This is a genomic window from Mucilaginibacter gossypii (assembly GCF_900100945.1).
Lineage (GTDB): Bacteria > Bacteroidota > Bacteroidia > Sphingobacteriales > Sphingobacteriaceae > Mucilaginibacter > Mucilaginibacter gossypii.
In genome coordinates, this window is sequence record NZ_FNCG01000012.1 from 115343 (window position 1) to 173013 (window position 57671).

56 protein-coding genes (2 of these 56 running past the window's edge) are annotated in these 57671 nt (G+C 43.1%); 39 read left to right on the forward strand and 17 right to left on the reverse strand.

What is annotated here, in order from left to right; translation table 11 throughout:
- On the reverse strand, positions 1-490 hold the 5' portion of the coding sequence (locus BLS28_RS20330; RefSeq protein ID WP_091171792.1) for an AraC family transcriptional regulator. Its footprint begins 374 nt before the window's first position; only the first 490 of its 864 coding nucleotides appear in the window; the start codon lies at positions 488-490; its stop codon lies off the left edge, out of view.
- Positions 491-691: 201 nt separating this feature from the next.
- Between BLS28_RS20330 and hxlB the strand changes: the two genes are divergently transcribed.
- From hxlB to BLS28_RS20350, 3 genes are all read left to right on the forward strand, one after another.
- The gene (gene hxlB, locus BLS28_RS20340) at positions 692-1282 is read left to right on the forward strand and encodes a 6-phospho-3-hexuloisomerase (RefSeq protein ID WP_091171796.1); all 591 of its coding nucleotides are present in this window, start codon (positions 692-694) and stop codon (positions 1280-1282) included.
- 44 nt (positions 1283-1326) lie between these two features.
- Positions 1327-1959 carry a 3-hexulose-6-phosphate synthase gene (gene hxlA / locus BLS28_RS20345; RefSeq protein ID WP_091171798.1) on the forward strand — a complete coding sequence of 211 codons (633 nt, stop codon included), beginning with the start codon at positions 1327-1329 and terminating at the stop codon, positions 1957-1959.
- Positions 1960-2132: 173 nt separating this feature from the next.
- Positions 2133-3233, forward strand: coding sequence for a hypothetical protein (locus tag BLS28_RS20350; RefSeq protein WP_143020829.1), 1101 nt, complete (start codon positions 2133-2135; stop codon positions 3231-3233).
- Between the two features lie 856 nt (positions 3234-4089).
- Here BLS28_RS20350 and BLS28_RS30980 read toward each other — a convergent pair.
- Positions 4090-4365, reverse strand: coding sequence for a hypothetical protein (locus BLS28_RS30980; RefSeq protein ID WP_176844527.1), 276 nt, complete (start codon positions 4363-4365; stop codon positions 4090-4092).
- An 884-nt stretch (positions 4366-5249) separates the two neighbouring features.
- On the opposite strand from BLS28_RS30980, the gene BLS28_RS20365 reads away from it, so the two are divergent.
- Positions 5250-5915 (forward strand): reverse transcriptase domain-containing protein, encoded by a 666-nt coding sequence (locus tag BLS28_RS20365; RefSeq protein ID WP_256337494.1) that lies wholly within the window; start codon positions 5250-5252, stop codon positions 5913-5915.
- A gap of 64 nt (positions 5916-5979) precedes the next feature.
- On the opposite strand, the gene istB is transcribed toward BLS28_RS20365, so the two are convergent.
- Entirely contained in the window at positions 5980-6726 is a 747-nt protein-coding gene (istB, locus tag BLS28_RS20370) for an IS21-like element helper ATPase IstB (protein ID WP_091171809.1), read from the reverse strand.
- A gap of 20 nt (positions 6727-6746) precedes the next feature.
- Positions 6747-8276 carry an IS21 family transposase gene (gene istA / locus BLS28_RS20375; protein ID WP_256337495.1) on the reverse strand — a complete coding sequence of 510 codons (1530 nt, stop codon included), beginning with the start codon at positions 8274-8276 and terminating at the stop codon, positions 6747-6749.
- A 537-nt stretch (positions 8277-8813) separates the two neighbouring features.
- Here istA and BLS28_RS20385 point away from each other — a divergent pair.
- Positions 8814-9572 carry a metallophosphoesterase gene (locus BLS28_RS20385; protein ID WP_091171815.1) on the forward strand — a complete coding sequence of 253 codons (759 nt, stop codon included), beginning with the start codon at positions 8814-8816 and terminating at the stop codon, positions 9570-9572.
- A 62-nt stretch (positions 9573-9634) separates the two neighbouring features.
- Here the strand turns inward: BLS28_RS20385 and BLS28_RS20390 are convergent, their stop codons facing one another.
- From BLS28_RS20390 to BLS28_RS20395, 3 genes are all read right to left on the reverse strand, one after another.
- Positions 9635-11203, reverse strand: a complete 1569-nt coding sequence (locus tag BLS28_RS20390; protein WP_091171817.1) for an RNA/DNA-binding domain-containing protein — start codon at positions 11201-11203, stop codon at positions 9635-9637.
- Positions 11204-11731: 528 nt separating this feature from the next.
- A complete protein-coding gene (locus BLS28_RS31400) occupies positions 11732-11860 on the reverse strand; it encodes a hypothetical protein (protein WP_256337496.1) in 129 nt (42 codons plus the stop codon).
- 38 nt (positions 11861-11898) lie between these two features.
- On the reverse strand, positions 11899-12360 hold the full coding sequence (locus tag BLS28_RS20395; RefSeq protein WP_091171819.1) for a hypothetical protein: 462 nt from the start codon (positions 12358-12360) through the stop codon (positions 11899-11901).
- Positions 12361-13221: 861 nt separating this feature from the next.
- On the opposite strand from BLS28_RS20395, the gene BLS28_RS20400 reads away from it, so the two are divergent.
- From BLS28_RS20400 to fdhF, 3 genes are read left to right on the forward strand one after another with little or no spacing between them, the layout of a single operon-like run.
- On the forward strand, positions 13222-13659 hold the full coding sequence (locus tag BLS28_RS20400; protein WP_091171820.1) for a universal stress protein: 438 nt from the start codon (positions 13222-13224) through the stop codon (positions 13657-13659).
- Positions 13652-13909 carry a DUF2061 domain-containing protein gene (locus tag BLS28_RS20405; protein ID WP_091171822.1) on the forward strand — a complete coding sequence of 86 codons (258 nt, stop codon included), beginning with the start codon at positions 13652-13654 and terminating at the stop codon, positions 13907-13909. The genes BLS28_RS20400 and BLS28_RS20405 overlap by 8 nt, the downstream gene beginning before the upstream one ends.
- A 56-nt stretch (positions 13910-13965) precedes the next feature.
- Positions 13966-16638, forward strand: a complete 2673-nt coding sequence (fdhF, locus tag BLS28_RS20410; RefSeq protein ID WP_091171824.1) for a formate dehydrogenase subunit alpha — start codon at positions 13966-13968, stop codon at positions 16636-16638.
- Between the two features lie 42 nt (positions 16639-16680).
- Here the strand turns inward: fdhF and BLS28_RS20415 are convergent, their stop codons facing one another.
- On the reverse strand, positions 16681-16899 hold the full coding sequence (locus BLS28_RS20415; RefSeq protein WP_091171826.1) for a hypothetical protein: 219 nt from the start codon (positions 16897-16899) through the stop codon (positions 16681-16683).
- Between the two features lie 303 nt (positions 16900-17202).
- On the opposite strand from BLS28_RS20415, the gene BLS28_RS20420 reads away from it, so the two are divergent.
- The 8 genes from BLS28_RS20420 to BLS28_RS31270 all read left to right on the forward strand — a co-directional run bounded on the left by BLS28_RS20420 (position 17203) and on the right by BLS28_RS31270 (position 22750).
- Positions 17203-17409 carry a hypothetical protein gene (locus tag BLS28_RS20420; protein ID WP_091171828.1) on the forward strand — a complete coding sequence of 69 codons (207 nt, stop codon included), beginning with the start codon at positions 17203-17205 and terminating at the stop codon, positions 17407-17409.
- Between the two features lie 21 nt (positions 17410-17430).
- The gene (locus tag BLS28_RS20425; protein WP_091171830.1) at positions 17431-18054 is read left to right on the forward strand and encodes a nitroreductase family protein; all 624 of its coding nucleotides are present in this window, start codon (positions 17431-17433) and stop codon (positions 18052-18054) included.
- Between the two features lie 456 nt (positions 18055-18510).
- The gene (locus BLS28_RS20435; protein WP_091171832.1) at positions 18511-19260 is read left to right on the forward strand and encodes an SDR family NAD(P)-dependent oxidoreductase; all 750 of its coding nucleotides are present in this window, start codon (positions 18511-18513) and stop codon (positions 19258-19260) included.
- A gap of 20 nt (positions 19261-19280) precedes the next feature.
- Entirely contained in the window at positions 19281-20285 is a 1005-nt protein-coding gene (locus tag BLS28_RS20440; protein WP_091171834.1) for a lysylphosphatidylglycerol synthase transmembrane domain-containing protein, read from the forward strand.
- A gap of 95 nt (positions 20286-20380) precedes the next feature.
- The gene (locus tag BLS28_RS20445) at positions 20381-21241 is read left to right on the forward strand and encodes a universal stress protein (protein WP_091171836.1); all 861 of its coding nucleotides are present in this window, start codon (positions 20381-20383) and stop codon (positions 21239-21241) included.
- A gap of 101 nt (positions 21242-21342) precedes the next feature.
- On the forward strand, positions 21343-22164 hold the full coding sequence (locus tag BLS28_RS20450; protein WP_091171838.1) for a phosphatidate cytidylyltransferase: 822 nt from the start codon (positions 21343-21345) through the stop codon (positions 22162-22164).
- A complete protein-coding gene (locus BLS28_RS31265) occupies positions 22161-22496 on the forward strand; it encodes a CDP-alcohol phosphatidyltransferase family protein (RefSeq protein WP_218134484.1) in 336 nt (111 codons plus the stop codon). Before BLS28_RS20450 ends, BLS28_RS31265 begins: the two co-directional genes overlap by 4 nt.
- Complete coding sequence (locus BLS28_RS31270) at positions 22487-22750, forward strand: hypothetical protein (RefSeq protein WP_218134485.1); 264 nt, start codon at positions 22487-22489, stop codon at positions 22748-22750. Before BLS28_RS31265 ends, BLS28_RS31270 begins: the two co-directional genes overlap by 10 nt.
- Here BLS28_RS31270 and BLS28_RS31405 read toward each other — a convergent pair.
- The 3 genes from BLS28_RS31405 to BLS28_RS20465 are packed head-to-tail and all read right to left on the reverse strand — an operon-like array spanning position 22725 to position 24014.
- Positions 22725-22856 carry a hypothetical protein gene (locus BLS28_RS31405; protein WP_256337497.1) on the reverse strand — a complete coding sequence of 44 codons (132 nt, stop codon included), beginning with the start codon at positions 22854-22856 and terminating at the stop codon, positions 22725-22727. The genes BLS28_RS31270 and BLS28_RS31405 overlap by 26 nt on opposite strands.
- A gap of 12 nt (positions 22857-22868) precedes the next feature.
- Positions 22869-23090, reverse strand: coding sequence for an SHOCT domain-containing protein (locus BLS28_RS20460; RefSeq protein WP_091171840.1), 222 nt, complete (start codon positions 23088-23090; stop codon positions 22869-22871).
- A gap of 18 nt (positions 23091-23108) precedes the next feature.
- A complete protein-coding gene (locus tag BLS28_RS20465; protein ID WP_091171842.1) occupies positions 23109-24014 on the reverse strand; it encodes a universal stress protein in 906 nt (301 codons plus the stop codon).
- Positions 24015-24357: 343 nt separating this feature from the next.
- Between BLS28_RS20465 and BLS28_RS20475 the strand changes: the two genes are divergently transcribed.
- From BLS28_RS20475 to BLS28_RS20490, 4 genes are all read left to right on the forward strand, one after another.
- Complete coding sequence (locus BLS28_RS20475; RefSeq protein ID WP_091171846.1) at positions 24358-24879, forward strand: YciE/YciF ferroxidase family protein; 522 nt, start codon at positions 24358-24360, stop codon at positions 24877-24879.
- Positions 24880-24899: 20 nt separating this feature from the next.
- Positions 24900-26003 (forward strand): baeRF3 domain-containing protein, encoded by a 1104-nt coding sequence (locus BLS28_RS20480; RefSeq protein WP_091171848.1) that lies wholly within the window; start codon positions 24900-24902, stop codon positions 26001-26003.
- A gap of 100 nt (positions 26004-26103) precedes the next feature.
- Positions 26104-26544, forward strand: a complete 441-nt coding sequence (locus BLS28_RS20485; protein ID WP_091171999.1) for an Hsp20/alpha crystallin family protein — start codon at positions 26104-26106, stop codon at positions 26542-26544.
- Between the two features lie 625 nt (positions 26545-27169).
- Entirely contained in the window at positions 27170-27856 is a 687-nt protein-coding gene (locus BLS28_RS20490; RefSeq protein WP_143020831.1) for a hypothetical protein, read from the forward strand.
- A gap of 113 nt (positions 27857-27969) precedes the next feature.
- Here the strand turns inward: BLS28_RS20490 and BLS28_RS20495 are convergent, their stop codons facing one another.
- Positions 27970-29847, reverse strand: a complete 1878-nt coding sequence (locus BLS28_RS20495) for a glycoside hydrolase family 97 protein (RefSeq protein WP_091171852.1) — start codon at positions 29845-29847, stop codon at positions 27970-27972.
- Positions 29848-30276: 429 nt separating this feature from the next.
- On the opposite strand from BLS28_RS20495, the gene BLS28_RS20500 reads away from it, so the two are divergent.
- The 7 genes from BLS28_RS20500 (at position 30277) to BLS28_RS20530 (ending at position 37783) form a co-directional block, all read left to right on the forward strand.
- Positions 30277-31221: a DUF4271 domain-containing protein gene (locus tag BLS28_RS20500; protein WP_091171854.1), complete on the forward strand. Its 945-nt coding sequence runs from the start codon at positions 30277-30279 to the stop codon at positions 31219-31221.
- Positions 31222-31239: 18 nt separating this feature from the next.
- A complete protein-coding gene (locus BLS28_RS20505; protein WP_090530369.1) occupies positions 31240-31998 on the forward strand; it encodes a uroporphyrinogen-III synthase in 759 nt (252 codons plus the stop codon).
- Between the two features lie 252 nt (positions 31999-32250).
- Entirely contained in the window at positions 32251-33567 is a 1317-nt protein-coding gene (porK, locus tag BLS28_RS20510; RefSeq protein ID WP_091171856.1) for a T9SS ring complex lipoprotein PorK/GldK, read from the forward strand.
- Positions 33568-33629: 62 nt separating this feature from the next.
- Entirely contained in the window at positions 33630-34430 is an 801-nt protein-coding gene (porL, locus tag BLS28_RS20515) for a type IX secretion system motor protein PorL/GldL (protein ID WP_091171858.1), read from the forward strand.
- Positions 34431-34470: 40 nt separating this feature from the next.
- A complete protein-coding gene (gene porM, locus BLS28_RS20520; protein WP_091171860.1) occupies positions 34471-35991 on the forward strand; it encodes a type IX secretion system motor protein PorM/GldM in 1521 nt (506 codons plus the stop codon).
- Between the two features lie 6 nt (positions 35992-35997).
- On the forward strand, positions 35998-36975 hold the full coding sequence (porN, locus tag BLS28_RS20525) for a type IX secretion system ring subunit PorN/GldN (protein ID WP_091171862.1): 978 nt from the start codon (positions 35998-36000) through the stop codon (positions 36973-36975).
- Between the two features lie 412 nt (positions 36976-37387).
- Positions 37388-37783, forward strand: a complete 396-nt coding sequence (locus BLS28_RS20530) for a hypothetical protein (RefSeq protein WP_091171863.1) — start codon at positions 37388-37390, stop codon at positions 37781-37783.
- A gap of 83 nt (positions 37784-37866) precedes the next feature.
- On the opposite strand, the gene uvrC is transcribed toward BLS28_RS20530, so the two are convergent.
- From uvrC to porW, 4 genes are all read right to left on the reverse strand, one after another.
- A complete protein-coding gene (uvrC, locus tag BLS28_RS20535) occupies positions 37867-39687 on the reverse strand; it encodes an excinuclease ABC subunit UvrC (protein ID WP_091171866.1) in 1821 nt (606 codons plus the stop codon).
- A 69-nt stretch (positions 39688-39756) separates the two neighbouring features.
- Entirely contained in the window at positions 39757-40140 is a 384-nt protein-coding gene (locus tag BLS28_RS20540; RefSeq protein WP_091171868.1) for a four helix bundle protein, read from the reverse strand.
- A gap of 43 nt (positions 40141-40183) precedes the next feature.
- Positions 40184-42448 carry a transglycosylase domain-containing protein gene (locus tag BLS28_RS20545; protein WP_176844528.1) on the reverse strand — a complete coding sequence of 755 codons (2265 nt, stop codon included), beginning with the start codon at positions 42446-42448 and terminating at the stop codon, positions 40184-40186.
- A gap of 3 nt (positions 42449-42451) precedes the next feature.
- Positions 42452-45418 (reverse strand): type IX secretion system periplasmic lipoprotein PorW/SprE, encoded by a 2967-nt coding sequence (gene porW / locus BLS28_RS20550; protein WP_091171871.1) that lies wholly within the window; start codon positions 45416-45418, stop codon positions 42452-42454.
- Positions 45419-45488: 70 nt separating this feature from the next.
- Between porW and BLS28_RS20555 the strand changes: the two genes are divergently transcribed.
- The 10 genes from BLS28_RS20555 to BLS28_RS20600 all read left to right on the forward strand — a co-directional run bounded on the left by BLS28_RS20555 (position 45489) and on the right by BLS28_RS20600 (position 52814).
- The gene (locus BLS28_RS20555) at positions 45489-45719 is read left to right on the forward strand and encodes an AtpZ/AtpI family protein (protein WP_091171873.1); all 231 of its coding nucleotides are present in this window, start codon (positions 45489-45491) and stop codon (positions 45717-45719) included.
- 5 nt (positions 45720-45724) lie between these two features.
- Positions 45725-46105, forward strand: a complete 381-nt coding sequence (locus BLS28_RS20560; protein ID WP_143020832.1) for a hypothetical protein — start codon at positions 45725-45727, stop codon at positions 46103-46105.
- Positions 46106-46119: 14 nt separating this feature from the next.
- Positions 46120-47202: a F0F1 ATP synthase subunit A gene (gene atpB / locus BLS28_RS20565; protein ID WP_091171877.1), complete on the forward strand. Its 1083-nt coding sequence runs from the start codon at positions 46120-46122 to the stop codon at positions 47200-47202.
- Positions 47203-47248: 46 nt separating this feature from the next.
- Positions 47249-47458, forward strand: a complete 210-nt coding sequence (gene atpE, locus BLS28_RS20570; protein WP_091171878.1) for an ATP synthase F0 subunit C — start codon at positions 47249-47251, stop codon at positions 47456-47458.
- 97 nt (positions 47459-47555) lie between these two features.
- Positions 47556-48050: a F0F1 ATP synthase subunit B gene (gene atpF, locus BLS28_RS20575; RefSeq protein WP_091171880.1), complete on the forward strand. Its 495-nt coding sequence runs from the start codon at positions 47556-47558 to the stop codon at positions 48048-48050.
- A gap of 118 nt (positions 48051-48168) precedes the next feature.
- Positions 48169-48711, forward strand: coding sequence for an ATP synthase F1 subunit delta (gene atpH / locus BLS28_RS20580; RefSeq protein WP_090530328.1), 543 nt, complete (start codon positions 48169-48171; stop codon positions 48709-48711).
- A gap of 42 nt (positions 48712-48753) precedes the next feature.
- A complete protein-coding gene (gene atpA, locus BLS28_RS20585; RefSeq protein WP_091171886.1) occupies positions 48754-50328 on the forward strand; it encodes a F0F1 ATP synthase subunit alpha in 1575 nt (524 codons plus the stop codon).
- Between the two features lie 146 nt (positions 50329-50474).
- A complete protein-coding gene (atpG, locus tag BLS28_RS20590) occupies positions 50475-51362 on the forward strand; it encodes an ATP synthase F1 subunit gamma (RefSeq protein ID WP_091171888.1) in 888 nt (295 codons plus the stop codon).
- A gap of 299 nt (positions 51363-51661) precedes the next feature.
- Entirely contained in the window at positions 51662-52555 is an 894-nt protein-coding gene (locus BLS28_RS20595; RefSeq protein WP_091171890.1) for a DUF4349 domain-containing protein, read from the forward strand.
- 61 nt (positions 52556-52616) lie between these two features.
- Complete coding sequence (locus BLS28_RS20600; RefSeq protein WP_090530314.1) at positions 52617-52814, forward strand: hypothetical protein; 198 nt, start codon at positions 52617-52619, stop codon at positions 52812-52814.
- Positions 52815-52881: 67 nt separating this feature from the next.
- Here the strand turns inward: BLS28_RS20600 and gldB are convergent, their stop codons facing one another.
- A complete protein-coding gene (gldB, locus tag BLS28_RS20605) occupies positions 52882-53919 on the reverse strand; it encodes a gliding motility lipoprotein GldB (RefSeq protein ID WP_091171893.1) in 1038 nt (345 codons plus the stop codon).
- Between the two features lie 145 nt (positions 53920-54064).
- Here gldB and BLS28_RS20610 point away from each other — a divergent pair, with 145 nt between their 5' ends.
- Entirely contained in the window at positions 54065-55714 is a 1650-nt protein-coding gene (locus BLS28_RS20610; protein WP_091171896.1) for an NAD+ synthase, read from the forward strand.
- 109 nt (positions 55715-55823) lie between these two features.
- Positions 55824-57671, forward strand: partial view of a S8 family serine peptidase gene (locus tag BLS28_RS20615; RefSeq protein ID WP_091171898.1) — the 5' end (the start) only. The gene runs 1893 nt beyond the window's last position; only the first 1848 of its 3741 coding nucleotides appear in the window; it begins with the start codon at positions 55824-55826; its stop codon lies beyond the right edge, outside the window.

The window sequence follows — 57671 nt, forward strand, 5'->3', positions numbered from 1 at the left end:
CCTCTTCTCTAACTTTGATCAGTTTCAACAAAAACACTTTCAGCAAAGTTTTCAGTATCATCAGGTCCCCCGATGATTTTTGATATTCACCGATTAATAAATTGTAAATGCCGCCAAGGTCATCTGCTGCAGCTTTATCCAATCTTAGGCAGGAAAATTCACCCTGCACATTAAATATTTTGAAAATATCAAGTAAAAACTCCTTGTCTTCTTCCTCCAGTATCTCTCTTTTAAAAGATATCAATTCTCCGTTTTTTCCCGCCTTGTTTAGCTGATGTACACGGTAAGGCGGGATCAGGTAGATCCAGTCTCCTTTGACCTCAAAATCATTGGCTTTTAAGGCGTGCAATGGGTCTTCATTTTTCAACCATACGATCTCGAAAAAGTCTTTTCTCCCGGGATCATTCAAATAACTCGGCGGGCAGTTATTTAAATTCCTGATGTAGATCATCTCACTTTCCAGGCGACTTTCCTTTATATCACTTGTCATAATGTAAAGATATGTACTACGACATTAAGATGGTGGACAATCAGATAATTTGGGTGGACTATTCAGAAATAGAGACACCATTGACGAATCTTAATGACTTTCAGCTGATCTTATTTCCAGATAGTCCACCCAATCTGGCTATTTGTATAACCAATTCCGTTAGTACAGACGATACTTTTGCCGAAGAATTAAACGACTAAAATGGAATCAACAAACCAATCTAATAGAAACAACGGTGCTGCAATCAAAGCACATTTGGTAAAGATCATTCAGGAGAACTCGCTGCTGGCAGAGGCAATCGATTACCATTATTTCGGAGAACTGATCAGGAATATCAACAAGGCATCTGCCATCTTCCTGATCGCTTCGGGCCGCTCCGGCTTTGCCATGCGTTCGGTCGCTATGCGCCTGATGCATCTGGGGTTACGGGTTTATTTTGTCGGCGAAACTACCACCCCAGCTATTCAAAAAGGAGATCTCTTGTGGGCCGCCTCTGGATCAGGTACAACGAGCACTATCGTTAAAGCCGCCCAAAAAGCTAAACAAGTGGGTGCGCGTGTAATAGCAATGACCACTAACGTATCCTCTTCGCTGGCCGGGTTGGCAGATGTTCACATGCTGATACCGGCAGCAGAAAAGAAAGATCATAACGGCGCTAAATCAATACAATACGCGGGAAGCCTTTTTGAACAGGCTGTGCTGTTACTAGGAGATGCAATATTTACGGAATTATGGAAGTTATACGGAACACCTGCCGAAGAGCTTTGGAAGCGTCACGCGAACATGGAATAACTAATAATTAATCATATCATTTTTTTAAACTAATTAATAACACAATGGCAAAATTACAAGTAGCAATAGACTTATTGACAACAGAGGAAGCATTAGCGCTTGCAGCAAAAGTTGCACCGTATGTAGACATTATTGAACTAGGTACTCCCCTGATCAAAAACATGGGTTCAACCGTGATCACTGCAATGAAGCAGGCACATCCTGATAAATTAGTTTTTGCTGATCTAAAAACAGCTGATGCAGGTGAGTTGGAAGCTGACATCGCTTTCACAGCAGGCGCCGACCTGATTACCGTTATGGGCGCTGCCGGAAATGCGACCATTATTGGCGCTGTTAAAGCGGCTAAAGCTCATGGTAAAGGTGTAGTAGTAGATACCATCGGTTATCCTGACCGCGTAAAACGTGCCCAGGAAGTAACTGAATTAGGTGTTGAATTTGTTGAACTGCACGCCGGATTAGACGAGCAGTGGACAGCAGGTTATTCAATACAGTTACTCATCGACGAAGCAGCGAGAGCCGGTGTACCCGTTTCGATAGCAGGTGGTGTGAACCTGAAAAACATCGCGGCTGTTATTAAAGCCGGCGCTCAGGTAGCGGTTGCTGGTGCAGCCATCTATGGTGCAGAGGATCCTGCTGCTGCAGCAAAAGCATTACGCGAAGCGATTGAAGCTGCGTAATATTTTAGCTTTCCATCAATTAGCAGGAACATTGGTTATCATTAAAACGTGTGCCCCGTTCTTCGGGGGACATGTTTATAAAAGTTAGCGTTTGTCGATAACTTAAACTATGTTAAGTGTATTTCTTAACCTTGTTCATTGTTGTGATTGAAGCAATCATTTTAGATTTAAAAATGAAAATAAAATTACACCACTTCATCGCAGCCATCCTGGTATTTACCTATTCGGTATCTTCAGCGCAGAAAATCGCTACCCTTCCAGCCGATGGATACCTATTTATTAACCCCGAAAAAGGCAGCGACCATAATGCCGGATCAAAAGACAATCCGCTAAAAACGCTCTTTGAAGCAGCCAGAAGAATTAATGATGCAAATGGCAAAGGCGCGCTTAACGTAATTTTGGCCGAAGGTATCTACGGACTGGATGCTACGGTTACCTTTCATCCGTATAACTGGCATTTTAGCAAATCCGAAAGGCTTACTATCCGCGCGGAGTCTTTACCAGACGATGCAGACTGGAACCCAGGTAAAATGCCCGTGATCATTTCAACCATGCCGCTGAATTTTAAGCCGATGGGCGAGCCTGATCCGGGAACTTCGTATGGTATACAAATCGAAATGAGCTATGTGACCATCCAGGGATTGCGGGTTTTAGGAACACCCGTGCATGAAACCCCAAAAATAGGCGATGTTAAAAGAAATTATCCCATCGTAAGAGAAGGGCTTGACCTTGACGACCTCAGGATCACCCAATGCTTATTTGTAGGTGACCGTGTTGCTATTCCTAATCACCTTGCCATATTAGCAAGTGGGCAGGGTGTAGTTGTGGATCATTGTGTATTTTATAAAGTAAAGGATGCTGTAGTTTTTTTCTTGTCTAATAAACCTGCTGAAAGATGTGAAATGCATCATAACCTAATCATTGATAATTATGGCGGTGCTGTATGGTCATGGTCTGCAGCAGAGGATTTTAAATACTACAATAACGTAGTAAGCGGTACCAATATATTCTGGATCCTTAATAAGGATGGAAAAAATGCATTTAAGGTAAATAACTCTATGATCATCGGTTATAATGAACTGGTAAAAAAAGGTGGTGGTGCAAAGGATTTCGGGGAAAAAGCCGACCCGTCTAAAGTTAAATTCGGGAATGATGTCATTATTAAAAAGACTGGAAAGATAGAAATAGATCAAGATCAGACGAGTCGTAATTATTTACAAATTAAGCCAGGCACGTTAGGTTCAAATATTGGGGCAGGACTATTTACTAAATAAAAAAGCACCCTAGATACCAATCAGCTACAGTAGATGGAGAAGTTCAATTGATTAGGTCGCATCAGCAACCAAGCTAAAGACTAAATTAAAATGGCTTCTAAAAACTACTGTAGCTAATATAGAATTTTCGCTTTTAATAAATCACAGAAATAAGATGGCGAAATATTAAGGTAGGAGGCAATTTTTCACCGTGTATTAATAGGGGCTTTCAAATATGCTGATGTACACACGAAGTCATTTCTTTGCCGGCATGCCCGTTGTTAGTAAAGATGATAAGTTTTGATGCAGCCTCTTTTATTAATCTCAGTACCGAAAGAGTCAAAATAAACTTTGGGTAAAAAAAGTTATCTCGCATATTTCTGCAAAGGTGTGGATCCTAATATCGCAAATAAAAACGCCTCATAGTTTTAAACCTTTTTTGTACCAAAAGTGATTGCAGCGGCTCCCGCTTATAAATTTCTTTTTGGCCAGCGTCGATGATATGGATCGCAAAAGGTTGCCCAATCTTCTTTGTAAGATGGTATAAAGTCAGGAGTTCTGCCAGGTCTTCATGCCAGCTGGCTGTTCCATAAAGAGATACGAATGATGTGTGATCAAGCGCCTGGTAAACAAGCGGCGCGTCTTTAATCGCTATGATCTTTCCTCTTTTAAACCGTGTACTATTTAGAAGAGTTCCCTGTACTTGCTTTCAAATGTAGCTCGCTCCTCCCAAACTCCGGATGTAAAAGGATTGTTGCTAACGGCTTTTTTTAGCTCCCCCGGAGAAAGACCGCCAGGCGTGATTCCCAAGGCTCCATCTACCACATGCGTAGACTCATGTAGCAATACGTACACCAGGGCATTCATAGATCCGCCGTCAAACGGCGATGTTAAATTTCCCGCCTGTCGTATCAAAACAGCTCGTCTCTTTCTCCGTCAACCATTCTGATATACTCGGTTTGAGAATGGCTGCCCTTATGGCAATGTGATATTTCCTACTAGAATCGCGGGAATTGAGCGTTACCGTCAGTGCTGTATTGGGCATATCATCGAGAACGCTGATACTTTTGAGGTGAATTTTCAATGTGCGCTGATGAAGCGGCGGAAGCAGCACGAAAGCTTTCTGGACAATGACCTTCTCTTGATCGGTCAATATATGGGCTTTTGGCGACTTGTATACCCTAATCAACCATTTTCTAACTTATATTTTCGCCCTGCATATTTCACCGTTCATTATTTCTATATTAGATAAAGCGGCACATTTTGTTATTTTTTTTAATTTTGAGCATACTCTACATACTAACTTATGAATACTACCGACACACCAAAGAATGTCCATCAAGGCCGCAACGTTAAACGTTTTCGAGAAATGCGAGGTGCGCCCGTAAAGGCGCTTTGATAAATATACTTTAGCAAGTATTGGGCATGTGTTCCAAAGCCCATCATCAACCGACCTATCCTTGAGGGAAACCAATAACGGAGAAGAAGCATGTCGGTAAACGTATAAGTCAGGTAGCTATTAAACTTGCGACTGAATGCGGAGATGAAACAATAGATATAAGGATAAAACCCAAACTGGTTCAACGATAGTCCAAGTGGGGGGCCTCGCATCAGTGGCGTAAGATAGCTGAATCGTCATTCTGTTACACCGACATGACACCCTCGCAGCCATGACGGCAGGAACAAGTTACAGCACAGCTGCAATCAGCAGAAAAGGACGGAAATCGTATCCGGCAATCTATTACGCTATGTTATCAAAGTGCTAAACGGGGATTGCCTAAATCGGAGCGCCACTGGCGTGGCTATTAAGCTTCTGGCTCATGAATATCCGACATGGCAACGGAGTTTCCATAGTAGTCCGGGCAAGGGAAAGCCTTGTACATGGCGAAGGGGAACAGCGGTATCGCCTAACATTACTAATGGAAAATGTGAGAGACATTGAGACATCCGGCAATAATATTAGGCAGTCTATGGAAACACTGTCGATCCTCGGAGTATAAGTTTGAAAGGCTTTATCGGGTACTGTTCAATCAGGAAATGTACTATGCTGCCTATCAACGTATCAATGCCAAAGTAGGGAACATGACGCCAGGTACTGACGGTACCACCATTGATAGCATGAGTTTAACCCGTATCGACAAACTCATAGGCGCACTCAAAGACGAAACTTATCAACCTCAACCGGCCAAGCGGGTCTACATCCCCAAGAAAAATGGTAAAAAAAGGCCATTGGGTATCCCATCTGTAGATGACAAACTGGTACAAGAGGTCATCCGAATGCTACTGGAAGCCATATTTGAGGGTCAGTTTGAAAACGGTTCTCATGGTTTCCGGCCAAGCAGAAGCTGCCATACTGCATTAATGCAGGTCCAGAACCGGTTCACCGGCGCTAAGTGGTTCATTGAGGGCGACATCAAAGGGTTCTTTGATAATATCCAACACAACGTTTTGATCGAAGTCCTTAGAAAAAGGATCAGTGATGAGCGTTTCCTGCGCCTCATCCGAAAGTTTCTAAACGCAGGATATATTGAAGACTGGACATTTCATAAAACGTTTAGCGGGACACCCCAAGGCGGGCTAATCAGTCCCATACTCGCGAACATATATCTTGACCAGTTGGACAAGTATATTGAACAATATATTGTATGTTATGGAGATGTTGACCACCCTGTTCCGGGCCAAATTGACCACCGGGTTAGCTGACTTTTGAGTTGCAGCAAATGCTATAAAAGCATGTACAAAAGTAGTTATTTAAAAGGTAATTCCATTAGTGGCTGTTTTCCGGTTCAACACTACGTTTTCTTCTCATAGATTCTCCCTTCAGTTCGATACGGTGTGCATCATGAACGATCCTGTCCAGGATCGCATCAGCAATCGTTTTTTCACCAATTACTTCAAACCATTTACTGACCGGCAATTGTGAGGTGATGATCAGCGATGTCTTTCCATGCCGGTCCTCAATGATCTCCATCAGGGCAGCTCTGCTTTGTGCATCAAAAGGCTGTATACCGAAGTCATCCAGTATCAGTAGTTGCTGCCGTTCGAGTTTGGCGATCTCCTTGATATAAGAGCCATCTGCCTTTGCCATCTTCAGTTTAGCGAACAGTTTGGGCGTACTGGTATATAATACCCGGTAACCCAATATGCAGGCCTGGTGGCCTATAGCAGAAGCCACGTAGCTTTTACCGATACCTGTGCTGCCAGTGATCAGCAGGTTCTCGAAGCGGTCAATAAACGTACAGTCCGCCAGGCGCATGATCTGGTTGCGGTCGATGCTTCGGTCGGCATGATAATGAACGTCTTCTATAGCCGCTTTATAGCGGAACTTGGCATAAAGGATCGTGCGTTCGATACGCCTGTTTTGCCGGTCATCCCATTCGGCTTCTACCAGGTGGGCCAACAGTTCGTCCGCTGTATAATCATTCGTTTTACCGGTTTCCATGCTGCTTTTAAAGGCATGGAACATGCCGAAGAACTTCATCTTCCGCAGTTTGTCTAAGGTGCTTGTATTCATGTTATTGTTGTTTTAAATGGTTATTTGTAATAGTCTTCTCCCCGGATATTACCGTGATCTGGCATTGGCAACTCATTGGCAAATAAGCTTTCCTCATAGTTATCCATCTTGTTTTCGAGTATGGTTTGTATCGTTTTATAGTTATAGACGCCATAACTCAATGCCCGCTGACAGGCCACTGTTAATCGTTCATTCCCTGCTTTTTTAGCAAAGCCAAGTACCCCCAGGCAGGACTTGTAAGCCTGTTCCGGGTGTTGTTTACGCTCCAGTATTTGGAGGATATACAGCCTTACATCCTCGTGAATGGAGGCTGCCCAATCCAGGAACATATCTGGTGTCCAGTCACTTTTAAAGCGGTGGGTGCTGGCCATGTGCTCTTTGTCTGTGGTATAGCCATAAGGGTTTTTATTGCGCTTGTGCAAGGCGATACGCTCATAATTGGAGTAGATCTCTACGGTAGTGCGGGAGTATAACAGTTTGACCCGCTTGCCGATATAGCGATAAGGGACGCTGTAATAATGCTTGTCCGGGCCGAGGTTAACGTGGCCATTCTTAATTACCCTGGCCTGGAACTGCTTTTTGAACTGGTAGCGCAGGACAGGCAGTGGTGCCAGGGTTTGGCGCTCTATCTCTTCAAACTGTAGCCTGCGGCTATAGTTGCGGCCCTTGAGCATCTGTGTGTTGTGAACCTCCAGGGCCTGCCAGATCGCTGTATTGAGTTCTGTTAAAGAGTGGTAAACATGCTTGTTTAAAGGTGCATAGATCTTGGTATAAATGATCTTAACGGCACCTTCTACCAACGCCTTGTCACGCGGGCGGTACGCCCGCGCTGGTAGAATAGTTGTGCCATAATGGTCTGCAAAGTCTTCAAATGTTTCATTCAGTGTAGGTTCATAGCGGCTGCTTTTGGTTACTGCAGCCTTCAGGTTATCCGGTACAATGGCGGCAGGAACGCCGCCGATAAAGTGCAGGGTATTCTCGCAGGCCGCTATAAAGTCTTCCTTTTGCTGGCTCATAACGGCCTCTACATACGTTAACTGGCTGGCACCCGGAATAGCTACAAAAACCTCTACAGCCATGATCTCACCGGTTTCCTTGTCCGTATAGCTCATCTTTTCACCGGCAAAATCAACATATAGTTTATCACCGACCTTGTGGTCCATGTGCATGGTCGGGTTTACCCTGGCCTTCCATTGGTTATAATAAAAGCAAAACTGGCTGTATTGGTAGCCGTCAGGAAACTCTTTAAAGTAAGCTTCCCATAGCATCTGCCGGTTAACGCCAGTTCGTTTGAGTTCTTTATCGACGTGGGGAAAGCAGCGCGGCATGGACTGCATACGTGCGTTAGGCGGGTGTTCTTTGCTCTTGCCGAACAAATCTTCCAGCTCTTTGTCGTTCAGTGCGTTAACCTCTTCAAAGGTAAAGCCGCTGTCATTAAAAGCTGCGATGTACTTTTTTACTGTGTTTCTTGATGCATCGGCCTGGGCAGCTATGGTCATTAGGGGCCGCTGCTGGCTGTACATCCTTAGTATCTTTCTGATCTTACTCATGCTGATTGTTAAGTTGGCCATGCTTTACGAAGGTGTCTTTGCCCTCAAAAGATGGTTACTTCTACAGCATTTGCTACGCGTTTGGGGTGGTCAATTTCCCCCGGAATGCACTGGTCAGTTTCGCCCGGAATGGGTGGTCAGCTTGCGCCGGAATGGAGTGGTCACATTCATCAGAATCTCCACAACAAAAATCAAGGGGTTAATTGAGGCAAATTATTGAAAAAATTGCTTCGGTGTCAGGTCACGAAACAATACAGAAGACAAAGTTCCGGGATGATCACAGCCGATCTTTTCTGTAAGGCCCAAAAACAAACTTTACTAAGTTTATCATCTTGCGAGCAGCAAATTATATTGCAAATATAATATATTCAGTCAATAGAAACGCTGAATAATTGCTGTAATGGTAATTTTATGTTAATTTATTTTAATATCGCTCCAATTTAAAAGCAATATAAATAAGTGAATTTAAAAAGTTAAATCAGATAATTGTCCTGAATAATGACTTTAAAGCGCCCTTTTTTCTAATTTTGAAACGCCATGATTTTACAGTACTGCTCCGATCTTCATTTAGAATTTTCCCAAAATGAAGCCTATGTAAAAGCTAACCCCATTAAGCCCATAGGCGACATTTTGATATTGGCTGGCGATGTTACTTTGTTTACCAGGATAGATAGACATAGGGACTTTTTTGATTATATCAGTGATCACTTTGAAGCAACTTATTGGATACCAGGAAATCACGAGTACTATCAAAGTGATATTTCAAATAGATCGGGTTCATTTGAAGAAAAGATCAGAAATAATGTGTCACTGATAAATAACGTGGTTAAAAAAATTGGCGCGCATCAGTTACTATTTTCCACATTGTGGTCGTCCATCAGTCTTTTAAATGGCTGGCGGATAGAACGTGGCCTGAATGATTTTTATCAAATTAGTTATGATGGAAAGCGCTTTCAAATTCCCGACTATAATTATTTTCACGCAAATAGCCTTACGTTTCTACGCTCAGCTTTAGAAGAAGATACACCAGGTAAAAAAGTAGTGATCACACATCACGTTCCAACTTTTAAAAACTACCCTCCGGAATATAAAGGAGACTACCTGAACGAGGCATTTGCAACGATATTAGATGATTTGATTTTAGATACCACACCGGATTATTGGATTTACGGACATCACCATCAAAATATTCCTGAGTTTAAAATAGGTCATACAAAATTGCTGACAAATCAGCTTGGCTACGTTCAGCGCAACGAGCATTTACTCTATCATACCGATAAATGCATTGAACTTTAGCATATGATGGCACTATTGTAAATCCTTTCAACTGACGGCAAATAAATTTTATTACAAGAATTTCAGGTAGTGGGAGCGGTATTGCTGGTTTGATACTTTTGATATTTACTGGAAAGTTTATCAGGTTCGGTAAGAGTGATATAGCCAGCTTGTATTAGTGGTAAAATATGCAGGCGGTAATTTTTAGGCTGATTCGAAATGCCAAGGTGATTGAATATATCTACCCGGCTTTGGGGGATTTGACAAAAGTTTAATATTTCCTTTTGTTTCGGGGATAGCAAAATAACATCTCTATTACCATCCCTATTACCATCTCTATTACCTTCCTTATTACTTGCCACTTCCTTTTGGGCATCATCTATAAGAACAACATCGTTTTTAAAAGCAGGATGACAAAATATTTCTACTTCGAAAAAGGTACGTTCATCATCTGTGCGAAAAGATGGTTCAGGAGAGCCATTACGTTCCAAAACACGTTTAATAGTGGGAATGCCTGTGGCACGGCCTTCCGTTAAATCGAGTTCCTTTAAAAAATCTCCTAACCGGCGGTTGCGGTAACGGCGCGGCCTTATCCTGCCGCTGATAAAATCTTCCTGACGGATAGAGCGATCAGGGCCACCATAATTAAGCAGCACGATGGATTCCGGTGAAACCCGGATTTCAACCTGCTCCCTCAGTTGATAATCACGATGAAATAATGCATTCGCCACAGCTTCTTCCAGTGCAGCGTAAGGGTAATTCCAAATACGGATTGCTTCGGCCTTGTCAGCTTGCTTAATGACTTTTTCCTTTAAAAAGTTTGTTTTTAATAAGTCCAGTGTCTTTCTGATTAAAGTAGGTACGGGGCCTGTAATACGCGGGTATTCGAGAAATTCCGATTCTCCTTCACCCATTGGAAAATACACGACATCCACCCAGGTGGCCGGGAAGAATTTTTCCGGGTGTTCATTAAACATCATCAATGCCACATTCCGGGGAAAGCGGTGTTCGGGCGGGCCATCAACCAGGAGCATCTGTTCTAATACTTCCGTTTTGGCATGCTGATCGGAAGCTTCCATCAATTTACTGCCTATCAGGCGCAAATGATCCTGAATGAGTACCATTGAAATATCATCTATGCTGGCATATTGATTAGAGCGGTCATCAAAGGGAATTTGGTTGGCCAGACTAATCAGTTCTTGCTGAGTTTCCATATCTGCAACAGCAGAACTGGCATACCTACGTACATAATAAGAGTATCTTTTTTGTTTGGCCGTAATTTGTTCAGGCACTTCATAAGGGCGGTTAGAACCACCGGGCACCCAAATAACTAAAATTTGCTGGCCATCCACAGTTTCAATAAAGAGTTTAGGATGGTAAACGGGGTTAATCAGGTTATTATACCCGATCATCTCTTTTTGAATAGAGGCAATCTTGGAGGCACTTAAACCTACAACGGGCCGCTTGGCAATCCCGCTTTCTTCTTCCACGCCAATCAGAATATAGCCACCACCCACATTTTCAAAATCATTCGCAAAAGCACAAATTGAACGGTATATGGCATCAGGATTCCATCCCTCTTTAAATTCGAGCCGTTCCGATTCAACAGAACGGGCGTTTAATAAATCTTCAATATTGACGTGTAATGGCATGTTGTAAAAATAAGGAGGAATGTCATAGTATCGAATTAAAATTTAATTCTCCATTTTAAAGCCCCCGCGATAAATTTTCTATCGCAGTGTTACTTATTTGTTACTTTTTGAATGTAACTAATTGTAATACAGTTATAAATTCAATTCCTGCCATTTGGCAAATGTAAGCGCAATTACGGGTTTCTGAATATTTATATTGACAAGGAATATTTTGTTCCGGGCACCCGGGTCACTGAGTCAGACAAAGATAATCTTAAGATCATGCACTTTGCAGTAAAAGAGAGAACGAATTAAATTTTTCAGGCCACGGTTATAAGCAGCCTGTCAAAGTAAATTATAACCTGTTAGACTACTTTGATCAATATTTGGTCAAGAATTTAATTATAAATTGAAGTGCTTTATTATTAACCTTAAGCGATATTTTCCCAAAGAGATGGCTTTAGTTCATGACATAGATGAAGATTTGTTAGACAAACTATATGATAAGGACAAGTGGGTATTTCTTGACCTCAGGCTTTATCCGGTTTCCTATTGAATTACTTGTTGTTTTACCATGTCTTTAAGGATCAGTTGCCCGTATTCATGGCCAAGGGCCTCTGAATCAGATGGATTAAAAGACTGTGTTTGTACAGAGTAGATCAATTGTTGGGTGTCCATTTCATAGAGGTTACTTTCCCAAAAGTACCGGGTATTTGTCACATAGTAACCGGGCTCATAAATGCGGCGGGATATTGCTGTATGGTACCCCAGAAATGATTGTAATAATAGCTATAGGGTGAATAGTAATAAATATGGCCCGGGACATAGCTTTTTTCTTTCTCCTTATCGAGCATTACGATAGTGATAACAGCGTCAATTCCGTCATTTTTAATTTTGCTCATTGCCGTTTGCTCGTCCATTTTGTCGAAGGCTTTGGGGCCATATTCCTGCATTGATGCTACAGCATTATAACCCCGGGCCTTTAAATCGCCCGCCATATGGTTTTCCATGTTCTCTTGAAGAGTCCGGTCTGCGGCCCGGACAAGTCCTAATACCAGTATCTTATTATATTTATGGGGGGCAGCATTTTTGGCTTTCCATGAGCTTGTAATTTTGGATGTGGCGCATCCGGCCACGATCAGTAACAGGGCTATGCCCGTCAATTTTATTCTTTTCATAACTTACAGCTTTAAATAAACCACTGTAAATTATAAGTATTTATTGTGATGCAAAATGATTGCGGTTATACTATGAAATGATAAAAATTACATTACAAACCTCGATGTGAATTTGGTATGGCAGTCATTTTTGCTGAGCAAGCGCAAAAATATGAAGCGGTTAATCACCGGTGCTTTTTACGATTCAAGTTGAGTTTTTAAATTTTTGGCCCGCGGAGGTCTTCCCCTCGCGCACGTAAGGTATAAGATGCATTAGGTATGCCGTACATTTAAAGATAGTAAAATAAGGCCGGGCAGTTGATTTGGTGGGGAGCATTTTAAAAATACTCTTACACCCGAACTTAGCATGAAATTGACTTCCCGGTTATGACGATTTTTTTGCCAGGACTATGCGTACGGCCGATAGCTTATTGGCAATCGCAGCAAAACCGGGTGCCAATGTGGTGCTGGTAAATGCTTGTTTCATAGCCCTAAACCATTTCCCGGGCAACAACGATAGCGATTTTACGGTGAGTAACAAATGTTGAAAACGAAATGCTTTTATGGCCACGAGCTTTAAATAAAAAAAAGGGTAGCCTGAAATTCTTTGTTTTACGAAATTGAGAAAACAAGTAAGGAATTATAATTGCTTTAGGAAGGCGTCTGTTATACAGCGCCTCATTATGCTCTAAAAATGAAATTTGGTGGTTAATCAAAATCCATCGCGTATTATTCAATATTTAAAAGAATGATTATTATCATTCTTTTGTAATTAACTTCAGAATATCTTTATAAAAGGGCTAACACAACTTAATTGATATAATTTATAGCTCTTTCATTTCGGGCCTATTGTAAGCACCAATTTAAATAAGGCATAACCATATGAGCGATTTTAAAAAAATATTAATAGCAACAGATGATGGCCCGACATCTGAAATTGTTGCACTAAAAGGATTTCAATTAGGAAAGAAACTCAATGCGGAAATCGCATTAGTAAGCGTTGTTGACACAACAGTTTTAGTAAGCGAAACCGGGGCAACAAGTCAGGAATTGGCAGAAATTATTAAAAGTAACCATGTTGATAATCAACAAATATTAATTGAAAAAGTATTTGGTGATTTTAAAATTTGGTCATTTGTGGAACAAGGAAATCCTTATGAGGCTATTCTGAGAGTTGCAAAAGAATGGGAAGCTGATTTAGTAGTACTCGGAACACATGGCAGAACCGGGTTATCCAGTTTATTGGTAGGTAGTGTATCGGAAAAAGTGATCAGGCATTCAACAATACCCATATTTATTGTACCGACAAAACATGATTGAAAAACTATTTCCCGGTACTCATCACGCAGAAGAAACTGTCCGCAGGTCTATTGTAAAAGCTATCAGTTATAGGGCCGCCATTTTAATTCTTGATTTCGCAGCCATCTATCTGTTTACCGGACAAATAAAAGTTGCGGTTGGTTTTATGATAGTCAGTAACGTTTACACCACTATCGGTTATTTTTTTTATGAAAGAATTTGGGATAAAATTAGATGGGGTAAAATTATTTATAAAACAACAGATCAATAATGGGGGTATAGTGCCTGTAGTTTTACCACCTATTTACCCGTATACAATGCTTTGATATGTATAGTGTCATCATTAATAATAAAGAGCATCACGGCGAAGCAGGTCAGACTATTCTGAACCTGCTTCATCGCATTGGCGTTGATGTGCCGGCTCTTTGCTATGATGAGCGCCTGCATCCTTTTTCTGTTTGTCGTTCATGCTTGGTGAAGGTAAAAGGCCAGGACCAATTGCAACCGGCCTGCCGCACCCTCCTTACTGATAAAATGGTAGTGGAAACACATACTTCTGAAATTGAGGATTATAGGAAAGGCATATTGCAAATGTTGGCAAGGGATTATCCTTTTTCTGAGGTAACAAGATTCCCGCAAAAGGAATTTCATCAATGGCTAAAACATTACGGCATAACAGAAGAAACTAAAAATACAACCACCCCGGTTATTGATAGTTCACATCCCTATATGCAAGTGGATATGGGACGTTGCATTAACTGTTCGAGATGCGTAAAGATATGTGATGAGCTACAGGGACAATTTGTATGGCATATCATAAACCGTGGCGATAAGACTAAAATTATTTCCGATTCTAAGAGTTTGTTCGCCGAAAGCTCATGCGTAAGTTGCGGCGCATGTGCTGATGCATGCCCTACTGGGGCCATTGAAGACAAGCAGGCGATCAAATTGGGTACGCCCGACGATATAACAAGATCAGTTTGTGCTTATTGCGGGGTGGGATGCGAAATAGAAATTGGAGTAAAAGAGCAGAAAATTGTAGGGGTACATCCTGCCAAAAATGCCCTGGTTAATAAGGGACATCTTTGTGTTAAAGGTCGTTATGCATGGGAATACATGTATGCCGGCGACCGGATCACACAACCTATGATACGATGCGCCGGTAAATGGAAGAAAGCATCATGGGATGAAGCCATTAAGTATTGCGCGGAAAGATTAACATCGATCTCCAAAAAGCACGGAGCTGACAGCATAAGCATCATCGGCTCGGCAAGAGCTACTAATGAAGACAATTACTGTATACAAAAATTTGCGCGGGCTGTTATCGGGACAAATAATGTGGATAATTGCGCCAGGGTTTGTCACCAGCCTACAGCCAAAGCCATGAGCATGGTTTTGGGCACGGGCGCGTCCACAAATTCTTTTGATGACATTGAAAGGGCAAAAACAATACTGGTTGCAGGAGCTGATACCACCGAGAGCCATCCGGTAGTAGGTGCAAGAATTAAGCAAGCTGCAATTAAAGGCGCTAATCTCATCGTGATAGATCCACGGAGAACAGAACTGGCAGAATATGCCACCTTTCACCTTCAGTTAAAGCCGGGAACCAATATCCCTTTATTTCATGCAATGGCCCACGTTATCGTATCCGAAAAGTTGCATAACGAAGAATTTATTATAAACAGAACCGAAGGATGGGATGAGTTTAAAAAATTTATAGCAGAATGGACACCGGAAAGAGCAGCGAAAATCTGCGGTGTTCATCCACGCCTGATAAGAGAATCGGCCCGCCTGTTTGCGCAAAAATCCCCGTCCATGTGTTTTCACGGTCTTGGGTTAACGGAACATACGCAAGGGACGGAGAATGTTATGGCGCTCATAACAATTGCACTGCTTACCGGGAATATAGGTAAAGAAGGTGCTGGCATAAACCCTTTACGCGGGCAAAATAATGTGCAGGGATCGGCTGTTATGGGCTGCGACCCTGCGGTATATACCGGGATGGCCTCCGTAAAAACAGAACGAAAAAGATTTGAGGAGCTATGGAAGACAGATCTTCCAGCCACCCGGGGATTAACTCTCCCTGAAATGCTTGATGCCGCTGTAGCGGGAGATTTAAAGGCAATGTGGATCATAGGGTATGATGTTTTTTTTACTATGCCCAACTCAAAGCATACCAAAGAAGCTTTTGATATGCTTGATTTTATTATTGTTCAGGATATGTTTATGAACGAAACGGCGAAAAAGTTTGCCGATGTTTTTTTACCCTGCGCTTCTTCTTTTGAAAAAGAGGGAACCTTCATGAATACGGAAAGAAGGATTCAAAAAGTAAGAGCTGCAGTATCCCGGCCACAAGAAGTGAAAGCAGATTGGGAGGTTGTTTGCATTATGGCGGCTGCGATGAAAAAAAAGGAACTATTTAACTTCTCATCTGCACAGGACATATGGAATGAAATAAGAGATACCTGGAGTGCAGCCTATGGTATAACTTATGAGCGGTTGGATAATAATGGTATCCAATGGCCCTGTCCAACTACAGATCACCCCGGAACAACCATTCTTCATACCGAAACTTTTCCACGAGAAGGCGGCAGGGCAAAATTATCAATAATTGAATTTTGCCCTACTCCTGAACAGGTAACACCCGCATATCCGTTTATCCTGATAACCGGCAGGACGCTTTATCATTTTAACGCAGGTAACATGACCTACAGAACAGCCAACAAAGATATTTGCCGTGCAGATTTGCTTCACTTAAACCCAAAAGATGCAAATATCATCGGCTTGCAAGATGGAGATACTGCAAGAGTGGTCAGCAAATATGGCGAAGCCTCTCTGACGGTATGTATTGATAACTCGTTAAATAAAGGTGAGGCATTCAGTACATTTAATGATGCCCGGGTTTTTATCAATAAAATAACCAGTTCGCTGCGTGACAAATATGTGCAAACACCCGAATACAAAATCACAGCGGTTAGAATCGAAAAATGGTCGGCGTGAAGCACGTATGCAGGAGAAAGGGGCGAATATATACTACCTTTTCTAATAAAATGATCTTTCTGCCTCATTCATGTTGCGTTCAAAAGATTCTACCTGCCCGATCGTAAAGCTGTAATGCGGACTGTTATTGATCCCCTTGCCCAAGGCGGGCGTAAAAACTTTTTTGAATGCTGTATCTTTTGCAAAGGTGCTTTTGAAGTATAAGTTAACCTTCTCCTTGTTAACGGCCTCCAGTCTTTCCACCGCTTTGCGGTTTAACATGGTCATTTAAAGGTCTTCCGTACTCTTGTCCATCAAGGGCGAAAGGATCACATATAGCAAGATAATGCCGTAACCACAACCCAATTGAATGCAGGTTTGATTTAACAGTTTTTGGGGGTGCCGGCTGATCGGGTTTTTATAATTCAAAGATGGTCTGCATTCCGTCCGCAGAAAATGCGGTGGCGTCTTTAAAATATGATCTTAAACGAGTTCCGGGATCGATGACAAGCATCATTTGAGATTCTGATATTGATCATTTATAAACTGTGTGCTATTCAGGTACTTTGTTAATAAAATTCACCGATGAAAAATAAAAGAAACGATAGCAGGCCTGTACCGCCGGAAGCTCCCTCGGTGCCGCCACAACCGGAAGTAAAACCTTCTGCTGAACCCGTAGCGCCCGTCTCCCCGGCCGAAGCTCCTGCTACAAAGCGCCAAGAACTGCCTCAGGAACCATCGCCCTATGATTTTCCCCCTCCTGGAGAAGGCCTTTTTCCGGAACTATTTTGAAAAAGTTTGAACCCAGCGATCATGAAGATAGCAACAGACAACGAAACCTTGAAAACGATCTTTAAAAGAAGAGCGGTGCGGCAATATCTGCAGGATATGCCCGATGATGATATCCTGGAAAAGGTAATAGATGCCGGACGAATGGCCCCTTCTGCCATGAACGGGCAACCCTGGAAGTTCTATATCGTGACCCACAGGGATACCATCACATCATTTTCTAAGGCGATTGGCAAGGTTGCGTTAAAAGCAGTTGCACATGCTGCGGTTAAACATCCAGTGAAAACGCTCAAAACACTGTTGCATTTTTCACCAGGGCCTATTGGCCTGGAATCCGACGATCCGATCTTTCATGGCGCGCCGGTCGTTGTATTTATCACCTCGCCCAAAGGGAATGAATGGGCGGGCCTGGATATCGGTATGTGTGCGCAAAACATGATGCTGGCCGCCAAATCGCTGGGCCTGGATAGCTGCCCTGTAGGGTTTGGTAAATACATTGAACAAACACCGGTTTATCATAAGCTTGGGATACCATCCGCAGAAGAAGTTGAGTTGGCGATCATTTTCGGTTACGGCAATGAAAAACCCGATCCGCACCCGCGGGCGAAAAATAATGCCATCTTTATTGACCGGATGGAATGCTGCTGAGGCCCCGGTTATCAGGCGGGTAACGTATACCTTTCCAATATTGCATTAAATATATCGCTTCGTGACGCAATAGCGTTGAGCCCTGCATTCTCTATAATTTCCGCGCACAGCGTAATACAGTTACTTAATTGCATGATGGAGGCCGTTTTTTGACCGGGGATTTTCAGCGGCCTTTGAACGCCATCAGTTACCGCTTTGCGGATACTTTTTCAGTATATGCCGAACCAGGCTATTTCGCGTTAAAAGGTCATTATAAAAGGGAAGCGATATCGGAACGTATCCTTATTTTACGTTGTCCATACGTTACAGCGTGGATCTCTGACGTTATGCCGCTCTTCAAAATTGTGATCAGGGTCATAAGGATTCATGACTAAAGACATGGGCGTTTTCGCTGCTTCCTGTATCTTTATCTTATACAAAAGAAGGTTTAATCAACAATAATTTAGATTGATAGTTATGAACAATTTAGCAAACAAGGTGGCTATTGTTACTGGCGCCGGTTCAGGAATTGGCAAGGCAATCGCCGTTTTGTACGCCTCGGAGGGCGCTAAAGTTGTGGTTTCCGATATCGATGAAAAAGGAGGAAAGGAAACACTTGCAACGATCAAAGCAAAAGGCGGAGATGCCATTTTTGTTAAAGCGGATACCTCTGTTCCGGATGAGCATAAAAAGCTGGTTGAACAAACTGTCCAGCAATTCGGTGGCCTTCATATCGCGGTTAACAACGCCGGGATCGGCGGTCCGTTAAATACTGTTAGTGAGTATCCGCTCGATGGCTGGGACAAAGTTATTTCAATTAACTTATCCGGCGTCTTTTATGGGATGCACTACCAGATCCCGGCCATGGCCCATTCTGGGGGAGGAAGCATTGTGAATATGGCTTCTATTTTGGGCAAGGTAGGTACCAAAAGTTCGCCGGCTTATGTGGCCGCTAAACATGGCGTGATCGGCTTAACAGAGGCCGCAGCATTGGAATACGCTGATCAGGGAATACGCATCAATGCTGTTGGTCCGGGCTATATTCAAACCCCGTTGCTCGATGTCCTGGACGATACAACCATCAACCTGCTTAAGGGATTGCACCCGATGGGCCGGCTGGGTAAGCCTGAAGAAGTGGCCGAACTGGCGCTTTGGCTTAATTCTGACAAAGCGTCCTTCGTTACCGGGTCTTACTATAATGTCGACGGAGGTTATTTAGCGCAATGATCTGATCAGATAAAACGATCATGGCTGGCCCGAAAAAACAACAACTGTTCAGCCCTGCGCGTATCTTGTTTTACACGCTGTCCGTCGTGGTATTTTATCTTGTCATTCATTATATCGGTAAGCTGAGGGACATTCGCACGCTATTGCTGCAGATGAGCATGGTCTGGCTTTTGCTGGCCCTGGCGGCTCAACTAACAACATATCTGTTCAATGTACTGATTCTCCGCACACTTCTGAACGGTCAAACCGGGGACGCTGATATTCTGACCCTATTTAAGCTGTCAGTAGTGATCATGTTTGTTAACCAGGCGTTACCGACAGGGGGAATAAGCGGCAATAGCTACATATTCGGCCAGCTGGTCAAAAGAAAGGTTCCGGCATTGGCCGCATTTAAGGCCCTGGTCCTGGAGTCTATTTGCTATTATATGGCTATTTTGGTGCTGTTAGCTGCTTTTTATGGCTGGTACGCCTTTCATACCGTAAGAGTAAACCGTGTTATCAGTTATACGGTGGGCACCGGGATTGTATTTTTTACAGCGTTGAGCATACTGATGCTTATCGTCGCCGACAGGCGAGCACTCTCTTTTATCTTCCGGAAACTGAAACGGTATAAATGGCTTAGGCGGCATATTGCAAAAGCCAGTCTTTTGTCTTCAAGAAAAGGCGAACAAACCAACTGGCGGGCCTTATTCAAAAACAACGGCTCTGTCACCACTGCGGTCATGCTACAAATGGCTATCCTCACATTTGATGCCCTAACCGTCTTTGCAATCCTGCAGGGCTTTCATGTAACACTTGAGGGCTCCAAAATTATGCTCGGGTTACTTTTGACCCTGGTTATCGGTTCATTACCCATTTCGCCAGGTGCGCTAATCGCTTACGAAAGCGCGATGACCTTCTTTTTTACGCTGCTGGGGGTACCGGTACACGCAGCGCTGGTCTTAACCCTGCTTTTTCGCTTTTTCACGTTCTGGCTGCCTATCCCGGTGGGGCTGTTCCTTTACCGGGACCTCCAACGCGGCTAAACCTGGCCCAGGATCATATTCCAATGTGCGCTCCGTCATTTACCAGCCACTCAACAATTGGTATTTTGCAGTAGTCATTAGTTGATATACTATTTATGAAAAGCATACTTGTATTGACAGACCTTTCAAAAAACGCTGCGCACGCGGCCGAATCTGCGGCCTGGCTCGCCGATCAACTGCATGCCGGGCTGGTGTTATGGCATTGTGAACCGAAGATTCCGGTCATGCCGGGCTACGCCGGGGGAGCCATGATCGCCCGCGCAATACTTGGACCCGATGAGGGCAAAGAAGCCGTTCACGATGCTTTATCGAAACTGAAAGACCATATTTCCGGCACGGGCGGCAAATATAAACCACAGCTCAGTGCCCGTTACTGTGAAGGTAGCCTTCAGGAAGAACTGCGGAAGGAAATTGCCGGACAAGCATTTGAGATGATAGTGATAGGTGCCTCCACCGATTGTGCGGCCGATCATGTTTTTTTTGGTAGTGATACCTGGAAGGTTATAGAAACGGCAAATTGCCCGGTACTCGTCGTGCCACCGAAAGCTGGCCTGGACCAGCTATCTAAAATCGTTTTTGCCACCGATTTTGAACCTGAGGACTTGAAGGCGATCCTTTACCTGGAGGAATTAAGCAAAACCCTGGATTTCCAAAGTGAGATCGTTCACGTTACCCTGAACGGTGAGAACGATGTAGGAAAGATCGAAAAGGAAAATGCGTTCAGCCGTCAGTTGGTGGAGCTAAAACGCCCTGTTTCCATTAAAGAGATCAGGGGAAAGGAAGTGGTCGTTCGTTTGAATCGGCTCTGCGTGCAAACCCGCGCGGATCTGCTGGGCATGACCCATCATCAGTACACTTTTTTTAAACGGCTGTTCAGTGACAGCGTAGCGAAAAAAGAACTCGCACATCAGAAGATACCGTTGTTGGTGTTCCCGGTTTATCAAAAAAAATCATGATCGTCATTGTATTTGGACTTTTTTCTATAAAAAACCGCTGAAGAATGCAGTCGGACACGGGAAAATACCCCTATTGATCTGTGCTGAAAATTCACTTCGCCATGACAGAATTTAGCCGTCGTACCTTTACCGGCACAGGCCTGGTTATAGTAATCATGTCTGCCACTTGGTGTGGCCCTTATAGTTTTATGACGCTGTTGTTGCTGATCGACCTGCTCAGCCTCATGGAATTTTACCGCCTGCTGGAAATACCTGGTGCAAAGACTTCGAAGATAGGCGCCGCTTTGTTGTCTATGGTCCTGATGCTTTCAGGCTTTGGCGCCATAACCCATTTAACCAGTTGGAAATGGACGCTCATGGTGATACCCGTCGCTTTCAGCATTTTTGTCGCAGCGCTTTACCGCCACACCAAAAAGCCTTTCCAGGGGTTGGCCATTACCTTTTTAGGTGTCATTATAATCACGTTACCCCTTTGTTGCTTCGCCGCGATTCCATTTTTAGCCAGGCCGCACGGCAGCTACCATTTCGCGCTGCCCGCGGGTTGTTTTTTGTTGTTATGGGCTAATGATACAGCAGCCTACCTGTCCGGACGCTGGCTGGGCAGGCATCCGCTGTTTTTGCGGATATCTCCAAAAAAAACCTGGGAGGGCAGTGTGGGTGGCCTGGCCGCGGCCTTAACCGTAGCATGTGTGCTTGCTCAGTTTTTCACGCTTTTAAGTCCAACGGAATTAGCTATATTGTCGGTCACGATCGTCATCACCGGCACTTTTGGCGACCTTGTTAAATCGCTGCTTAAACGAAGCCTGGATATCAAAGATTCCGGTACGATCCTGCCGGGCCATGGCGGGATGCTGGACCGGTTCGACAGCCTGTTAGGTTCGGCACCATTTATTTTTGCTTATTTAATCTTGTTGGCATGGTGAGCAGCAAAGTCTACCGGGTGGTTAACCTGATCACTTTTTACCGACTGGTTGCCGCACCGCTGTTGTTGTTCTTGCTCCTGACAGGACAGTTCACTGTTTTTAAATGGTTGTTGGCCCTGAGCTTTTTTACAGATGCCATCGATGGCTGGCTGGCCCGCAGTTTTAAAGTGATTAGCCTGCTGGGAGCGCGCATCGATTCAGTTGCCGACGACCTGACCATACTGGTGGCGATCCTGGGTATCCTCCTGTATCGGCCCGGCTTTTTGCGCGGCGAATGGCTACTGGTTGGGGGCATGACCCGCTCTATGCTATGCAGAACTGCATGGCACTGATCCGTTATGGTAAACTGACCAGTTTTCATACTTACGCTGCAAAGGTCGCCTCTGTACTGCAGGGGGTATTCCTGGTTCTGGTCTTTTTCCTGCCCGAACCTGTGCCGTTCCTGTTTTACCTCACCGCCGGCTTAACTATCATTGACCTCGCCGAAGAAATCCTGCTCGTATTGATACTGCCGCAATGGCAAGCTAATGTCAAAGGCCTATACTGGATGCTCAGGCAGATTAAAAAGCGCGGCTCTGGAAGATAAAATGGAACACGATGAAGATCAGGGCCAGGATCACGGCCACCAGGAGCAGGAAGGGATACGGATTTATGTCTCCATTTACTTTTCGTGTTTTCAATAAACGTTTCATGACCGTTTTATATCATTCATTTTCCAATATCTTCTTTCTTTCCCTGTATTCCTCTTCGGTTATTTCGCCCGAGGCAAAGCGCTTCTTCAGGATATCAAGGGGCGAATCCTTTCTTTTCCGTTGACCTGGAAGATCATAGGGCGTTGCAAATATCCCAAATAATATAACTAACCAAAGGAGCCACCATAACAAGTGCATTCCCCAAAAATGATAACCGTGATAAAAATAAAACATGGGTCGAAATTTTTTAATTTATAGTAAAGGCGTTTTGCGTAAGTTCCGCGGCGGAGGCTGGTTGCCAGGTTGTCCGTCATATTTAAGACCGGGCGGAAAAACTAAAATTGCCAATTGCTGACCGGAGATCATTGCCTGTGATTCACTATGACCAAAGAACCTGGAAATAAAGGAGTGTTGCCCATGGGTCATGGCTAAAATACTGGCGCCGTTTTTAATACAGTAATTCTGTAGCCCTTTATGGATGTCATCCGCTTGCACATGGTTATAGTTGAGCCCGTGATGATCAAGGTATTTACGGAAGGCGACCTCGGCGCCGATATGGGTAACTACTTCTCCAGGTTGGATGATATGGACAATGTCAAGGCCAAAACTCATACGTGGCAACAGCTCTTGCAGGCAACTTATTGCGGCTATATCGGCGATGCCGAAGTCCGTGGCAAAAACAATTTTTCCAGAAAGGTTTATAGCTGCATCAGGAGGAATGATCAGTACCGGTTTGCGGGCTTTCCGGATGACCGCCGTTGTGTCGCTGCCGCCGAGCAGATGCTCCAGTGCGTCGCCAGACCTGCCACCCATGATCACCATTTCAATATCCGGCGCTGCAGTAAGTTCACCGATGACGTCGCCCAGGATTCCTTCGCCGTTTCTTTCCCCTATGTCCACATGGAAGCCCCGTGTCATGACGGCAGTCTCCCTGAGTTTGTCGGCCTCTTGTATCAGGCGTTCTTTGCTGTCTTCAAAGAGCATCCCGGCTGTTTCGGTCACATAGGGGCCGCCGCCATTGCCCGGTATCAACGGGACATAAGGTAGGGTATGATATAAGAGGATGCCATCGCCCAGTTTGCGGGCCATATCCAGCGCTGCCACTTCGGCATGAGCCGCATTAGCTGAAAAATCGGTGAGTACAAGCAACTTTTTCATTTACATTTCTTTTTTAATGCGCGCCATAATTTTAGTGCTTCAGCTTGCAGTTTCCGCATCCTTTCCATGCATTGCGCCTGCTCGTCTTTTTCGCAGATCGGAAAATCCGTTTTTAGCAGATCCGCATCGGTTAGAGTAGTCGGCTTATTGCTTTTTTTGGCCATTATACTGAATTTGAAATCAAAGTTACCCGGCGGGCCGGTACCGAAGAATGACTGCCGACACTGCAATGCCTGATCTCAAGCACTTTAAATCGCCAAGGTGATGAATATCAATTACCGACATGACAACCATCATCGCTATCCCGCTACCATAAGGGTAGTTTTGACCCATAAACTTTGCAATGGAAACGATGTCAACCACTTCCTCTCTCCGCCAACTCCTGTATGAGGATGTCAGCCGGATGATCAGTGCAGAAATGCTCTTGAAAAGCAGCGTACTCGGGTGGATAAACAAAGGTAACTCGGCCTCCCTGAAAATGCTGATGCTGGGCTATCAGGATCTTGTTGAAAAACATATCCGGCAATTGGGAGCATTCCGCCGGGAAGAACAGATCACCGCCTGCATACCGGGCAACGGTGTAATGAGCGCTTTTATCGCGGATGTGGATGACAGGCTTTCCGCATGTACCCGCCCCGAGGTAAGAGATGTTTGCCTGCTGTCGGCCATACAAAGCATTAATCATTTCAAGATCAGTGTTTATGGTACGATGGCTGCGTTTGCCGGGGCTGTCAGACTGGAAAAGGCCGGCCTGATGTTTCACCAGGCGGAGCTGGATGAGAAAGAAATTGACGAGCGGCTTTCATACCTGGCCGAACATGAACTAAATCGGAAGGCTATGTCGCCGGCCGCAGCGACCGAATAGGATATTAAGAAAAAAGAACCATGAAAACTCAACTTAGCCCGGATATCATTGAAGTGCTGAATGCCCTACATTACCGTCCTGCTTTATCGCTGATCCTGCCAATGGATGCGCAGGTTAGCCTTAAGGCAGAAATAGCACATAAGCTAAAGATAGCAGCCGATAACGCTGCGCGGGAATTGCGCCGCGATTATCCAGAAGAGCAATGTGCGCTCCTGACCAAAAAGCTGCAAAGCCTGTTGGAGGGGCTGATCCTGCCCGCTGACAAGAAAGGAATTGCTATTTATGTGTCGCCGGTATTTGAAAAGGTGCTGTACACTGATTGTTCCGTAACCGAAAAGCTGGTGATCGACGAATCTTTCGAGATCCGTGATCTGCTGTACGACGCCAAACAGCACCATAAAGTTCTTTTGCTGGTGCTAAGCGGTCAGGAAACCAAGATTTTTCTCGGAGATCGCGGCACTTTGCAGCCATTGCCTTCTAACATACCACGGTCAATTTATGATTATGTGCCGGATGGCCCGGAAAGGGTTGGAAATTTTTCAGACGTCAGCGAGCATAAGCAGGTAGTTGTCGACAATTTTCTACGCCATATAGACGAGGAGCTGGGCAATTTGATCCATGAGTATTCTTTACCTGTTCTGCTGCTTGGTGCTGAAAGGATACTCGGCCATTTTGGAAAAATCAGCAAACATACTTCCGCGATCATCGGTCAGGAAGCGGGTAATTATGAACATGCTACCCTAACTGAATTACAGGAGGTGATTGCACCTTGCCTGGCCAGCCTGCAAAAGCAACGCGAATGCGAATTATTGGTACGGCTGGACGAGGCCGCGGGCCGGCAGCGGCTGGCTAAAGGGGTTTACGATGTGTGGCGGGCCGCCGCCGAAGGCAAAGGCCAGTTGCTGGTCGTGGAAAGGAATTATAGTTTTCCGGCCATGCATAGCGCTGAACCCGGGATGATTGAAGCGCTGACCGAACCCTATGATCATTTTTCGTACATCCGCGACGCAGTCGACGATGCGCTGGAAAAGGTGTTGAAGGGTGGCGGCGACGCAGAATTCGTGGCCGACGGCGTGCTTGGAGATTTTGGCCATGTCGTCCTGGTCAAATACTATGCGCCATGAATTCCTGATTCGGGTCATTTTTGGGGATGACCGGGATCCTATTTCTGGTGGCAAGCCGCCTTTAGATTTGAAAATTATTAATCACTTAAAATTTAATGTCATGAAAACACAAGTGGTAAGCAAATTTACCGACAAGGTACCCGCCTTATTTGAGGATATTTTCAAGCCCTGGACCGAATTATTCGATGGCGGTTTTTTAAGGAAGGAACTGCACGTCCCGGCAGTCAACATTATCGACCATAAGGGCCAATATGTCTTATCGATGTCGGCACCGGGGCTAAAAAAAGAGGATTTTAAGATCGATGTGGATGGCGACGTTCTAACGATTAGCAGCGAAAAGGAAGAAAGTAAGGAAGAAAAAGAGGAAAAGTATACCCGCAAAGAGTACAATTATTCTTCCTTTAGCCGCAGCTTCACACTTCCGGAAGGAACCGATAAGGAAAAGGTAGTCGCCAAATATGAAGACGGCGTGCTGAAAATTACGGTTCCGCATAATCACCAGATTAAAAGCCCTTCCGCGAAACATATCGCGGTAAATTAAACCTGATATTTAAAAATGGCTTGTGCCCCGCCCAAAGGTGGCGGGGGCTATTTATCCGGTACCCCTGGTAGGTACAGAGAGAATTTACCACTTTGAGGTATCATTTCTTCGATGAATGTATGTAAATTGGCTTTAACAGCATTCTGCAGATTATCACACAACTTATAAAACGCCAGGGCGGCTGGCTTGTAGCGTTAGGGCAATTTCACTTATACCAATGCTACATCGACGAATAACATGTTCAACGATCCTGCCAAGGTGGGAATTTACATAACATTTAGCAGGTGATATCTCGTTTTTACGTTCAAACTGATAACTGACTATTGATTAGAATATTCCCCCCGTCTATATTTTAAAATCAATAGCAAAAGCGCAAATCGAAGGGTAAATGACATTCGGATCATCCCTTTTTAAATTCGGGCGTTCAGATTCAACAGAACCGGCGTTTAATAAATTTTCTGTATTAACGTGTAATAGCTTGTTAGTTAGTTATACATTCTATTACGTCCATGCGGCAAAGGTAGCGCAATTATTTTGGGCCAACACGAATATTAATGCAATAAGGTTTTACACTTTCTGCTATCTTTAGTTACCAACTATCCTAATAATGAACTTTAAATACGCTATGCTTTTTATCATTCTGTTATCCAGTGCTATGGCCAGTAGTCAGGTGGGTAATAAAGTTATCCAGATCAATATCAGTAAACTTTTAAACGCCCGTCCTGTAACTACAGTTGCCGGTGGTAAACTACAAAGTTGGGTAACCGGTATTGATGGCGGTGGTAAAGGGGATGGTTACCTTACCATGGCGGCTGCATTATTAAACGGGGACAAAGCTGTACTTGCCTTGCCCGATGATCCATTAATTGCAGCAAATTCGGCTCACCCGGCTATACTGCTCCATTATAAAAACGGAAAGAAAGATAATCAAGCCCGCTGTATTGCGGGTGCTGATAGTTTTAGCTTTGATGTGCCTCAAAAAAAATATTCGGGTTTGTATCTTAGCCTTACCAGTTCCGAAGGGCCTTCGCAACTACATATTACACTAACTTATAGCGATGGTAGCGAGTTTAAAGGTTTTAAATTGCCCGATTATTATAATGATATACCTGAAGGTAACTCAAACCTGAGCTACTTAGTACATGGCCTGGCTAAATGGGACCCGGGAAATAAGATAACAGAAAATGATCATCATAATATTGATGTATTGAATATTCATCCTGATCCCGGACGCATCCTTAAAAAGGTCACTGTAAGTAAAGATAAAGCCGGATACCTTGTTTTTTGGGCTGCTACAGGCGTTACGGAATAACATACATATTAATTGATCATGTGTTTTGTGTTGATTTCGCATCGTTATACAAAACAAGTGCTTAACTGGCTTGGCTTGTGCCCGTGCGCGCCATATGCCATATAACGCCTTGTTTACTGTAACATAGCTGCAAAGCCGCCTCCCGGCGATAGCTTCATAGTAATCGTATCTTTGGGACTAAGTAATCTTTCTTCGCGGTGAATAGATGCGTTGGTATCTGCTCCATCATATATCAATGTCCCTTTTGTTGAGTGCTGCAGAAAGTTTAGCGGAACCTTGATTTCGCGTGCATCGGCACCATTCATTACGCCAACCCACCAGGTGTTTCCTTTTTTGCGCGCATAAGCAACAATTTCACCCATTCGGGTACAGCTTAAAACTTTTGTCTCATCCCAGGTTGTGGGTATCTTCTGAAATAAATCAAACATTGGGCTCTCCAGGTAAAATTTATATTCGTCCGCGAAGTGTGTAATAGGAGAAAGATATACAATGGATTGAGCAAATTCATGGGCCCAGGTGAATTTTTGCGATGTAAGTTGCTCCGGGTTGAGTATTACCGGAGTAAAATCTGCAGCACCGGCTGTAAAACGCGTAAATGGCACAGATACGTCATGGTCTAACGGCGCTGTCCTTTTATACCGGGTCATGTGATATTCGTTACCCCTAACTGCTTCTCTTGTAATATCCATGGGATAGGTTCTTGTCAATCCCGTTGGCTTAACACTTCCGTGAAAATTAAGCATCAGCTTAAGGTCTGCGCAATCCTGCATGGTACCCATGTACCATTGCATAATAGATGACGTTGCAGGGGGGATGAAATCTATTTTAATACCCGCTGCTCCCAGATCTTTGATTCGCTTTAGATAAGAATAGCGTGCCGCTGCAGATCGCATTTCTTTAGAGTCAACCCAAACAATTGATTTTACGCCAATACTTTTTCCATATGCTATTACATCTCCCAAAAGCTGCCACTGATCTTTACCCGGCTCGCTCCAATTTCGCCATCCATCATCTACTAAATAATATTCCCATTTTAATTTAGCTGCCGCATCATACCAATTTCTTTGTTCGGCAAACCGGGGAGCCCCAACGCTCCACCATTGCCATAAGCAACGCCCGGGCATTACCCAACTAAAATCGCTACCCTTTTGTGGTGCCGGGCAAAGGTTAGTGAGTAGGTCTGAGTTTACAAGTTCTGTTAAATTTTTAGTTATGATGGTTGTCCTCCAGGGAGATACTTTTTGATTTTCATAAATGCCTTTAAGTACAGAATGTTCGGTATCGCTATCCGATTGTACATCCCAACCGTTGGGTGAAAAGGGGAAGTTTGCTTTGAAAGAATTATCATGACGTATAAAAGATATGTCTGAAAAGTCTTCGCAATCAGCTTCGGAAACCGAGGCAAAAATCCCGTTTACATTAAAAGTTAAGGGCCCCATTATTGGTGTATTTTGTGGAACTGATGGCAATGGAGTTACATGACTTAGGCCCTCATAACCTTCGTTATAACCCGACCAGGCAACCTGCGTTACTTTTCCGGCAAACTCCCATGAGGTCGAGTCGGCATTGATTTTTTTGGTATCGTAAGGTAATGTGTAACGTACAGCAATGCCGTCATTATAGGCACGCACAATCAAGTTGAATTTCTTCTCTGCTGTTAGCAAAGGAATTATAATTTCATTCGCTTCGTTACGTGCCGTTTTGTGAGCGCCGTTGATAGTATAGGTTTCTTTTATCCTTTTATTTGAAGTAGTACCTGCAAATTTGGTTTCAACTCCCAGATCGATACCATCAACAGTTAAACCCAGCCGCGATGGTGCTATTAACATTGTATTATTAACTGCTGCGTTGTATAATAATTTGCCTTTGATGATGAATATGTGGGCATTGATTTGTTTGTCGGGGCTGCTAATTGTGATGGTCTTTTGCTGGGCGTATCCATTGTAATACAAACACAGTACAAGTAGTAATAAGCAGGTATTTATTTTCATAATTAGCGCTTTTGGCATTTAAATAAACAGTGCAAAGAATTTAAATATTCCAGATTGGTATTTAGCTTATTTGTTTAATTATCGGTGTAATGTCGGCGTTGAGCTGTTTGACTAATGGTTTGGCAAATAATTTACATAACTGCTTAATATTGCTAAATTTTCAGCCATCCCTTAAGCAGTTAACCACCCTGGCTTATTCTGAAACAAATATATTTTACCACCTTTTAACCAGATTGTATTAATTAGACTTTTCTTTATAAGAATCCGACTTTTTAATGAATAGCAAGTTTTTAAGGTTCAAATAAATTCAAAAAAATATTAATTGATAAAATTCTGGTTCAGATAATTACCCTACTTTTGCAAAAAATAATAAGCCCTTTTTAAGCTTTGAGGATCTGTTTGGTTATTTGGTGTTGCCTGCTGTTTTTATTGAATTGTACTGCTGCCTTTGCGCAACAGGATTCAATAGTGGCTGATACGCCTGTAAAATCACCAACACACGCTTTTCGTCCCGGCAATTCGGTGCTTGATTCGGTAGCTTATGCCATGCAAAACAGAGATAAATTTATTGCAGACTCTATTGCTATGCGTTACCTCAGGGTGCCTGATGCGGCCATGCGTGCCCAATATGCCGATAGCGTTTTTGCCCACGAATTATATCATGGCTACGGATTTCTTGATCTCCATTCCAGGTCAAAGAGCAGGGTAATGGAGGGGCATAACCGCCCTTCGCGTGATCCCTGGGTTATTGTGCTCATTATTGCCATGCTGTTGTATACAGCTATTCTTAACCTTGCCCTGGGCAAAGATGTAAGCAATGTATTTGCCTCTTTTTACAGCAAACGCGTACTTTCGATAGCCGGTAAAGAAGAGAGTCCGGTTAGTTCGTGGGCTTTCCTGGGCTTGTTTTTGTTATTTTGTGCTACGTTCGGTTTGTTTTTATATCAACTGGCTGCATACAAAGGCGTTTACTATAAAATAGCAGGAAGCGGCCTGTTTACTTTTCTTACCATAGTCATTATTGTTTTATTTTCGCTCAAGTTTTTAATACTCAAGTTTTTAGGATTTGTGTTTGATATTAATAAACTGGTGAGCGAATATCTTAATATTCTGCATCTTACCTATTTTAATATCGCGTTTGTTTTTTTGCCTGTGGTTATTTGTTTTAGCCTTCTTGGTGCACAATACATTCCTGTATTACTTACAGTTACGCTCATTATCATCATTATAATTTTTATATGGCAATACATCAGGAGCAGCGTAAATATAATTTCTACCTTTCGATTTCATAAGTTTTATTTATTTACGTATCTTTGTGCCCTCGAAATTTGCCCTGTTTTGATTTTAATAAAGGCATTGAATATTAAAATTTAGGTTATTAAAAGCACTGAATTGGAAGATAGAAAGAAAAAGGTTAAAAGCATACTGGTTACTTTGCCTAAGCCCGAAAATGATAAAAATCCTTATGCCGAGCTGGCTAAAAAGCTTAACCTGAAAATTGATTTCAGATCATTTATTCATGTTGAGGGTGTGCCCGCAAAGGATTTCAGAAAAGAGAAGATCAACTTAGCTGATTTTAGCGCAGTGATCTTTACCAGTCGTAATTCTGCCGATCATTTTTTTCGCATATGCGAGGAGATGCGCTTTGAGGTGCCTGTTGAAATGAAATACTTTTGCCTTTCAGAAACCATAGCGCTTTACCTTCAAAAGTACATTCAGTACCGTAAACGTAAGATCTTTTTTGGCAAGCAAACCGCTGCTGACCTGGCAGAGGTTTTGAAAAAGCATTCGTCGGAAAAATTCCTTTACCCATGCTCGGATGTTGCTGCCGAAGAAACGCAGCGTTTTTTGCTGGAGAACGGTTATAACTTTACCCCAGCGGTGCTTTTCCGCACGGTTTGCAGCGATCTTTCTGACCTCGCCGATGTGTTTTATGATGTTATAGCATTTTTTAGCCCGTCAAGTATACAATCGCTGTATAAAAACTTTCCCGATTTTAAGCAAAACAATACACGCATCGCCGCTTTTGGGGCGACTACTCATAAGGCAGTGCTTGAGGCTGGCTTAATTTTGGATATACCAGCTCCAACCCCCGGCGCGCCGTCAATGACAATGGCTATTGAGCAGTATGTTAAGCTTGTAAACAAATAAACTGGAAATTTATTTAACCAGGCTGCAACTTTTTACCATATTTACCCGTATAACCGCTAACTAATTGTCATGTTAACAATTGGTTAGCGGTTTGTTAATTATATAGCGTTTTGTGTGGCATTGAGAAGATAAGTGCACAGTTTATCGGTTCAAGAAGCCAAATTATCGTTTTTTATAGCTTACATTGAGTAAAATGTAATATATTCGGACGTTGCATTGTGTTATAGTTATATAACTGATTTTGATTGTAAAATGAAGCAGATCTACTTTTTAATAATTGTTTTAGCAGGTGGTGTATTAAGTGGTTGTGGCCGCGGAGGCGGTGACCGGGGGGAAGTTGTGGGAGTTCCTGCAAGATCATTCAGGGCCGAGGTGCCTTACGGAATGGTTTATATTCCGGGTGGTAGTTTCCTTATGGGGCAAACTGATCAGGATGTAACCTTTGCCCAGATAGCCCAAACTAAACAGGTTACTGTTTCTCCGTTTTTTATGGATCAAACCGAAACCAGCAACAGTCAGTACAAAATGTTTGTAAACTGGGTGCGCGATTCAATAGCCATTACCAATTATATCAACGATAATAAGTATTTCATTCAGCCCAAAGGTGGCGCCAGTAATAATAATGGCGGTAAAAAATTCATCAACTGGGAGTTTGTAAAGAAAAACCCTATCTGGAGCAGTAAAGGCAACCAGGCAAACAATACTCAAAAACTGCAGGGTATGTATTACCAGGGTGATGACCGTGTGTTTGACCGTAATGAGGTTGACGTGCGCTTACTTAAATATAACTACGCTTTGTTTACCCTGCGCGATGCTGCAGATCATCATAACGATAAAACAAAACATCGTTCCGACTTCATTGTTCGTGATACCGTAGCGGTATACCCTGATACGCTTGTTTGGTTAAGCGATTTTTCATATGCCGCTAACGAGCCTATGGTTGAAAGTTATTTTTCACATCCTGCATTCCGTAATTACCCTGTTGTAGGGGTAACCTGGAGGCAGGCCAGAGCTTACAGTGTATGGCGTACACGCTATAATGACGCTTATAAAGATAAACGCCATTTACCGCACCGTGCACCTTACAGCTTACCTACGGAAGCCGAGTTTGAGTACGCGGCACGTGGCGGCAGGATAGGTACCGATTATCCGTGGGGAGGGCCTTACATTAAAAATGCAAAAGGTTGTTTACTGGCTAACTTTAAGCCGGGGCGTGGTAATTATACCGATGACGGCGGCGCGTATACTGTGCCGGTACGTTCATACTTCCCTAATGATTATGGTTTATACAATATGGCAGGTAACGTAGCTGAATGGACATTATCTGCTTTTGACGAATCAGCGTCAACATTTGTGCATGATCTTGCACCAACATTCAATTACGAAGCTAAGTCTACCGACCCCGAAATATTGAAGCGTAAAGTTGTACGCGGGGGCTCATGGAAAGATATTGGATACTTTCTTCAAAACTCAACCCGGACCTACGAATACCAGGACACTGCTAAATCATATATCGGTTTCCGCTGCGTCACCAAATATTTAGGGCGCGACATTACAGATAAACGCTAATCAAGAGTTAGTTAAACGCAAGCAAATCAAATTAAAAAATAAAAGTTTACTTCTGAATTATTATGGCTGGAAAGAAAAAACCTTACGGAATAGGCAACATCGTATCATGGGGTGCTACTGTGGTGATTATAGGGTTAATGTTTAAGATTTTGCATTGGCCCGGTGCCACTTACTGGATAGCAGGGGGACTTATAACTGAGGCTATACTGTTTTTTATATTAGGATTTCAGAGAGAAGACAAAGAAATTAACTGGGCACGTGTGTATCCCGAATTAAATGAAGACTTTCAGGGAGAGCTTCCGAAAGCCACTGTAAGGGGCGGTGGTAATACAAGCCCTTCAACAACTGCTGCGCTGGATAAAATGATGGAAGACGCAAAAATTGGCCCTGAGCTGGTGCGCAGCCTTGGTGATGGTTTACGTACATTTGGCGATAAGGTAGCCGCTATATCACGTGTTACCGATGCAGGGGAAGCTACTATAGCTTTCACAAGCAAAGTTAAAGAGGCTACTGCAAGTTATGAAAAACTAAGTGTGTCATTTGACAAGGCATCGGCCAATTTGACCGAAATGGCAAACTCCAATGTTGATTCAAAGGCATATCACGATCAGGTTAACCAATTGGCTAAAAACTTATCGGCACTTAATGCGGTTTACGAGCTGGAATTGCAAGATTCAAGCGCGCACTTAAAATCAATGAATAAATTTTACCAGAACCTTTCGCTTACCATGAACAACTTTAATGAATCAATGGATGATTCAAAACAGTTTAAGGAAGAGGTAGGGCGATTGGCTAAGAACCTGGCATCATTAAACGCAATTTATGGTAACATGCTCACAGCTATGAACCAGCCGCGTGTTTAATATAATTAATTAATTGATTACCAGAAAAGATTTATAATAAATGGCCGGAGGTAAGGAAACCCCAAGACAGCGAATGATAGGTATACTATACCTGGTACTATTGGGCCTCATTGCCCTTAACGTACCGGATAGCCTGTTGGACGCGTTTAAGAATATTACGAATAGTTTGGATGCATCAACCAGGAATGTTAATACTGGTTTGCAAAACACATACAGCGCTTTTGAGGCTACAAAATTGAAAGAACAGGCTGAACGGGCGAAACCAATTTATGATAAGGCTAAACAGGCAAGTGCTATAGCTGCAGAATTGAATACCTACGTTGAACAGTTGAAAGCAAAGCTGATTCAGGAAGGCGGCGGCATTAACCCGGAGATTGATGACGTTGACGCACGGGATAACCTGGATATATCGCCCCGTATCATGATCAATCAAAAAAATGGGGAGAAACTGAAAGCTAAAATTGATGAAACCCGCCAAAGGTTAATGGTAGCTTTAGGTAAGGACAGTGTAGGCGTACAGTTTTCACTAAATACCGTAGCGCCTAAACCGCATGGGGATGTTAGAAAATCATGGCAGGAAGCTAACTTTGGTGATGGCATACCTTTAGGCGCGGCCCTCACTACTTTAGCCAAAATTGAAGCTGATAGCAAAAATGCCGAAAACGAAGTAGTTAAAAAATTATTAGGCAAAATTGACCAGGCACAGGTTACGCTTGATAAGTTCAGTGCAGTGGTGGTAGCGCCAAGCAGCTATGTTATAGCCGGACAACCCTATACTGCCCAGATCTTTTTAACTGCTTACGATTCAAAATCAAACCCTGATATTACCGTTAACGGTAGCAGGGTATCTGTTACAGATGGTAAGGGTAATTATACTATTACTGCAAGCGGCGAAGGAAAACATACCGTGGAAGGTTTTATCACGGTTAAAAACAATACTACCGGCAAAAATGATTCTTATCCTTTTAAGCAGGAGTATACAGTTGCAAGACCTTCGGCAGTTATTTCTCCTGATAAAATGAACGTGCTTTATATTGGCGTTCCGAATCCTATTTCGGTATCCGCGCCTGGTGTAGCAGCAAGCGACTTAAACGTGCATTTTAGCGGCGCCGGTTCGCTTAGCGGTTCGGGCGGGCATTATACAGCTACGGTAAGCAGTATAGGCAGAGCTACGATTTCTGTTAGCGGTGCAAAAGGAGCGGTATTAGGTTCAACGGAGTTCCGTATCAAAAGGATCCCTGACCCTAAGCCACAGTTTGCAGGTAAAAGTGGTGGTAACACCAGTTCGGCTAATATCAGGGCACAAGACAGGCTTTTTGCCCAGTTGGATAACTTTGACTTTGATGCTAAATTTAACGTAACGCACTTTACTATGCTGGTTGTAAAACCGCGCCAGGATGCCATTATTTTATCAGGCTCTGGTGGTGAATTAACCGGCGCTATGCATAGTGCTTTGAATACGGTTACACCAGGAACTACTGTTATATTTAAGGATATCGTTGCGGTAGGCCCTGACCATTCACCGAGGTCACTTGACCCGATTGTATTATCCGCAAATTAAACGCGTATGAAAAAGAGAATTTTAGTTGTTATCCTGTGCCTGGCTTGTGTAAGTGCTTATGCGCAAAAAAAACGCACCAAGAGGCCGCCGGCAAAAAAGACAACTACCGCCAGGCAAACAACTCAGAAACCTGTACAGGTTCAGCCGGATAATGTTACCAGCCAGCAACCCCTTGATACTGCAAGTAAAATTGCTGCAAAACCTTTTGACAGGCCGCTTGACGGCTATTACAAAAAGAACAATATTTTAAACGCCAAGGTTACACCGTATCCTAACTTGCGTGAAAATGATGTAGCATTTGCCAAACGCGTTTGGCGCGAAATTGATGTACGCGAAAAGATGAACCAGTACCTGGCTTCACCCAAAGGCCGTTTAATTGATGTATTGCTTGACGCTATAGCCAAAGGCGAGCTTACCGCGTACGACCCAACTCCGGGAAAAAAGGATGATCCCAATGGCGATGGTTTTACTACTCCCTTAACAGGTGCACAAGCCCGCGGCCGTTTAGCATCTGACAGTAGTGTGGTTGAAAAGCGCGATAAGGATAATAATGTTATATCATCCACGCTTGTTGCAGGTGAGTTTAATCCCGATAGCGTACTTAAATTCCGCATTAAGGAAGATTGGATCTTTGATAAGCAGCGCTCTGTATTTGAGCCCCGGATTATAGGTATTGCTCCCTTGGTTAAACCTAAAGGTACAGGTACACTTGACATTGATTTTCAGCCTGCTTTTTGGATCTATTTTCCTGAAGCACGTGCAGTACTTGCAACTAAAGAAGTGGTTAGCCGTAACAGTGATGCCACAGGCTTGAGCTTTGACGACGTATTTATAAAACGCATCTTTACCAGTTATATCGTTAAAGAAAGTAACGACAAAGATGAGCGTATAAAAGATTATGCTCAGGGCATTGATAAGCTTTACGAATCAGAAAGGGTTAAGAAGTCCCTTCTTGACTGGGAGCTTAATCTTTGGCAGTACTAATACATTAAGATTAAACAAGATTTTACAAAACAGGCGATGAATTTTCATCGCCTGTTTTGTTTTAAAGAACTGTTTTCTTGTAAAGGGGAGTAAGATTTCGTCGCGCTTCTTGCATACTTATTTAGCCGGTAAACATTTAAGAGGATAACAATTGCTTATCTCTTTTCATATGCGATTTTCACCCCAGGCCTGACCAATCGCTTACTCCTTTCTACCAACTCCCCCAAAATTCCGACCAACGCCTGAAATAGGGATAAATAAGGCGTTTTTCGGGTTTGCCGAGTGCTTTTGAGATTTTGTCTATATATCTCTACAGCTGGTATAACACTTTTTAGCGATCAAAATATATGTTGTTCATTTGATCATTGAAAACAACAACACAACATATTTAAAACATTAAAACCTTACGATCATGAAAACCTCAATAAAATTATCAGCCTTATTTGTATTATTAACCGCAGGAGTATTTGCTACTACAACAGCCAAAGCCTTTGTTGATCCTAACGATGTTACCCCTAAAGCAAAAGAAGTTGTAAGCTTTAAATCCCTTGATCATGATCGCGGTTTGACAGTAAACTTTGCAAAATCTGAAAGCGGGAAATCAATGGTGAAAGTTTACAACAAGGACAATGAACTTTTGTTGAAAGACATTGTGCCGAGCAAAACTGATGTAAGTAAAGGTTATGTGTTAACCGGTTTGGCAGATGGTGAATACACCATGGAAATCTACACCAATAACCAGGTTGTTAAAAAATCAATCCATGTTTACCAGGATGGCGACCAAAAATCATTTTATATAGCTCAGTAATAAAAATCACAAACATCAATATATAAAGAAGTCCTGGTTGATTGAACCAGGACTTTGTTGTTTTAGGTGTAGTAATCCGGGAGCTATCCTTGCCCAATTTCTGCTCCTGTATTAAAATAAGCCAATATGGCTTTGGCTTGTTTAAGATTTACCACTTCGAGCAGCATTTCCTCATTAGCTTCGCGGATCTTCTTTACCGATTTAAAGTATTTAAGCAGCTTTTCGGCTGTAGTTTTGCCTATGCCCTCTATCAACTCAAGTTCTGTTGCCAATGTGCCCTTATCGCGCTTTTTGCGGTGAAAAGTGATCCCAAAACGGTGTGCTTCATCTCGCAGGTGCTGGATTACTTTAAGTGTTTCCGATTTTTTGTCGAGATACATAGGGTACTGATCGTTAGGGTAATAAAGCTCCTCCAGGCGTTTGGCAATGCCTATTACTGTTACTTTTTTATCTATGCCTAATAATTTGAGGCTATGCATTGCCGAGGATAATTGCCCCTTGCCACCGTCAATCACAATCAGTTGCGGTAGTTCTGTTCCTTCATCCAGCATCCGGCGATAACGGCGGTGTACGGCTTCTTCCATAGTGGCAAAGTCGTTAGGGCCCTCAACGGTTTTAACATTGAAGTGGCGGTAATCTTTTTTAGAGGGCTTTCCATCTTTAAATACCACAATGGCCGATACCGGGTACTTGCCCTGAAAGTTGGAGTTATCAAAGCATTCAATATGGCGCGGAAGTTGGTTCATGCGCAGGTCTTTCATCATTTGCGTAAGCAACCGTTCGGTGCGGATCTCGGGGTTCAGTTTCTCGTACTGGTCAATCTTTTCCTTTTTAAAGAACTGTACATTCTTTTGCGAAAGGTCAAGCAATTTGCGTTTTTCGCCCAGTTTAGGTACCGTGAATTTAATGTTCGGATGATCCTCAAGATCGATATCAAACGGTACGATGATTTCCTTGCTGTCGCTGCTGTAACGGCTTCTGAACTCGGATATGGCCAGCGTAAGCAATTCCTCGTCGCTTTCGTCAAGGCGTTTTTTTAGTTCGATGGTTTGCGTTTGGATAATGGTACCATTCATCACCTTCAGAAAGTTAACGAAAGCCAGTTTTTCTTCAGATGCTATGCTGAACACATCCACATCAGTAATAGATGAGTTAACAACAGTGGATTTGCTTTGGTAATTTTCAAGCAGTTCGAACTTGCGTTTGAGCCGGTGCGCCAGCTCAAAATTCATTTCTATGGCCGCTGCTTCCATCTCATTTTTTAAGCGGCGAAGAACTGCACCTATCTTGCCATTGAGGATATCCTTGATTTCCTCAATGCTGTTATCGTAGTCTTCTTCTGTTTGGTAGTTTTGGCAGGGGCCTTTGCAGTTGCCCAACTGGTACTCCAAACAAACTTTAAACTTTCCTTTGTCGATATTTTCGCGGGTGAGCTGTAAGTTACAGGTACGTAAAGGGTAAGTTTCCTTGATAAGTCCCAAAATGTTGTGCATCATGCTCACCGATGCATAGGGCCCAAGATATTTAGAGCCGTCTTTTATTATACGGCGGGTCCAGAAGATGCGTGGGTAATTCTCGTTTTTAATGATGATCCATGGGTAGGTTTTATCATCCTTCAGCATTACGTTGTAGCGGGGCTGATGCTTTTTGATCATGCTGTTCTCCAGCAGCCAGGCATCAACCTCTGTATCAACTATGGTAAAAGTAATAGCACGAATCTTGGATACCAGTACCCGTGTTTTAGCATTAATATGAATATCCTGGTTAAAGTACGACCCAACACGATTACGCAAGTCCTTGGCCTTACCAATATATATCAGTTCCTGCTCACTATCCCAGTATTGGTAAACCCCGGGTTTGTGAGGAATGTTTTTTAAAGCTGCCCTGTAATCGAATTGGTTCATTAGTTCAATGGTTCATTAGTTCATTGGTCTGCTTGGCGGTTGTTTTACCAATGAAACATAGCTTATTGTTTATTGGTCTCCTTTATTGCCCTCGCGTTTGCCAATAAACTTTAGGTATGAATTTAATTTGATATGGATGACCTGTAATTTTTCAAACAGATCATTGAATTGCTCATCAGTTATCAGGTTTCTTTTCTTTGATTTCTGAAGCCAGCCTTTGGTTTCCAAAATTGAACCCCGACTAAAATAACAGAAATTGCGGTTTTCCTTGTAATGGTATCTTCCATAGCCTTCTGCAATATTCGCGCTAATTGAATCGGCAGAACGTACTATTTGTTTACCAACGGTATCCTTGGTAAAATAGTCCCACTCACTTACTATAAACCAAATTTCATCGCTGAAAGTATCAGCCAATCTGTATACCTCTAAATCTTCGAGCGAGTGATGGCTCATGCTATTAAACTACTTACCAATGAACAAGTGAACGAATGAACTATCAGAATCCCAATTTCTTATCTACCTCAGTAGTTCCCTGCTGTTGCTGGTTATAGGCCCCGCAATCCAATATGATGCTAACTCCATTCGCTGGGGCATCAAAATCAACATTCTTTTTGATGCCTAAAGCTGCATTGGCATATACCTTTTTCATGTACAGCGCAAATATCGGCAGGGCACTGTTGGCACCTTCGCCCAAACGGGTGCTCTGGAAGGCAATGTCACGATCTTCGCAACCTGTCCATAAGCCGGTAACCAGTTGTGGGGTTATACCTATAAACCAACCGTCGGAGTTATTTTGAGTTGTACCGGTTTTACCACCGATAGGGTTGCGTAAACCATATTTATAGGTTAATCTTGAACCGGTACCATCTTCAATAACTCCTTTAAGCATATAGGTCATCACATAAGCCGTTTGCGGGTTCATGGCTTGCACCACGCGCGGAGTATGGGTGTACAACACGTTGCCGTTTTTATCTTCAATGCGTAAAATATAAGTAGGCTCTGTCCACAGGCCGTGGTTGGCGAAAGCGGAGTAAGCGGCCGTCATTTCAAAAACAGAGGCATCAAACGTACCCAGGCAAATTGAAGGATAAGGCGGAACATTGGTTGTAATACCCATTTTTTTGATCAGATCAACAACAGGTTCTGGTTTAACCTCGCCCATAACGTGGGCCGTAACCCAGTTTTGTGAGTGTGCTAATGCCTGCCTTAAAGTAATAAAGCCCGGCAAAGTTTCGGATGGCGACGAGCGCGGGCACCACGGCGCGCCATAACCACGGATAGTATCAGGCACGTTATTGATTTTCATACATGGAGAGTAGCCGTTGTCGATAGCCACAGCATAAGTAAATGGTTTGGCTGTTGAACCTACCTGGCGGGTGCCATTCTTTACCTGGTCGTATTTAAAATGTTCAAAGTTGGTGCCGCCAACCCATGCCTTAACATAGCCGGTTGTGGGATCCATACTCATGAGAGCATTACGCAAAAGCATTTTACAGTAGATAATGCTGTCAATTGGCCTCATCATGGTATCGATATTGCCGTGCCAGGTAAACAGGTTAAGCATGGTTTTGGTCTTGAAGTTTTCTTCAATCTCCTCGTCAGATTTTTCCTGTTGTTTAAGTTGTTTGTACCTGTCAGATTTTTGCATGCCCTGGTCAAGCAAAAATTTGAAGTTGTGGATGCTTTTGTAAAGGTTACGGCCGCGCCAGTGGTCATTGAACTGTGCCTGCAAATCTTTCATATAATCACGCTGCGCATCCTCCGCATATTGCTGCATGGTGGCATCAATGGTGGTATATATTTTTAAGCCGTCGCGGTCAAGATCGTAAGGGGTGCCATCAGGGCGGTTAATATTCTGTTCTTTAAAGATCTTTTGAAGCTCTTTCTTCAATACCGAACGGAAGTATGGAGCCAGTCCGTCAAAATGATTGTTTTGGTGAAAATCAAGGCCAAGTGGCTTGCGTTTATATTCTTCAACCTGGCCTTCACTCAGGTAATTTTGTTCGGCCATACGGTTTAGTACCAGGTTGCGCCTTTTAAGTGCATTATCCGGGTGACGGATAGGCGAATAAATGCCCGGGCCGTTAACCATGCCTATTAACAGGGCAGCCTGATCGGGTGTTAGTTTATCTGGCGTAGTGTTAAAATAAGTGCGCGCGGCCGATTTGATGCCATAAGTGTTATAAGCACCAAAGTCGACCGTGTTGAGGTACATGGTGAGGATCTCTTCTTTGGTGTAATGACGTTCAAGCTTAACAGCTGTAACCCACTCCTGTAGTTTTTGAATGATCCGCTTAAATGGATTGGCAGATCGTTCTGAAAAAAGGTTAAGCGCCAGCTGTTGTGTTATGGTACTGCCACCCTGCTTTTGCCCAATAAGCAAATGCGCGAAAATGGTAAAGCTTCGGCCAAAATCAATACCTGAATGGTCATAAAATCGTTTATCTTCGGTAGCAACCAAAGCGTTAATTACGTTTGGTGACAGTTCGCGGTAAGTAACGTTGGAACGGTTTTGAATATAGTAAGTCCCCAATACCTGTTTGTCGGACGAGATGATCTCTGTAGCCTGGTTGCTCTTGGGGTTTTCGAGGTCGCGGAACGAAGGCAGCTGACCAAACACATCAAAAATAGTGAGTGTTATCATCATAACAACAAAAGCAAAAAGGCCAAGCACAATTCGCCATATGTACCAGTTGTATCTTCTTATATCTGCAGGCTGGAGTTGATTTTTCGAGTTAAACCTTGTGTTAGTGGTTCTCATTTTCTAATAAAATTTCTGATAGTAGTCAAAATAACTATCCAATATACTTTGGGTTGCTAATTTATCCAGATTTTCTTTGGTAATGATAAAAATGCTGTATTTATCCTTTGGAACCTTCATAATATCGGGTAGCAGAGGTACAATGGTACGTGCATAATCTTTAGCATCGGCAAGGCTGTAAAAACGGCCAACGTATATCAGCTGGTTATTTTCGCCAACGCTTTTAACGTGGTGGATTACTTCGCTGCGGGTGTATCGTGTACGGTTAAACTGCCCTACTCCAAAACGTGTAGAAGCCAGATTAGTTGTACCACTGGATACATTTATCACAAAGTAATAGTTGCTGCTGTCGCGCTTGCTGAATATGTAGTTTACCGCTGGTGTATTGTTAATGGCGGCCGGGTGAACCGTAGCCACAGTATCTTTTTGTTTAGGTGCCTGCTGCGTGGCTATATCCCTTGAAGTATCCGGCATTTGGTGTTGCGGTAAAGGGATCTGGCCTACGGCAAGTTGTTTTGGTTGTTGAATTGCAGCCTGCTGAATTTGTGGTGCCGATGTTTTAGCTCCGGCTATTATACGCGTGTCCCGTTCGGGCAGGCGCTCCTGGGGAGTTACATTTTGTGCCGATGGGGTATATGGCGGACGGTATTCTGTTTGTTTTTGATATGCTACTGGTGGGGTAAAAGGGATCTCGTTAGGATCATCATTAAATAATACCACCGGACGCGCAGCTATTTCGACCTTGTTCGAATCGATATAGGCCAGGTGTTGGTTTACCAGTGGGGCGATGAGCTTATCCTGCGGATATTTTGCGGCGATTAACTGCAGATCGGCCTGAAATGGCGGCAACTTTTCCATATGCCCGGCAGCAATAGCTTTCAGATAGTATAACTGCGCTGCATACCGGTTGTCAGGATATTTGTTAAGCAAATCATTTGCTTTCTCAATCACTTTTGCGTATTGCTTTTGAGCATACTGATCGTACACTTCGTTATAAAAGCCGTTAAATACAGCATCTACATCTGCCAGCTTGCGTGCATAATCCGGATCGAGAATTACTTTAGCAAATACACTTTCCGGATACTCTTTAAGCAGCCTGTTTTTGTAATCGTTTGACTTTGCAGCGTCTATATCGGCATAAAGCCTGTACAGGTTATAATAAACTGAAGGCTTATCGTTGCTTTGAGGGAAACGCGCAAGCAGGGTTTCGTAAGTGGCAATAGCTTCCTTTTTATCTTCCAATACATCGCGATAAAAATTAGCCATTTCAAAATAGGCGTTATAAACCCTGAAATTTGATTGCTGCAGTAGGGCGGGAGTCAGAGGCAGGTTTTTAACCAGGTCCTGTCTAAAAGTGCCTGCCGATACATTGGCAGTATTATAAGCTGCGCTGCCAACAGGCGCATCCGGATCATTAACCTGTGAGCCAATGCCGGTATTGGCTGTAGGAATACCAGTATTTGAACGCCTGCTGCGGCGCCAGTTATCGTCCAGCTTACGGTTGCCCCATAAACGCTTAAAGTCATTATAACCCTGGCTTATGGCGCTGTTATTGTAAAAGTAAAACGTACTGCCGCTGTTTTTATTGGAGGAAGATGAATTATTGTTCCTGTCGAGCGTATTTGACATAGTGCCGTTATTGACATTGGCAGCGGCACCGGTGGTTTCCAAAGCGGCTTGTTGCTGCTGGCGTGTTTTGCGGGCTACCATTTCATCTATATGGGCATCACGGGCTTTTTCATCCAAAGCGGCAAGCATTTGCAGAGTATCTTCGCGCGAGATGGTTTCAAGCAGGCGGGTAAGAATCTGCAGGTTATCGGCCTTTTTGCGGATGAGCTGATAACCGGGATAATTTGTCGACAGGTTATTGAGCGTACTGTCATAATAAAGCCTGGCGTTTGCGTAATCGGCCTTGTTTTTAAAGTTGATATCGGCAATGCGCAGGTATGACAGCCCTTTTTGGTTTTGGTTTTTGGTGCTAACCCGTACCGATTGCTTGTAACTTTTCAGCGCGTTGTCGATTTCGCCGGCTTTGAACTGTTGTTCACCAATCTGGTAATAGATCTGGTCGTAAAAATCGGCATTGTCTTCATTCTTAAGCAGGGCACGTAATAGGTCGATCTTACTGGCTTTAACACCGTTTTGATTGTCGCGTATGCGGATCCTGTTAAGGTTGGCATTAAATGCCATTTCAAAACTGGCGTTGCTTTTAACTATGCGGGTATAGCTTTCATAGGCATCGGCCGGCTTGAGGTTGACTTCCTGTAATTGGCCCAGGATAAATATCCAGCGGAGTTTGAGATTGCTGATATAACTGTATTTAATGGCCAGTTTAGCCATCTCTTGGGCTTCGGCATAGTTTTGGGTTAAGATATCATATTGCAGCTTGGTGGCGTAAACATCGGCAGTAATATTTTTTTTAGGGTTGATATCCTGTATGGCCGAATCAATTACCAGTTTAGCTAAAGGTAACTGGTTAAGGTACATAAGCCCGCGGGCTTTCCATACCAAAGCCTCCTGCTTTAGATTGGCTTGTTTGCCAAATGAACGGGTTACATAATTACAATACTCAACAGCATCAAAATAATTAGCCTCCAGGTACCGGGATTTGCCCAGTACCAGGTAAGCATCACCTAAATAATGGCTTTGCTCCTTAATACTGATGATCTTGTTGGCTTTTACAATGGCTTCTTCCAGGTCCTTATCAGGCGTACCTGTTTGTGCGGTGGTATCGGGGTAAACATTTAATAGTTCACTATAGGCATCGGGAAAAGATGCTGCATAGCTTTCCTGCTTGAGCCTTAAAATTTCGTTAGCATTAAATAATATGTTGTAGTGGGCAGTGAGGTTTTGCATGGTGCGGTTAAACCCGCTTTGTTTTTCAAGCGAACAACCTGCCGCTACCAGTATAACTGCAAACAGAAAAAAAAAGTGGGTGTTTGATTTATAGGATGATGATAATCGCCTCAATGCTATATGGTAGTTAAAAAAGCATTGCTAAAATACTAAAGATTATGCAATAGGTTTAATAAATTTGCGCATGCCCGAAAATGACGAAAATAACAAAGATGAGGTAGGTAAGGAGGTTAGCAGCTATGCTAAGTTTTCCGGTATCGCGTTCCAGATGATCGTGGTCATCGGTATTTGCGCCTTCGTTGGTTATAAAATTGACGAGAGCGCCCGGCATGCTGTAAAGTGGGTTACTGCCGCACTTTCGCTTACCGGGGTGTTCATTGCATTATTCCTTGTTATTCGATCTGTAAAAAATTGACAAAATTGGCGCGCGTTATCCTATCCTTTTTCCTGTTCGTAATTATCACGGCAATCCCTCCTGTTTTGCTTATTTATACCGGCCATGCCAACTGGCTCGTACCGCGCTTTTGGCTCATCTTTTTTTTTATATCGATGCTTACATTTATCACCGTTTTTTTGGTGAATTTTGTGGGTAAGATCAACTACTCGCTGTACACTCAAACCTTTCTTGCTGCTACTACTGTCAAGATTTTAGCGGCAATGTTCTTCGCCCTGTTTTTTCTGATGAAGATAAAACCAAACAACGGGATTTTCCTGGTCAATTTTTTTTACGTTTATTTCTTAAACATAGCCTTTGAAATTTACGGTTTGTTGTGTACCTTGCGCAACCAAAAATTAAAGTAAAAAACTCTCTGCTAATGGATTTTAGGCCTGTTTTGAACTCAAAAAAAATCACCTTAGGTATCGTTTTAAGCGTTTTTTCGCTGTTTGTATCTGTAAAAGCACTCGCTTTACAAGAAAAAAATCCCGCTGAGCCCGCCACCGAAACAAAGGAAGAAGCCAAATTTGATCCGACTGAAACCATTATGGAGCACATTTCGGATTCCCATTATTTCCACATAGGTGGAAAACTTGCTATGCCGCTTCCGGTAATACTTTACACTGATAAAGGACTTGAAGTTTTCATGTCGTCAGTGTTTGAAGAGGGTGAAAAAATTCACGGGGGTAAATACTATAAATACGCCCTTGTGCATGATAAAATAAAAGCAGTAACCGGCGAAGATAAAACAGAAGATACTGCGGCCAAAGTTTTCGATCTGTCTATCACCAAAAATGTAGCTTCAATGCTGATGTCAGTTTTTGCATTGCTTCTTATTTTTCTTAGTGTGGCATCAGCCTATCGGAAGCGTATTGGTAAAGCTCCAAAGGGCTTGCAGTCGTTCCTTGAGCCCGTTATTTTATTTGTGCGCGATGAGATCGCGTTGCCAAATATCGGTTATAAATATGCGCGTTTTATGCCGTTATTGTTGACCGTGTTTTTCTTTATCCTGATTAATAACCTGATTGGTTTAGTGCCGTTCTTTCCGGGTGGTTCAAACCTTACCGGTAATATCGCTGTGACTATGGTGCTTGCAGTGATAACCCTGCTGGTAGTTAATTTTAATGGTAACAAACACTATTGGGCGCACATTTTTGTACCAAGCTCAGTGCCGGTTTGGTTGTGGCCATTATGGTGGGTTGTTGAGATATTGGGGATCTTTTCAAAGCCATTCGCATTAATGATTCGTTTGTTCGCAAACATTACAGCGGGTCACATTATTGTACTTAGCTTAATATCACTGATATTCGTGTTTAAGTCTGTGGCTATCGCGCCAGTATCTGTAGCTTTCGTGGTGTTTATGGATGTGCTTGAATTATTGGTTGCCATGTTACAGGCGTTCATTTTTACACTGCTTACCGCCTTGTTTATTGGTACTGCGATTGAGGAGCACCATCATTAATTAGTAAATAACTATAAATATATATTAACATTTTAAATTTAAAATCATGATTGGAAGTATTGCTGCATTAGGTGCAGGTTTAGCGGTAATCGGTGCTGGTATCGGTATCGGTCAGGTTGGTGGTAAAGCCATGGAAGGTATATCACGTCAGCCAGAAGCTGCTTCAAAAATCCAAACTGCCATGATCATCGCTGCAGCTCTTATCGAAGGTGCTGCTTTGTTCGGTGTGGTAGTATCATTCCTGGGCTTACGTTAATCAGCTCAAAAAATTAGGAACCGCGGCCGGCGCGATTGGCACCGGAGCGGTTCTTATTAAAATGTTTTATTAAAGTAGAAAAAGAGATCAATATAAAATGAATCCATTAGTTGTCCCAGATTTAGGTTTAGTTGTTTGGACCACAGTAGCCTTCGCTTTTCTGTTTTTTATTTTAGCTAAGTTTGCCTGGAAACCGATCATGGCAGCCATTGGCGAGCGTGAACGTTCAATTGAAGATGCGTTATTAAAAGCAGAAGCTGCTAAAGAAGAAATGAGCCGTTTAACTAACGAGAACGAATCGTTAATTAAACAAGCCCGTGCAGAGCGCGACCTGATCTTGTCTGAAGCACGTAAAGCTAAAGATCAGATCGTATCTGATGCTAAAGAGGTTGCACACAAAGAAGGTGCACGTATGATTGAGCTTGCCCGTGTTGAAATTAACAACCAAAAAGCAATTGCTTTAGCTGATGTTAAAAACCAGGTAGCTACTTTATCTTTGGAGATTGCCGAGAAGATCCTTCGTAAGCAATTTGAAGATCAGCAGCAACAAGACGAATTGGTTAGCCAATTATTGAAAGAAGTGAAGTTATAAGATTTCGGATTTGGGGCGTAGAATTTCGGATTTAATCCGGTACTCGCTGACCTATTCAAAACCGAAATTCAAATTGAAAATTCCGAAATCGAAAATTCGAAATCCGAAATAAAAAAACATGTCAGAAATCACGGTAGCAACCAGGTACGCCAAATCGATCATTGATCTTGCACAGGAACAAGGAATTGTTGCAGAGGTCAAAGCCGATATGGACCTTTTCTTAAAAACCCTGAAGGGCAGCCCCGAACTGGTAGCAGTATTGGCTAATCCTATTATATCTCATTCAAAAAAGATCAAGATCCTTGACGAGATATTTTTAAATAAGGTTAGCAAAACTACTATCGCTTTCTTTAAGCTGATGGTTAACAAAGGGCGCGGCGAAGTATTATATTTTACCGCCGGCGAGTACATTAACCTGTACAATGTTAAAAACCATATCACCAAAGCTAAGGTAACATCAGCTACTGCGCTTTCTGAAGCTAATAAGAAAACATTGGTTGCCGAATTGCAACAATCAGTTGGCGGTACAGTAGTGCTGGAAACTAAAGTTGACCCGGCTTTGATAGGCGGTTTTGTGTTAACTATAGGTGACAGGCAGGTTGATACCAGTATTGCCGCAAGCCTGAGGAAAATGAAAAAGGAATTTGCTGTAAAGGCGTAATTAGTAAGTATTAAAAGTAAAACTCTAAATAAATTTTAAACAATGGTAGAGGTAAGACCAGACGAAGTATCAGCAATTTTGCGTCAGCAGTTGGCCGGCTTCAAGTCAGAATCTGAATTAGAAGAAGTGGGTACTGTACTCCAGGTGGGTGACGGTATCGCACGCGTTTATGGATTAACTAAAGTACAGTCGGGTGAGTTGGTTGAGTTTGGCACAGGATTGCAAGGCATCGTACTTAACCTTGAAGAAGATAACGTGGGTGTGGTATTGTTAGGTAAATCTGACGATATTAAAGAAGGTGATACCGTTAAACGTACCAACAGGATTGCATCAATCAACGTAGGCGAAGGCATGCTTGGCCGTGTTGTTGATACCTTGGGTGCCCCTATTGATGGTAAAGGCCCAATCACCGGTCAAACTTACGAGATGCCGCTTGAGCGTAAAGCGCCAGGTGTAATCTATCGTCAGCCTGTAACCGAGCCATTACAAACTGGTATCAAAGCTATCGACGCGATGATCCCTATCGGTCGTGGCCAGCGTGAGTTGGTTATCGGTGACCGTCAAACCGGTAAAACTGCGGTTTGTATCGATACCATCATCAACCAAAAAGAATTTTATGATGCAGGTAAACCTGTAATCTGTATATATGTAGCTTGCGGACAAAAAGCATCAACTGTTGCTAACATTGTTCGTACGCTTGAAGAGAACGGCGCTATGCCTTACTCTATCGTAGTTGCTGCTAACGCTTCAGACTCTGCTACCATGCAGTTCTTTGCTCCGTTTGCAGGTGCAGCTATCGGCGAGTACTTCCGTGATACAGGCCGTCCGGCTTTGATCATCTATGATGACTTGTCAAAACAAGCTGTTGCTTACCGTGAGGTTTCATTGTTGTTACGTCGTCCACCGGGCCGTGAGGCTTACCCGGGTGATGTATTTTACCTGCACAGCCGTTTATTAGAGCGTGCCGCTAAAATCAACTCAAATGATTCTATCGCGCAGCAAATGAACGACCTTCCTGAGTCAATCAAAGGCATCGTTAAAGGTGGTGGTTCATTAACAGCTCTTCCAATCATTGAAACACAAGCTGGTGACGTATCTGCATACATCCCAACCAACGTAATCTCTATCACCGACGGTCAGATCTTCCTTGAATCTAACTTGTTCAACGCAGGTGTTCGTCCGGCTATCAACGTAGGTATCTCTGTATCACGTGTAGGTGGTAACGCACAGATCAAATCAATGAAGAAAGTTGCCGGTACTTTGAAACTTGACCAGGCTCAGTTCCGTGAGCTTGAGGCATTCTCAAAATTCGGTTCTGACCTTGACGCTTCAACCAAAAACGTGTTAGATAAAGGTATCCGTAACGTAGAGATCTTGAAACAAGGTCAATACTCACCGGTGACTGTAGAAAAACAAGTTGCTATCATTTACTTAGGTACAAAAAACTTAATGCGTAACGTACCGGTAAATAAGGTAAGGGAATTCGAAACCGAATTTACCGATCAGTTAGAAGCTCGTCACCCAGAAGTTTTAGCTGCCCTTAAAGCAGGTAAATTTGACGACCAGCTTACCGGCGTACTGGAAACAGTAGCTAAAGAACTGTCAGCAAGGTATTAATTTTTAGATTTGAGATGTTAGATGTGAGATATGAGACTGGTCTCTTCCACATCTGACGTCTTTATATAAATTAGATAAACAGATTGAAAGTGCAGATGTGAGGCTATCTCAAATCTCATATCTCAAATCTCACATCTCAATAAAGAATGGCTAATTTAAAAGAAGTAAGAAACAGGATCAAATCTGTATCATCAACCCAGCAGATCACCAAGGCTATGAAAATGGTTTCGGCTGCTAAGTTGAAACGTGCTACCAACGCTATTATTCAGCTGCGCCCTTACGCAAGTAAGTTGAAGGACCTGCTGGCTAACTTATCTGCAAGTTTGGAGGATAACACTTCTCCATACCTTCAGGAGCGTGAGCCGGTACGTGTATTGGTAGTTGTGGTATCATCAAACCGTGGTTTGGCCGGTGCTTTCAACGCTAACGTTATTAAAACAGCCAATAACCTTATTGCCGAAAAATATCCTAAACAGCTTTCTGCCGGTAACGTATCTATTGTTGCTATCGGTAAAAAAGCCCAGGAGTTTTACCAAAGGCGTAAGTACAACGTAATTGGTAATAACAACGACCTGTACTCGGATCTTAATTTCGAGAATGCTTCAAAAATTACCGAAGCGATTATGCAGGGCTTTGTTAACGGCGACTACGACCGTGTGGAACTGGTGTATAACCACTTCCGTAATGCCGCGGTACAATACCTGATTGCTGAACAGTTATTACCGGTGCCAAAGGCCGAGAAGAAAGAGGAAATAAAGGCAGCTAATGTTGATTACATCCTTGAGCCATCACAACAGGAAATTGTTGAGCAACTGATCCCTAAAAACATCAAGATCCAACTGTACCGTGCTGTATTGGATTCAAACGCTTCTGAACACGGTGCCCGTATGACAGCGATGGACAAAGCAACCGAAAATGCCGGCGAGCTTTTGAAATCATTAAAACTTTCGTACAACCAGGCCCGTCAGGCAGCCATCACTACCGAGCTTACCGAGATCGTGAGTGGCGCGGCAGCCCTTTCAGGCGGTAACTAAGTTTAAGAGTACTTTTATATAGAAAAGGCTTTCCGGAAGGAAGGCCTTTTTTTTGAACCTTGATTTTTGGGATTGGAGGATTGTCTTGATACCCCGTTACCCAAACGCTGATTAAAGTTACGCTATCGCTAAACTCAACCAGTACTTGCAAAAAAGCAAATCCCCAAATCAGTTTAATCCAAAAAATCCTGGTTCAGACGAAATCAGCGAAATCACCATAATCATAACAAAAATCAGCCGTCTGGGTTGCCTCTTGCCACTCTTCGGTATCAATGTATACCAAAGAAAATTAAACAGTTATGAAAACAAAGTTATTCCTGGCGTTACTGGCGGGCGTGTTGCTGCTGGGCGCTTGTAAGGGCTCAAATTATGAAGCCATCCGCGATGACAAAGCTTCTTCATCGAGTGCGGATACGGTGGCTAAAATGACCGACACATCAAAGGTGGATATCCCGACAACCAAACTGGTAAAAACTGCCGACATGCGTTTTAAAGTAAAAAGTGTTCAGCAAACGGGCGATGCCATAGCGGCGCTTACCGCCCGCAACGGTGGCATGGTAGTGCATCATCAAATGCAGGCCTATGTAGAGCGATCAGAAGATATCCGTGTGAGTAATGATTCGGTTAAACGAGTATCGGCGCTAAGAACTGATGCCGACATGACGCTTAAACTTCCTTCAGAGAAGCTTGAAAGCTTTATGACGGAAGTGGCACACATGGGTATGTATGTTACGCTGCGCAAAATGGATATTGAAGACCGTACGCTTGACTATCTTTCCGAAAAACTGAAATTGAAAAACCGTCAGGATTTGGTAGAGCAGCAAAAGAAAGGCAAAATTGTAATCAAAAATCCCGTAAATGTGATGTTATTGAAGGACGATATGGTTGATCAGCAAATTGGCAATATGCGCACAGATGAAGCGGTAAAATACAGCATTGTTAACCTTAGCTTTTACCAAAGCAATTTTATAAATCAGGAAATGATAGCCAACGACGATCCTTCTGCCTATCAGTTGCCATTTGTTAACAGGCTGATGATAGCTTTGAGCAATGGCCGGCAACTTTTTGTTGAACTGATCCTGGGCCTCGCTAACTTATGGGTATTTATAATTTGGGGCATAGGTTTGTGGGCAATATACCGCTATTACAAACGTAAACACCCAACCTGGTTTGCCGGCGGCATAAAATCATAAAAACTTTGTCGCTTTTTCGGTAAACATTTCTATTTTTGCGCAAACATTAAAAATCGGTACCATGGAATCAATGGAAAATGCTAACGCAGAAGGTCATTACAAATTATTAACTGTAGCTATTGTTATCGGTATAGTAGGCGTGTTCCTGCGTTTTGCCGGCGATGCCAACACAGGCTTCATGTTTACTTCTATATCAAATATTATTTTGATCATTGGTATCCTAATCGCTTTGAAATGCGTTTTCGCAATTATGAAGTAACAAACCTGTAAAAGGGAAATGATATAAAAAAAGCGCCTTCATTTTGAAGACGCTTTTTTTGTGCCTTTTATTTGGGGTGATATCCCGATTCGTTCAGGAGTTTTTGGGCATCTTTATCGGCCATCAGCTGTGGTAGCGTTACATCAGGGTGCTTATCCATATATTTCCTTACTATCTGCCAGCCCGTCCACACAGCAAGTTTCGGTGCCGATTCATTCTTTTCGCCAAGGCCGGGAGTGAAGGGGGCTTCTGTAAGATATTTTTGGATTTTTTGATAATCAGTTTCGTAAAGCAGGTTTTGTTCTAAAAAGTATCCCCAGATTTTACTTTCAAATTCATGGCACCATTTCAATTGTTCTGTACTATAACGGATCTTGGTGCTATCGGCCATATCCGGCAGTATCTTGTCCATAAAGTACATGATCTTGCCGTTATAGATCATTTTATTAAGCAAGGCTTTATCATTGTCATCTTCCGGGAACATGTCCTCACGTGCTATGCCTTCAACCACTCGGGGCGTAATGTTATCAGGCGTAAACCACCTGGAAAGATAATGTGGAAAAGCATTGGTAAGCGAAGGATAAAAACGCGAATCCGCACCCAGAAACAAATCTATCCCGACGCCGAAATAGCCATCGCCAATGGTAGTTTGGGCCTGGAAACCGGAAATATAAGCATATACCCGCGGGAGCGGTTTTTGAGGGTAATAATATTTAATGTATTTAAAAGCCTCGGTAAGGCTGGCGTTCTGCCGGTCCATATTAGGGAAGGCGGCATCGGCGTCGTGCTTGAGGTCGTTATAGGCTTTGCCCGCGAACACCTGGCGAAGGGCTTTAAAATAGGTGGTATCCTTAGTACTGCCAACCTGTAAAATGCGTTCAATAAAATCAGGGTAAAAACTGCCGTATTGTTTTTGCAGGTAGGAAGCTTGTAAGGCCATCGGCTTGTTGTGCATGGCATCAAAATCATGGTCGAACCGTTCAATTTTGACATTAACGTTGATATTGCTTACATCAATTTTTTTGTTGCGGGTACAGCTGCTTAATATCAGGCCGATGGAAAAAATTAAGTAAATTTGCTTTGCTATATACCGGGTAGGGTTCATCTTTATCCTTTAAGGCAAAAGTAAATTTATTTGCATTAATGTTGCTACTATTGTTAAGTCAATAGTCGGTAGTCCTAAATCGAAAGTCTTATTTTTTGACTTTATACTGAAGACTTGCGACTTAAGACTAAAATATACATATACTATGAAAATCGCGTTAGCCCAGCTCAACTATCACGTAGGTAATTTTGAATCGAACACCAATAAAATCATTAATCATATTATCAAGGCGAAAAATAACGGGGCTGACCTGGTTGTATTTGCCGAGCTATGTGTTTGCGGTTATCCTTCGCGCGATTTTTTAGAGTTTGATGAATTTATAGGTCTTTGCGACGAAGCAGCTAAAAAGATTGCTGAAGTATGTGTGGATATAGCCTGCATCATTGGCTTGCCAACACCTAACCATAAAACAGAGGGTAAGGACCTCAGTAATTCGGCGTATTTTATTGAGAATGGCGAGGTGAAAGCAGTGGTAAACAAAGCCTTGCTGCCTAATTACGATGTATTTGATGAATACCGTTACTTTGAGCCTTCAACCGAGTTTAATTGTATTGAGTTTAAGGGCAAGCGAATAGCGCTGACTATTTGCGAGGATCTGTGGAATACCATCGAAAACCCGCTGTATGTTACCCGACCGATGGATACCCTCATACACCAGACTCCGCATGTAATGATTAACATTGCGGCATCACCTTTTGCCTATAATCACGATGAAGAACGAATCGAGATATTGAGTGATAACGCCAGCCGTTATAAGTTGCCTCTGTTATATGTTAACCATGTTGGCGCGCAAACAGAGTTGATATTTGATGGAGGTTCGCTGGTGTTTGATAATACAGGTAAGCTAATTGATGAGATGCCTTATTTTGATGAAAGCATGGCTTACTATACATTGAATGAGGATAACACGTTGAGCTTTGATCATCCAACAACGATAAAAACCGAACGTCCGGGAGATATTGAGCAAATTTACCAGGCAGTAATCCTCGGCATCCGTGATTATTTTTATAAATCGGGCTTTAAGCAGGCAATTTTAGGCTTATCAGGCGGGATAGATTCGGCTGTGGTATGTGCTTTGGCTGCAGAGGCGCTGGGGCCGCAAAATGTGATGGCTGTATTACTGCCTTCACGCTTTTCAACAGATCATTCATTAAAAGATGCTCAGGATTTGGTTGATAACCTTGGTTGCAAACACGAAATAGTGCCCATTAAAAGCATTACAGAGGCCTTTGAAACAGCATTAAACCCACAGTTTGATGGTTTGCCTTTTAATATCGCGGAGGAAAATATCCAATCGCGCAGCAGGGCTGTTTTATTAATGGCGATGTGCAATAAGTTTGGCTATATTTTGCTAAATACCAGTAACAAGAGCGAGGCAGCTGTTGGCTACGGTACTTTGTATGGTGATATGTGCGGTGGTATTTCGGTTATTGGCGATGTTTATAAAACCCAGGTTTTTGAGCTGGCGCGATATATTAACCGTGATAAGGAGATCATCCCGATCAATTCAATCGTTAAACCGCCATCGGCCGAGTTAAGGCCCGATCAAAAAGATACCGATTCACTGCCCGAATATGATGTCCTTGACAAGATCCTGGCCGAGTATATCGAAAATCGCTGCTCATCGGCCGAGATCATCAGAATGGGGTATGACGAGGCAACCGTTCGCCGGGTTATCAAGCTTACTAATTCGGCCGAGCATAAGCGTTATCAAACGCCCCCTATTTTAAGGGTGTCGCCAAAAGCATTTGGTATGGGCCGCAGGATGCCTATTGTGGGTAAATACCTGTCGTAACAGCTAAAATTTCACTCTTTAATTGTCAAGTTTACGAATATTGTAAAGCGTTGGTTGTTTTGTTTTAGTTGAGGTTGATTTTTCTTAAAATTGCCTATCTTTCAAACCAATGATCAAACTTTACACAATTGTTTCCTTTTGCTTTTTGCTGTTGTTTTCAGTAAGCGACGCTATGGCCCAACAGTCATTGATCAGCGAAAAGAACAGGCTTCAGCTTAACGATATTTCACAGCAATCGCTCACAAACTATAAAGCATCTCACGACAAGGCAGTGTCATTAGCGGCCACGCATGGATGGACATTATCCCGCCGTACAAAAAACGGCAACCTGGTTACCTTACAGGGAGTTAATAAATTAGGGTTCCCTATATATCTTATTACGCATAATAATACCACCGCGGCAGCCACCACAGGTACTAATACCCTGCAGCCCGGAGGTTCATTAGGTTTGAACTTGTCAGGATCGTCAGATTTTTTGACCAACAAGCTGGCCATATGGGATGGCGGCGCGGTTTACAAAGCGCACCAGGAATTTGCAGGTAAAACCATCACACTAAAAACAACCGAACCGGTAAATGACCATTCATCACACGTGGCAGGTACCATGATTGCCAAAGGCATTTATGCACCGGCTAAGGGCATGTCGTTTGGGGCAACAACGCTTCAGTCGTATGATTTTAATAATGATGAAACCACCATGAGTGCCGCTGCTGCCAATCTTCTACTTTCCAATCACTCATACGGGGTAGTAACGGGTTGGGATTATAATGATTCGGCCGGCCGCTGGGAATGGAATGGTTTACCAGGCGACACGGTAGATTATAACTTTGGTTTCTACGACTCAAAAACAGCCAACTGGGATAAGATAGCTTATAATGCCCCATATTACCTCATTGTTGAATCGGCGGGTAATGAGCGTTCAAGTAATGGCCCTGCGGTAGGCGAAACCTACTATGGTTACAAAAGTAAAACCGATCAAACTTTTGTGAACAAAGGCGCCCGCCCTGCCGGGATCAGCAATAATGATAGTTATGATATTATCAGCACCAGCGGTAATGCCAAAAACATACTTACTGTAGGTGCAGTTTACCCGCTATTGTATGGGCCAAAAAACCGAAGTGATGTAGCCATAGCGCCTTTCAGTAGCTGGGGCCCAACGGACGATGGCCGTATCAAACCCGATATTGTAGGCGATGGTGTTAACGTACTTTCGGTAGGGGTTGATAACACTACCTCATACGCTACTTTATCAGGCACCTCAATGGCTGCCCCTAATGTTACGGGCTCGCTTTATTTGCTGCAGGAATACTATGCTAAACAAAATGGAGGAACATTTATGCGGTCGGCCACATTGAAAGGGTTGGTTTGCCATACTGCCTTTGATGCCGGTAATATAGGGCCTGATTATATTTATGGCTGGGGATTGCTTAATATGACCGAGGCTGCACAAGCAATAACCAATAATGGTGGTAAAAGCATGGTAAGCGAAAAAACGCTTACACAGGGACAAACACAAACCTATAACGTAATAGCATCCGGTAACCGCTTACTGGCCGCAACCATATCATGGACCGATCTGCAAGGTACGCCAACTACCGAGGGGGTGATCAACAGCCGAACTCCTAAATTGGTGAATGACCTCGATATCAGGGTAAGCGACGGCACAACAACTTTTACCCCCTGGGTGCTTGACCCTAATAAGCCCGGATTTTCTGCAACTAAAGGGGACAATATCAGGGATAACATTGAACAGGTATATATCCCTAATTCGGTTCCCGGCAGGGCTTATACTATTACAGTATCGCATAAAGGAAGCTTGTCATCCGGGTCGCAGGCATACTCGCTTATTGTTACCGGGGTTGGGGGAACTGCTTACTGTGCTTCGGCTCCGCTTTCAAATGCCGACTCAAAGATTGATAATTTAAAACTCGCTAATATTGATAATACCGCGGCTGCA

What these genes read in the sequence shown, in the direction of transcription:
- BLS28_RS20450 (WP_091171838.1), top strand. Translation starts at nt 21,343, where the DNA reads ATGACAGAATTTAGCCGTCGTACCTTTACCGGCACAGGCCTGGTTATA.
- BLS28_RS20480 (WP_091171848.1), top strand. Translation starts at nt 24,900, where the DNA reads ATGAAAACTCAACTTAGCCCGGATATCATTGAAGTGCTGAATGCCCTA.
- atpG (WP_091171888.1), top strand. Translation starts at nt 50,475, where the DNA reads ATGGCTAATTTAAAAGAAGTAAGAAACAGGATCAAATCTGTATCATCA.
- BLS28_RS31270 (WP_218134485.1), top strand. Translation starts at nt 22,487, where the DNA reads ATGGCACTGATCCGTTATGGTAAACTGACCAGTTTTCATACTTACGCT.
- BLS28_RS31400 (WP_256337496.1), bottom strand. Translation starts at nt 11,860, where the DNA reads ATGGACACCCAACAATTGATCTACTCTGTACAAACACAGTCTTTTAAT.
- BLS28_RS20350 (WP_143020829.1), top strand. Translation starts at nt 2,133, where the DNA reads ATGAAAATAAAATTACACCACTTCATCGCAGCCATCCTGGTATTTACC.
- porL (WP_091171858.1), top strand. Translation starts at nt 33,630, where the DNA reads ATGGCTGGAAAGAAAAAACCTTACGGAATAGGCAACATCGTATCATGG.
- atpA (WP_091171886.1), top strand. Translation starts at nt 48,754, where the DNA reads ATGGTAGAGGTAAGACCAGACGAAGTATCAGCAATTTTGCGTCAGCAG.
- BLS28_RS20600 (WP_090530314.1), top strand. Translation starts at nt 52,617, where the DNA reads ATGGAATCAATGGAAAATGCTAACGCAGAAGGTCATTACAAATTATTA.
- BLS28_RS20400 (WP_091171820.1), top strand. Translation starts at nt 13,222, where the DNA reads ATGAGCGATTTTAAAAAAATATTAATAGCAACAGATGATGGCCCGACA.
- atpH (WP_090530328.1), top strand. Translation starts at nt 48,169, where the DNA reads ATGTCAGAAATCACGGTAGCAACCAGGTACGCCAAATCGATCATTGAT.
- BLS28_RS20440 (WP_091171834.1), top strand. Translation starts at nt 19,281, where the DNA reads ATGGCTGGCCCGAAAAAACAACAACTGTTCAGCCCTGCGCGTATCTTG.
- atpB (WP_091171877.1), top strand. Translation starts at nt 46,120, where the DNA reads ATGGATTTTAGGCCTGTTTTGAACTCAAAAAAAATCACCTTAGGTATC.
- istB (WP_091171809.1), bottom strand. Translation starts at nt 6,726, where the DNA reads ATGAATACAAGCACCTTAGACAAACTGCGGAAGATGAAGTTCTTCGGC.
- fdhF (WP_091171824.1), top strand. Translation starts at nt 13,966, where the DNA reads ATGTATAGTGTCATCATTAATAATAAAGAGCATCACGGCGAAGCAGGT.
- BLS28_RS20405 (WP_091171822.1), top strand. Translation starts at nt 13,652, where the DNA reads ATGATTGAAAAACTATTTCCCGGTACTCATCACGCAGAAGAAACTGTC.
- porM (WP_091171860.1), top strand. Translation starts at nt 34,471, where the DNA reads ATGGCCGGAGGTAAGGAAACCCCAAGACAGCGAATGATAGGTATACTA.
- porK (WP_091171856.1), top strand. Translation starts at nt 32,251, where the DNA reads ATGAAGCAGATCTACTTTTTAATAATTGTTTTAGCAGGTGGTGTATTA.
- BLS28_RS31405 (WP_256337497.1), bottom strand. Translation starts at nt 22,856, where the DNA reads ATGAAACGTTTATTGAAAACACGAAAAGTAAATGGAGACATAAATCCG.
- BLS28_RS20365 (WP_256337494.1), top strand. Translation starts at nt 5,250, where the DNA reads ATGTACTATGCTGCCTATCAACGTATCAATGCCAAAGTAGGGAACATG.
- BLS28_RS20555 (WP_091171873.1), top strand. Translation starts at nt 45,489, where the DNA reads ATGCCCGAAAATGACGAAAATAACAAAGATGAGGTAGGTAAGGAGGTT.
- hxlB (WP_091171796.1), top strand. Translation starts at nt 692, where the DNA reads ATGGAATCAACAAACCAATCTAATAGAAACAACGGTGCTGCAATCAAA.
- BLS28_RS20595 (WP_091171890.1), top strand. Translation starts at nt 51,662, where the DNA reads ATGAAAACAAAGTTATTCCTGGCGTTACTGGCGGGCGTGTTGCTGCTG.
- BLS28_RS20530 (WP_091171863.1), top strand. Translation starts at nt 37,388, where the DNA reads ATGAAAACCTCAATAAAATTATCAGCCTTATTTGTATTATTAACCGCA.
- BLS28_RS20475 (WP_091171846.1), top strand. Translation starts at nt 24,358, where the DNA reads ATGGAAACGATGTCAACCACTTCCTCTCTCCGCCAACTCCTGTATGAG.
- BLS28_RS20435 (WP_091171832.1), top strand. Translation starts at nt 18,511, where the DNA reads ATGAACAATTTAGCAAACAAGGTGGCTATTGTTACTGGCGCCGGTTCA.
- istA (WP_256337495.1), bottom strand. Translation starts at nt 8,276, where the DNA reads ATGAGTAAGATCAGAAAGATACTAAGGATGTACAGCCAGCAGCGGCCC.
- hxlA (WP_091171798.1), top strand. Translation starts at nt 1,327, where the DNA reads ATGGCAAAATTACAAGTAGCAATAGACTTATTGACAACAGAGGAAGCA.
- uvrC (WP_091171866.1), bottom strand. Translation starts at nt 39,687, where the DNA reads ATGAACCAATTCGATTACAGGGCAGCTTTAAAAAACATTCCTCACAAA.
- porN (WP_091171862.1), top strand. Translation starts at nt 35,998, where the DNA reads ATGAAAAAGAGAATTTTAGTTGTTATCCTGTGCCTGGCTTGTGTAAGT.
- BLS28_RS20415 (WP_091171826.1), bottom strand. Translation starts at nt 16,899, where the DNA reads ATGTTAAACCGCAAAGCGGTGGAAAGACTGGAGGCCGTTAACAAGGAG.
- BLS28_RS20485 (WP_091171999.1), top strand. Translation starts at nt 26,104, where the DNA reads ATGAAAACACAAGTGGTAAGCAAATTTACCGACAAGGTACCCGCCTTA.
- BLS28_RS20445 (WP_091171836.1), top strand. Translation starts at nt 20,381, where the DNA reads ATGAAAAGCATACTTGTATTGACAGACCTTTCAAAAAACGCTGCGCAC.
- BLS28_RS20495 (WP_091171852.1), bottom strand. Translation starts at nt 29,847, where the DNA reads ATGAAAATAAATACCTGCTTATTACTACTTGTACTGTGTTTGTATTAC.
- BLS28_RS20385 (WP_091171815.1), top strand. Translation starts at nt 8,814, where the DNA reads ATGATTTTACAGTACTGCTCCGATCTTCATTTAGAATTTTCCCAAAAT.
- BLS28_RS20545 (WP_176844528.1), bottom strand. Translation starts at nt 42,448, where the DNA reads ATGAGAACCACTAACACAAGGTTTAACTCGAAAAATCAACTCCAGCCT.
- BLS28_RS20490 (WP_143020831.1), top strand. Translation starts at nt 27,170, where the DNA reads ATGCTTTTTATCATTCTGTTATCCAGTGCTATGGCCAGTAGTCAGGTG.
- BLS28_RS20540 (WP_091171868.1), bottom strand. Translation starts at nt 40,140, where the DNA reads ATGAGCCATCACTCGCTCGAAGATTTAGAGGTATACAGATTGGCTGAT.
- gldB (WP_091171893.1), bottom strand. Translation starts at nt 53,919, where the DNA reads ATGAACCCTACCCGGTATATAGCAAAGCAAATTTACTTAATTTTTTCC.
- BLS28_RS20460 (WP_091171840.1), bottom strand. Translation starts at nt 23,090, where the DNA reads ATGTTTTATTTTTATCACGGTTATCATTTTTGGGGAATGCACTTGTTA.
- BLS28_RS20395 (WP_091171819.1), bottom strand. Translation starts at nt 12,360, where the DNA reads ATGAAAAGAATAAAATTGACGGGCATAGCCCTGTTACTGATCGTGGCC.
- BLS28_RS20610 (WP_091171896.1), top strand. Translation starts at nt 54,065, where the DNA reads ATGAAAATCGCGTTAGCCCAGCTCAACTATCACGTAGGTAATTTTGAA.
- BLS28_RS20420 (WP_091171828.1), top strand. Translation starts at nt 17,203, where the DNA reads ATGAAAAATAAAAGAAACGATAGCAGGCCTGTACCGCCGGAAGCTCCC.
- BLS28_RS20425 (WP_091171830.1), top strand. Translation starts at nt 17,431, where the DNA reads ATGAAGATAGCAACAGACAACGAAACCTTGAAAACGATCTTTAAAAGA.
- BLS28_RS20390 (WP_091171817.1), bottom strand. Translation starts at nt 11,203, where the DNA reads ATGCCATTACACGTCAATATTGAAGATTTATTAAACGCCCGTTCTGTT.
- BLS28_RS20465 (WP_091171842.1), bottom strand. Translation starts at nt 24,014, where the DNA reads ATGAAAAAGTTGCTTGTACTCACCGATTTTTCAGCTAATGCGGCTCAT.
- atpF (WP_091171880.1), top strand. Translation starts at nt 47,556, where the DNA reads ATGAATCCATTAGTTGTCCCAGATTTAGGTTTAGTTGTTTGGACCACA.
- atpE (WP_091171878.1), top strand. Translation starts at nt 47,249, where the DNA reads ATGATTGGAAGTATTGCTGCATTAGGTGCAGGTTTAGCGGTAATCGGT.